53 protein-coding genes (1 of these 53 cut by a window edge) are annotated in these 56,707 nt (G+C 65.5%); 23 read left to right on the top strand and 30 right to left on the bottom strand.

Annotated features, from left to right (window positions below):
* The first annotated feature begins 82 nt into the window (after positions 1-82).
* On the top strand, positions 83-1,912 hold the full coding sequence (locus tag ACFRAH_RS03090; protein ID WP_377989447.1) for a DUF262 domain-containing protein: 1,830 nt from the start codon (positions 83-85) through the stop codon (positions 1,910-1,912).
* 113 nt (positions 1,913-2,025) lie between these two features.
* Here the strand turns inward: ACFRAH_RS03090 and ACFRAH_RS03085 are convergent, their stop codons facing one another.
* Positions 2,026-3,156, bottom strand: coding sequence for a hypothetical protein (locus tag ACFRAH_RS03085; protein WP_377989446.1), 1,131 nt, complete (start codon positions 3,154-3,156; stop codon positions 2,026-2,028).
* 595 nt (positions 3,157-3,751) lie between these two features.
* Between ACFRAH_RS03085 and ACFRAH_RS03080 the strand changes: the two genes are divergently transcribed.
* The gene (locus ACFRAH_RS03080; protein WP_377989445.1) at positions 3,752-3,907 is read left to right on the top strand and encodes a transposase; all 156 of its coding nucleotides are present in this window, start codon (positions 3,752-3,754) and stop codon (positions 3,905-3,907) included.
* A gap of 104 nt (positions 3,908-4,011) precedes the next feature.
* Here ACFRAH_RS03080 and ACFRAH_RS03075 read toward each other — a convergent pair whose 3' ends face one another.
* Both ACFRAH_RS03075 and ACFRAH_RS03070 read right to left on the bottom strand, forming a co-directional pair.
* Positions 4,012-4,752: a hypothetical protein gene (locus tag ACFRAH_RS03075; protein ID WP_377989444.1), complete on the bottom strand. Its 741-nt coding sequence runs from the start codon at positions 4,750-4,752 to the stop codon at positions 4,012-4,014.
* Between the two features lie 412 nt (positions 4,753-5,164).
* On the bottom strand, positions 5,165-5,302 hold the full coding sequence (locus tag ACFRAH_RS03070) for a hypothetical protein (RefSeq protein ID WP_377989443.1): 138 nt from the start codon (positions 5,300-5,302) through the stop codon (positions 5,165-5,167).
* A 344-nt stretch (positions 5,303-5,646) separates the two neighbouring features.
* Here ACFRAH_RS03070 and ACFRAH_RS03065 point away from each other — a divergent pair, with 344 nt between their 5' ends.
* Positions 5,647-7,029 carry a hypothetical protein gene (locus ACFRAH_RS03065; protein ID WP_377989442.1) on the top strand — a complete coding sequence of 461 codons (1,383 nt, stop codon included), beginning with the start codon at positions 5,647-5,649 and terminating at the stop codon, positions 7,027-7,029.
* A 640-nt stretch (positions 7,030-7,669) separates the two neighbouring features.
* Here ACFRAH_RS03065 and ACFRAH_RS03060 read toward each other — a convergent pair.
* Entirely contained in the window at positions 7,670-8,107 is a 438-nt protein-coding gene (locus tag ACFRAH_RS03060) for a hypothetical protein (protein WP_377989441.1), read from the bottom strand.
* Between the two features lie 370 nt (positions 8,108-8,477).
* Between ACFRAH_RS03060 and ACFRAH_RS03055 the strand changes: the two genes are divergently transcribed.
* Positions 8,478-9,032 carry a hypothetical protein gene (locus ACFRAH_RS03055; protein WP_377989440.1) on the top strand — a complete coding sequence of 185 codons (555 nt, stop codon included), beginning with the start codon at positions 8,478-8,480 and terminating at the stop codon, positions 9,030-9,032.
* Positions 9,033-9,710: 678 nt separating this feature from the next.
* Here the strand turns inward: ACFRAH_RS03055 and ACFRAH_RS03050 are convergent.
* The 6 genes from ACFRAH_RS03050 to ACFRAH_RS03025 form a co-directional block, all read right to left on the bottom strand.
* Positions 9,711-10,589 carry a DUF1524 domain-containing protein gene (locus ACFRAH_RS03050; protein ID WP_377989439.1) on the bottom strand — a complete coding sequence of 293 codons (879 nt, stop codon included), beginning with the start codon at positions 10,587-10,589 and terminating at the stop codon, positions 9,711-9,713.
* A 254-nt stretch (positions 10,590-10,843) separates the two neighbouring features.
* A complete protein-coding gene (locus ACFRAH_RS03045; RefSeq protein ID WP_377989438.1) occupies positions 10,844-10,987 on the bottom strand; it encodes a hypothetical protein in 144 nt (47 codons plus the stop codon).
* Position 10,988: 1 nt separating this feature from the next.
* Positions 10,989-12,383, bottom strand: coding sequence for an OFA family MFS transporter (locus tag ACFRAH_RS03040; protein WP_377989437.1), 1,395 nt, complete (start codon positions 12,381-12,383; stop codon positions 10,989-10,991).
* A gap of 232 nt (positions 12,384-12,615) precedes the next feature.
* Positions 12,616-13,611: an NAD-dependent epimerase/dehydratase family protein gene (locus ACFRAH_RS03035; protein WP_377989436.1), complete on the bottom strand. Its 996-nt coding sequence runs from the start codon at positions 13,609-13,611 to the stop codon at positions 12,616-12,618.
* Complete coding sequence (locus ACFRAH_RS03030; RefSeq protein WP_377989435.1) at positions 13,608-16,298, bottom strand: alpha/beta fold hydrolase; 2,691 nt, start codon at positions 16,296-16,298, stop codon at positions 13,608-13,610. Before ACFRAH_RS03030 ends, ACFRAH_RS03035 begins: the two co-directional genes overlap by 4 nt.
* The gene (locus ACFRAH_RS03025) at positions 16,292-17,314 is read right to left on the bottom strand and encodes a 3-oxoacyl-ACP synthase III (protein WP_377989434.1); all 1,023 of its coding nucleotides are present in this window, start codon (positions 17,312-17,314) and stop codon (positions 16,292-16,294) included. Before ACFRAH_RS03025 ends, ACFRAH_RS03030 begins: the two co-directional genes overlap by 7 nt.
* A gap of 421 nt (positions 17,315-17,735) precedes the next feature.
* Between ACFRAH_RS03025 and ACFRAH_RS03020 the strand changes: the two genes are divergently transcribed.
* Positions 17,736-18,971 carry an MFS transporter gene (locus ACFRAH_RS03020; RefSeq protein ID WP_377989433.1) on the top strand — a complete coding sequence of 412 codons (1,236 nt, stop codon included), beginning with the start codon at positions 17,736-17,738 and terminating at the stop codon, positions 18,969-18,971.
* A 50-nt stretch (positions 18,972-19,021) separates the two neighbouring features.
* On the opposite strand, the gene ACFRAH_RS03015 is transcribed toward ACFRAH_RS03020, so the two are convergent.
* The 4 genes from ACFRAH_RS03015 to ACFRAH_RS03000 all read right to left on the bottom strand — a co-directional run bounded on the left by ACFRAH_RS03015 (position 19,022) and on the right by ACFRAH_RS03000 (position 22,828).
* Positions 19,022-19,777 carry a DUF6994 family protein gene (locus tag ACFRAH_RS03015; RefSeq protein ID WP_377989432.1) on the bottom strand — a complete coding sequence of 252 codons (756 nt, stop codon included), beginning with the start codon at positions 19,775-19,777 and terminating at the stop codon, positions 19,022-19,024.
* Positions 19,778-19,986: 209 nt separating this feature from the next.
* Complete coding sequence (locus ACFRAH_RS03010; RefSeq protein WP_377989431.1) at positions 19,987-20,418, bottom strand: ester cyclase; 432 nt, start codon at positions 20,416-20,418, stop codon at positions 19,987-19,989.
* Between the two features lie 108 nt (positions 20,419-20,526).
* A complete protein-coding gene (locus ACFRAH_RS03005) occupies positions 20,527-22,041 on the bottom strand; it encodes an MFS transporter (RefSeq protein ID WP_377989430.1) in 1,515 nt (504 codons plus the stop codon).
* 184 nt (positions 22,042-22,225) lie between these two features.
* On the bottom strand, positions 22,226-22,828 hold the full coding sequence (locus ACFRAH_RS03000) for a polysaccharide deacetylase family protein (RefSeq protein WP_377989429.1): 603 nt from the start codon (positions 22,826-22,828) through the stop codon (positions 22,226-22,228).
* A 534-nt stretch (positions 22,829-23,362) separates the two neighbouring features.
* Here ACFRAH_RS03000 and ACFRAH_RS02995 point away from each other — a divergent pair.
* Both ACFRAH_RS02995 and ACFRAH_RS02990 read left to right on the top strand, forming a co-directional pair.
* Positions 23,363-23,686, top strand: coding sequence for a hypothetical protein (locus ACFRAH_RS02995; protein WP_377989428.1), 324 nt, complete (start codon positions 23,363-23,365; stop codon positions 23,684-23,686).
* 11 nt (positions 23,687-23,697) lie between these two features.
* Positions 23,698-24,096, top strand: coding sequence for a hypothetical protein (locus ACFRAH_RS02990; protein ID WP_377989427.1), 399 nt, complete (start codon positions 23,698-23,700; stop codon positions 24,094-24,096).
* Positions 24,097-24,118: 22 nt separating this feature from the next.
* On the opposite strand, the gene ACFRAH_RS02985 is transcribed toward ACFRAH_RS02990, so the two are convergent.
* Positions 24,119-24,778, bottom strand: coding sequence for a response regulator (locus tag ACFRAH_RS02985; RefSeq protein ID WP_377989426.1), 660 nt, complete (start codon positions 24,776-24,778; stop codon positions 24,119-24,121).
* Positions 24,775-26,019, bottom strand: coding sequence for a sensor histidine kinase (locus ACFRAH_RS02980; RefSeq protein ID WP_377989425.1), 1,245 nt, complete (start codon positions 26,017-26,019; stop codon positions 24,775-24,777). Before ACFRAH_RS02980 ends, ACFRAH_RS02985 begins: the two co-directional genes overlap by 4 nt.
* A gap of 174 nt (positions 26,020-26,193) precedes the next feature.
* Between ACFRAH_RS02980 and ACFRAH_RS02975 the strand changes: the two genes are divergently transcribed.
* Together ACFRAH_RS02975 and ACFRAH_RS02970 are read left to right on the top strand one after the other, a co-directional pair.
* Positions 26,194-27,315: an ABC transporter permease gene (locus tag ACFRAH_RS02975; protein WP_377989424.1), complete on the top strand. Its 1,122-nt coding sequence runs from the start codon at positions 26,194-26,196 to the stop codon at positions 27,313-27,315.
* Positions 27,316-27,356: 41 nt separating this feature from the next.
* Positions 27,357-28,100, top strand: a complete 744-nt coding sequence (locus tag ACFRAH_RS02970; RefSeq protein WP_377989423.1) for an ABC transporter ATP-binding protein — start codon at positions 27,357-27,359, stop codon at positions 28,098-28,100.
* 103 nt (positions 28,101-28,203) lie between these two features.
* On the opposite strand, the gene ACFRAH_RS02965 is transcribed toward ACFRAH_RS02970, so the two are convergent.
* From ACFRAH_RS02965 to ACFRAH_RS02930, 8 genes are all read right to left on the bottom strand, one after another.
* Positions 28,204-28,923: an excalibur calcium-binding domain-containing protein gene (locus ACFRAH_RS02965; protein WP_377989422.1), complete on the bottom strand. Its 720-nt coding sequence runs from the start codon at positions 28,921-28,923 to the stop codon at positions 28,204-28,206.
* A gap of 47 nt (positions 28,924-28,970) precedes the next feature.
* Positions 28,971-30,239, bottom strand: a complete 1,269-nt coding sequence (locus ACFRAH_RS02960; RefSeq protein WP_377989421.1) for a DUF1524 domain-containing protein — start codon at positions 30,237-30,239, stop codon at positions 28,971-28,973.
* Positions 30,240-30,606: 367 nt separating this feature from the next.
* On the bottom strand, positions 30,607-31,995 hold the full coding sequence (locus ACFRAH_RS02955; protein ID WP_377989420.1) for an MFS transporter: 1,389 nt from the start codon (positions 31,993-31,995) through the stop codon (positions 30,607-30,609).
* 487 nt (positions 31,996-32,482) lie between these two features.
* Positions 32,483-32,980, bottom strand: a complete 498-nt coding sequence (locus tag ACFRAH_RS02950) for a hypothetical protein (RefSeq protein WP_377989419.1) — start codon at positions 32,978-32,980, stop codon at positions 32,483-32,485.
* A gap of 210 nt (positions 32,981-33,190) precedes the next feature.
* On the bottom strand, positions 33,191-33,430 hold the full coding sequence (locus ACFRAH_RS02945; RefSeq protein WP_377989418.1) for a hypothetical protein: 240 nt from the start codon (positions 33,428-33,430) through the stop codon (positions 33,191-33,193).
* Between the two features lie 129 nt (positions 33,431-33,559).
* The gene (locus tag ACFRAH_RS02940; RefSeq protein ID WP_377989417.1) at positions 33,560-34,339 is read right to left on the bottom strand and encodes a carbon-nitrogen hydrolase family protein; all 780 of its coding nucleotides are present in this window, start codon (positions 34,337-34,339) and stop codon (positions 33,560-33,562) included.
* 32 nt (positions 34,340-34,371) lie between these two features.
* A complete protein-coding gene (locus ACFRAH_RS02935; protein ID WP_377989416.1) occupies positions 34,372-35,724 on the bottom strand; it encodes an APC family permease in 1,353 nt (450 codons plus the stop codon).
* Between the two features lie 10 nt (positions 35,725-35,734).
* Positions 35,735-36,613 (bottom strand): carbon-nitrogen hydrolase family protein, encoded by an 879-nt coding sequence (locus ACFRAH_RS02930; protein ID WP_377989415.1) that lies wholly within the window; start codon positions 36,611-36,613, stop codon positions 35,735-35,737.
* Positions 36,614-36,709: 96 nt separating this feature from the next.
* On the opposite strand from ACFRAH_RS02930, the gene ACFRAH_RS02925 reads away from it, so the two are divergent.
* Positions 36,710-37,483 carry a FadR/GntR family transcriptional regulator gene (locus ACFRAH_RS02925; protein WP_377989414.1) on the top strand — a complete coding sequence of 258 codons (774 nt, stop codon included), beginning with the start codon at positions 36,710-36,712 and terminating at the stop codon, positions 37,481-37,483.
* Here ACFRAH_RS02925 and ACFRAH_RS02920 read toward each other — a convergent pair whose 3' ends face one another.
* A complete protein-coding gene (locus ACFRAH_RS02920; protein ID WP_377989413.1) occupies positions 37,484-38,239 on the bottom strand; it encodes a TetR/AcrR family transcriptional regulator in 756 nt (251 codons plus the stop codon). It abuts the gene before it with no gap.
* A 112-nt stretch (positions 38,240-38,351) separates the two neighbouring features.
* Here ACFRAH_RS02920 and ACFRAH_RS02915 point away from each other — a divergent pair, with 112 nt between their 5' ends.
* From ACFRAH_RS02915 to ACFRAH_RS02900, 4 genes are all read left to right on the top strand, one after another.
* The gene (locus tag ACFRAH_RS02915) at positions 38,352-39,413 is read left to right on the top strand and encodes an NAD(P)-dependent alcohol dehydrogenase (protein WP_377989412.1); all 1,062 of its coding nucleotides are present in this window, start codon (positions 38,352-38,354) and stop codon (positions 39,411-39,413) included.
* Positions 39,414-39,422: 9 nt separating this feature from the next.
* Positions 39,423-40,124: a DUF2306 domain-containing protein gene (locus ACFRAH_RS02910; protein WP_377989411.1), complete on the top strand. Its 702-nt coding sequence runs from the start codon at positions 39,423-39,425 to the stop codon at positions 40,122-40,124.
* A 213-nt stretch (positions 40,125-40,337) separates the two neighbouring features.
* Positions 40,338-41,315, top strand: a complete 978-nt coding sequence (locus ACFRAH_RS02905; RefSeq protein ID WP_377989410.1) for a DUF1524 domain-containing protein — start codon at positions 40,338-40,340, stop codon at positions 41,313-41,315.
* Between the two features lie 89 nt (positions 41,316-41,404).
* Positions 41,405-43,360 carry a hypothetical protein gene (locus ACFRAH_RS02900; protein WP_377989409.1) on the top strand — a complete coding sequence of 652 codons (1,956 nt, stop codon included), beginning with the start codon at positions 41,405-41,407 and terminating at the stop codon, positions 43,358-43,360.
* A gap of 56 nt (positions 43,361-43,416) precedes the next feature.
* On the opposite strand, the gene ACFRAH_RS02895 is transcribed toward ACFRAH_RS02900, so the two are convergent.
* The gene (locus ACFRAH_RS02895; RefSeq protein ID WP_377989408.1) at positions 43,417-44,595 is read right to left on the bottom strand and encodes an MFS transporter; all 1,179 of its coding nucleotides are present in this window, start codon (positions 44,593-44,595) and stop codon (positions 43,417-43,419) included.
* A gap of 248 nt (positions 44,596-44,843) precedes the next feature.
* Between ACFRAH_RS02895 and ACFRAH_RS02890 the strand changes: the two genes are divergently transcribed.
* From ACFRAH_RS02890 to ACFRAH_RS02880, 3 genes are all read left to right on the top strand, one after another.
* Positions 44,844-45,320: a DUF4383 domain-containing protein gene (locus tag ACFRAH_RS02890; protein WP_377989407.1), complete on the top strand. Its 477-nt coding sequence runs from the start codon at positions 44,844-44,846 to the stop codon at positions 45,318-45,320.
* Between the two features lie 141 nt (positions 45,321-45,461).
* Positions 45,462-45,866 (top strand): hypothetical protein, encoded by a 405-nt coding sequence (locus ACFRAH_RS02885; protein ID WP_377989406.1) that lies wholly within the window; start codon positions 45,462-45,464, stop codon positions 45,864-45,866.
* Positions 45,867-45,945: 79 nt separating this feature from the next.
* Positions 45,946-46,443 carry a DinB family protein gene (locus ACFRAH_RS02880; RefSeq protein WP_377989405.1) on the top strand — a complete coding sequence of 166 codons (498 nt, stop codon included), beginning with the start codon at positions 45,946-45,948 and terminating at the stop codon, positions 46,441-46,443.
* 50 nt (positions 46,444-46,493) lie between these two features.
* On the opposite strand, the gene ACFRAH_RS02875 is transcribed toward ACFRAH_RS02880, so the two are convergent.
* Positions 46,494-47,330 (bottom strand): oxidoreductase, encoded by an 837-nt coding sequence (locus ACFRAH_RS02875; protein ID WP_377989513.1) that lies wholly within the window; start codon positions 47,328-47,330, stop codon positions 46,494-46,496.
* Between the two features lie 113 nt (positions 47,331-47,443).
* Between ACFRAH_RS02875 and ACFRAH_RS02870 the strand changes: the two genes are divergently transcribed.
* Entirely contained in the window at positions 47,444-48,112 is a 669-nt protein-coding gene (locus ACFRAH_RS02870) for a TetR family transcriptional regulator (protein WP_377989404.1), read from the top strand.
* Positions 48,113-48,238: 126 nt separating this feature from the next.
* On the opposite strand, the gene ACFRAH_RS02865 is transcribed toward ACFRAH_RS02870, so the two are convergent.
* The gene (locus ACFRAH_RS02865) at positions 48,239-49,177 is read right to left on the bottom strand and encodes a LysR substrate-binding domain-containing protein (protein ID WP_377989403.1); all 939 of its coding nucleotides are present in this window, start codon (positions 49,175-49,177) and stop codon (positions 48,239-48,241) included.
* A 242-nt stretch (positions 49,178-49,419) separates the two neighbouring features.
* On the opposite strand from ACFRAH_RS02865, the gene ACFRAH_RS02860 reads away from it, so the two are divergent.
* The gene (locus ACFRAH_RS02860) at positions 49,420-50,538 is read left to right on the top strand and encodes a PrpF domain-containing protein (RefSeq protein ID WP_377989402.1); all 1,119 of its coding nucleotides are present in this window, start codon (positions 49,420-49,422) and stop codon (positions 50,536-50,538) included.
* Positions 50,539-50,567: 29 nt separating this feature from the next.
* Complete coding sequence (locus tag ACFRAH_RS02855; protein WP_377989401.1) at positions 50,568-52,013, top strand: SLC13 family permease; 1,446 nt, start codon at positions 50,568-50,570, stop codon at positions 52,011-52,013.
* Positions 52,014-52,306: 293 nt separating this feature from the next.
* On the opposite strand, the gene ACFRAH_RS02850 is transcribed toward ACFRAH_RS02855, so the two are convergent.
* Positions 52,307-52,804, bottom strand: a complete 498-nt coding sequence (locus tag ACFRAH_RS02850) for a MarR family winged helix-turn-helix transcriptional regulator (RefSeq protein WP_377989400.1) — start codon at positions 52,802-52,804, stop codon at positions 52,307-52,309.
* Between the two features lie 123 nt (positions 52,805-52,927).
* Between ACFRAH_RS02850 and ACFRAH_RS02845 the strand changes: the two genes are divergently transcribed.
* Complete coding sequence (locus tag ACFRAH_RS02845; protein WP_377989399.1) at positions 52,928-53,659, top strand: hypothetical protein; 732 nt, start codon at positions 52,928-52,930, stop codon at positions 53,657-53,659.
* A 195-nt stretch (positions 53,660-53,854) separates the two neighbouring features.
* Positions 53,855-54,970, top strand: a complete 1,116-nt coding sequence (locus ACFRAH_RS02840; RefSeq protein ID WP_377989398.1) for a hypothetical protein — start codon at positions 53,855-53,857, stop codon at positions 54,968-54,970.
* Between the two features lie 23 nt (positions 54,971-54,993).
* On the opposite strand, the gene ACFRAH_RS02835 is transcribed toward ACFRAH_RS02840, so the two are convergent.
* On the bottom strand, positions 54,994-55,680 hold the full coding sequence (locus ACFRAH_RS02835; RefSeq protein ID WP_377989397.1) for a GntR family transcriptional regulator: 687 nt from the start codon (positions 55,678-55,680) through the stop codon (positions 54,994-54,996).
* Positions 55,681-55,827: 147 nt separating this feature from the next.
* Between ACFRAH_RS02835 and ACFRAH_RS02830 the strand changes: the two genes are divergently transcribed.
* A protein-coding gene (locus ACFRAH_RS02830) for an L-lactate permease (protein WP_377989396.1) crosses the window boundary here: on the top strand, positions 55,828-56,707 show its 5' portion. It continues 875 nt past the right edge of the window; only the first 880 of its 1,755 coding nucleotides appear in the window; it begins with the start codon at positions 55,828-55,830; its stop codon lies beyond the right edge, outside the window.

The following is a 56,707-nucleotide window of genomic DNA, read 5'->3' as shown; positions in this document are numbered from 1 at the left end:
GTGCATCAGCGCCAACAGTACGGATAGCATGGCCATTACCAGTTTTGACGTTTCCATTCGATCTCCGCCAGGAAGGCAACCAATGTCGTTCGACAGCCCCATCCGCGATCTTGAAACGCTCTTGAAGGACATCGACGCCGGAAAGATCCAGCTTCCGGACTTTCAGCGCCCTTGGAAGTGGGACGTCGACCGCATCAGGAGCCTGCTGGCAAGCATCGCCAAGGGGTTTCCTGTTGGCGTAGTCATGACGCTTGAGACAGGGTCAGATGAGGTTAATTTCGCCGTGCGGCCACTGTCCGGCGCCAGGACTTCGAACGCCACTCCGCATTTCCTCCTCCTGGATGGCCAGCAGCGGCTAACTTCCCTCTACCAATCACTTTTGGGCCAGGAGCCTGTTGATTCCTGTGATCCTCGCGGCAAGGTCATGAGGGGGTACTTTTACATTCGAATCGACGCATCTCTCGATCCTGATTTAGACATGGAAGACGATGCCATTTTCTTTGTGAAAGAGGACCGCGTGGTCCGAGCCAACTTCGACCGCGACGTAGTTGCAGACTTCTCCGACATGGAGAAGGAGATAGCAGCAGGGGTATTTCCTCTTAATAAAATATTCGACACGAGCTACACGCGGAAATACAGTCGGCAGTTCCACAATAGCCATCCGGACTCCGACAACATGCTTGATGATTTTTTTGACGGCCCCCTCAAGCAACTTTCCGAATACAAGGTTCCTGTCATCGAGCTATCGAACACGACCAAGCGAGAAGCGGTCTGCACGGTCTTCGAAAAGGTCAACACAGGTGGCGTCGCTCTTAACGTATTCGAACTTCTGACTGCTACTTTCGCTGCCGGAAGCGCGGACTTCCGCCTCAATGACGACTGGACGGCGCGTAAGAAAAAGATTGTGTCGCTTCGGCCAGTACTATCTGGCCTAGAGAACACGGACTTCCTCCAGGCAATTAGCCTGCTGGCCAGCAGAAAACGACGCCTCGATTACTCGGGCGAATCAGAGAAGGTTCCCGGAATCACTTGCAAACGCAAAGATATTCTCAAGCTGTCGCTTGATGATTACTTGGAGTGGGCCGACAGGCTGACGGATGCATTCATTTGGGCAGGCCAGTTTATCAACAACCAGTTCATCTTTCGGCACCAGGATCTCCCCTACCGAACGCAGCTGGTCCCGCTGGCGGCTATACGGGTTGCGTTGGGGACCGACGCAGACCTGCAAGGCGTCGCGCGCCTCATTACACGCTGGTACTGGAGTGGAGTCCTGGGTGAGCTTTACGGCGGAGCCGTCGAAACACGATTCGCACGAGACCTCGAAGAAGTAGAGGCCTGGGTTCGGGGTGGCAATGAGCCAGGTACAGTGGCTGGCGCCTCCTTCAACCCGGACCGGCTCCTCACTCTCCGAACGCGCAACTCCGCCGCATACAAGGGCATCTATGCTTTGACCATGCGGGGGGACGTCAAGGACTGGATTTACAACCGAACCATCAATCAAGGCTCCTACCAAGATTTCGCCATAGACATCCATCACATATTCCCGCAAAAATGGTGTGCTACGGCTGGCATTGACAATGCATTAGTTCAGAGCATTGTAAACAAGACGCCAATATCAAGCTCCACCAATAGATTCATTTCAGCCAAAGCTCCCAGTCGTTACGTCGCCGAACTGGCTGCTCGCGCCCAGATCACCGCAGAAGAAATTCACGCGTCCATCGCGGCCCATCAAATCGAAGTTCCGCATCTTCTCACCGATGACTTTCACACGTTCTTCGAAGACAGAAGGCATCGACTGCTTAATCTGATTGCATCAGCCATGGGTAAGCCCGTACTGACTTCGGATCTTTACGGGCATGATGATTTCGAGCTTTTTGTTGAAGCCGAACTAATCGAGTCTGGGGCCGAATAGCCGCAGGGGCTTCATCATAACCAAACCGCGGGCCCGTTCCGGCTTCGGCTGCGCGGCAGTCTTTCAGGTGTAAGAAACTCAACGCTACTCCTTCCTAACGCTACGCCTCTTTCCTATGGAAGGGTTGAGCCAAATACTTCTCCCACCATTGCCGTCAGCCGGCGGGAATGCGCCTTGTAACGATGCATCATGTTTGTGGTTCCACTGGCCTGCAGAACATCTCCATTCGGCATCAACGTCGCCGTCGTCTTACCATCACGAACCAGCTGCCAGATAGACCCATCTGCCAATTCATCGACTGCTACAAAATCCCACTGGGCTATTTTCCCCACGGCAAGCCCTAGGATATGCGCCATCGCTCGGTAAACAACTGTCCGGACCGTGGTCGGGGCGCTCTTGTCCCTAACCGGGATGCCCAGCTTCTTTTCAAGATCAGCAAGTAGCGCCCGCTTGTTGTCGGAAATGTAGATTTCTACTGCATCCGCCGCTTTGATGCCTTCTGTCCAGATACCACCGTCTCGCGATATGAGACTGATGGGGCCGGTCGTATTCAAGAGACGCAGCCCATCTCCGAAGACGGGCTCCCAGTAATTGTGCAACACGTAACCAGGCTGACGGCGACACAGTTCACTCGCGAGCCAGAAGACTGCCGCGTTCTTGTAGCCCTTCACTGAGGGCGCGTGTAGGGCCTCGGCTGCACTGTTTGACTTTCTCGCGTGAATCTTAGTTGGCTCTTTCTGCCCCAGAAGGTGAGCCTCATGAGAGCCTGAAAACCACAACCTCGTGACAGGAGACCGACGAAACGTTCCCAGCGTTCCCACGGGCGGCGCCACGATGGTTACCTCTAGGTGCGGATTCTTGAACTCGCTCGAAAATCTGCCTTTTGCGGTCTCAAGTTGGGATCTCCAACCAGCCATTCCGTCCAACTCCAACACGACCTTCGTTGTCGATCCCTGGCCGACTGTGGAATAGAGACGCATATCTCCGAGAGCAACGAACTCAGGACAAAACATCTGCCACTTTAGGTGCTCCTGAATGTGCAGCTCCCCGCAGCGATCGTACTTCTCAGCGTTCTCTGATTTCTCAGATAGGGAACTGATCCTCAGGCCAGATGTCGCGTAATGGAGTTCGCAATTTCCAGTCGAATGTGGAATCCAGTCCCCTTGCGCGTGACTGAAGTACATCAGCGCATCGGTTCCCCAGACACGCCTCAGCATGCGCAGCTCGGGGGTTCCGTCGGGCATGCACAGGAGTATCCATCTAGCTATTTCCAAGAGCGGGATCAGACCAGCCCACGTAACCGAGTGCTAGATGCGGAAGCGGCGTCCAGTATGCAATTGCCGCATCATGCCTGTCCCGCAGCGTCCCTTCAGACATGAGGCAGGTCAAGTCCCACCCCTGAAGTGTCTGCACCATCGGGCCGATGCCAAGGGACCACGGTGGGTAATCCCCGAGCAAGTTCGGGTCGTGAGGACTGTGGTTTTCCTCCACTTGGCTCGACCGTGCCCGTCCCGCCGAGGACTTCTGGATGGAATTCAGTGCGTCGGCAAAATCATTGATCTCTTTCCAAGCTTTCAAGAGCAATCCGTTATAGAGAGGGTCCATTTGTTAGCGGCCATGAAAAACTGCCCGTAGGCGGCCACGAAAGTGCCCACAGCGGGCACATCAACTGGCCGTCCGTGGGCAGAAACTAATGGCCATTGACACCGCTACGGACCGGCTCCCTGGAGGACGCCGCGGCAGCGAAAACCGAACTCGAAAACTGGTCAAGGGGCGGCTGCACTCCCGGAGGCGAACAGGCTCTACCGCACCGCCCACCGGTAGTGGAAAGAAATCGAGGTGCTGGTCATTACTGGCGCCACGCCCGGCAAGGTCGAGGCGAATAACACTGCCATCAAAAACATCAAGCGCACCGCCCGCGGCTATCGCAACCCAGCCAACGCCCATCGGTCAGCCGTAAGCATCGTAAGAGTGGAGTGCCGCCCCGTAAGCTAGCCCTCAAGATTTGACACATTGCTATGCGCAAACGACGGTGCATCTGAACGTAGACAAAGAAGTCGCCCATGCGGGGAACCTGATGTTCAGGCCACTTATCACATTTAAGGAGTGATTCGCTCACCGCGGGATGCTCGACCCGACTTATAGCGCCTCTCTATCGTACTGAGCCACGCCAGTTCATCACCCGTCCTAAGGCGGGTATGTGCATTCAAAACCCCGTTGTAATGCTTCGAAAAATCCCGCTCAAAAGCCGTGCGAGTCACGAGTGCATCGAAATGCAGTTTCCACAGATGGTCTAGCAGATTCGCCAGAACTACAACGCGGTACAAACTCATGCGCCTCATAGAACTTGTCCTGTCAAGGTTAATCCCATCCGCCTTCCTGGTAAGCGCCGTGGACCATTCGCCATGAGCCAGCGAATTGCGTAGGTCAATAAGTGAACGCATGTGAGTCCGTGTTGTGCGGCGGATGGTGAAATATTGCTGCTGTTCGGCAAGTCCTAGTATGCCCGGAACGTCGACCCACGTGCAGTCTCCCCCGTGAACAGACCTGTGGCGCTCGGCAAGAGCAGTTCGCAGTAGTCGATCCCACTTGTCCGCGGTACCCTTGGCATTGCGGATGGTCTGCTTTTCTGAAGCACTCAGTCTCGAATTGGGATGAAGTATGAGCCAGTTGAGCCGTGTCTCATATTCAGCCGCCAGTAGCAGAGCGGCGACCTTTTCACTGATTGAGACTTCAACCGGTCTGTGATTCTTGACCTGAAACTTCGCCTGATGCAGGACCTGGACGTAAGCTCGTCGACCCAACCGCAAGTTGCGGTCAATGCTCTCGAAAAGAGTCATCAGCTAATCCTCTCGTACCGGCGCAAGACACGGGACGTCCGTATCCTCCGCCGGTACGAGAGTCGAACTCGATAACTCAACAGTCAAGCGACCCGGGTCCTGCTTTGCACATGCAGACCCGACTCTCCTGAAGTATGTTTCCCATTACACCAACCGGCAACGCGCTCTAGGCGTTAGATATTAAGTATCATTTATCAATTCCAACCACAAATTAGACGCCCTGAGCACAATGTCGTCGAAGACTCGGCTGCCAAATTCAAGTGGGGCGTCGGAGTCCTTCCCAGGAGTGCCGACACGGATTTGGCTACAGAGAGAAGAACGTGCATGGCAGGGGCTGTTCCTGACCGGGCCACGACAAGTAGCAGGGGCCTACCCCGCTTTCTATTGCGCTGCCGAGGCCGCAACGGCAAGCTTAATGGCCGGCAATGCCGCCGCGGTTGAACGTCTCTGCCATGTAGCCGGCATGCTGTACGGCAATGCATGTGGTCAGTGCTGGTGACTTTGTCGTGAGTTCGTCGATCACCATGGTGGCGCGGGCGTCGTTTCCCATGTATACGGCGCCTAGCTGGTTTGCGTCGTAATTGCCGCGTTTCCATTCCAACTGATGCGAAGATGTACCAATTGGGCACCAAGTGTCAGGACGTTAGGAAATCAGATGAAGGTCGAGAAGTGAGCGAGAGGCCTCGGTATGGACGGGGGGATTCGGTCCCCCACACTGCACGCCAGCAAGACCTTGAAAGGTATAAGGATCGATTTGCATCGTCCACGCAGCATGGTCGCGAGCTCTTGGCCTATCTGCACAGATCTGATTGTGGCGTATGGCGATGCGAGCGTGACCCGATCGACCCCCGCCGTTGGTGGCTCAACATCACCCTCCCGTTGCATTTAGCAGACATGTTTGATGCCCATTTGGAGATACAACTTGTTTACGTCGAATACGACGAGGTTGAGCCGCGCCTTCTCGAACTGATTCAACGCAAGCTAGTAGCAAATGCGCGCGTGGACAACGGACTGTTCATGGTCGCGAGCCTTGATCCTAACGTCGAGCGACTCCTTCGCCGACGGCGAGGAGAATTCGCTGCAGTCGACCTACCGCTGGGCGACCTTGGGAGCTCGGCCCCCGACGTCCGTCAACGAATGGCGACTGTTTTGACGTCTGTCGATCACTACGATATGACTACTCCAGTTCATGATCCCGGAGGATTTTTCGGTCGAACCCAGGAACTCCAACAAATCGTCTCTGCCATTGAACACGGGCAATCAGTCGGTGTGTTTGGGCTACGCAAGACTGGAAAAACATCGCTCCTCAACTACATCGCAGGCCGAAGGGGTGATGCAGGTCGGCCCACTGTGTGGGTCGATATTAGTGGGCTAGCGGACGCCGATGACTTTCGGATTCGGGTGTTAGAGAAGACGTGGGAACGACTAATAGATTTGAACGGGGAGGGTGATCTCCCACGACTCCGGACTCTCAATAAAAACGGAGAGCTGAAGGTCTCTTTAGAGTTGATGCGCGTCCACTGGCTGCGGGACCTGGAGTTGCTGTCGAAGAGTTTGAAAATGCGGCTGGAGATCTTCATCGACGAAATCGATCAACTCCACCCTGACCGCTCCTTTCTGGGTCCTGCAGCTCATGACTTGCTCATCGCGCTTACTCAGCTCCGAGGAATGATTCAGAGCCCTGGGAGGGACGAAGGGATGGTGCTGATCTGTGCGGGTGTAGATCCCGCCCTTTTTGAGCGCCCACTGCTGAGCACAGGGGCAGACAACCTGCTCTACAAGCTCGTCAGACTGATGTTTTTGGCCCCGTTGACTCGCGAAGAGATGCAGGAGATGGTGAGGGACCTAGGTCGCCGTATGGGTGTTAGGGTTCGCGACTATAAGGTCCTTGATTTCCTCTACGAGGAATATGGTGGTCATGCGCTGCTGACACGAAAAGCATGTTCGCTCGCATGCAAGCAGAGGGCACCTAACGAGATCCCGTGGCATATGTCACTGACGTCGGTCCAATCCGCCGCAGGGGAAAAGAGCCAAGGAGCTCCGTTTCAACAGGCCTCCCAAATCCTCGATTCCTTTGGCGAATGGTTTCCGGAAGAAGCAGGGCTCCTGCGTGAGCTCTGGTCCGGGAACCCCGACGAGCGAGAGCTCGGACGGATGCTCTACGAAGAAGAACCACGGCGGATCGAGCATGCGGGGCCCTATGGATTAGTCATCACCAACACCACGGCTCCTCGCATCCGGGCCATTGAGCGAGCGGTTCGTGGCGCCGATACCTAAATGGCTCCCCAGCGAGCAGCGATGGATCGAGGACATTACAGACCGCGTCCTCAACGGAGAGATTCTCCTCCTAGGGTCGCTGCCCAGATGGGGAGTTACCAGCGTATGTGCCACTGTCATAGCCCAGCTTGGTTCGAGCGCCGTTTCAATAGCCGGTCGATTAATCAGCGAGCCCACCCAGCGGACAACGCGGGACGCGATTGACAACCAGGTGACCACGAAAGTTGATGAGGATGGCTACGCACAACTGATTTTTGATGACTACGGTCACGCAATTCGTCGCTCGCAAGGAGGAGCTCTACACTCGATGCTGTATCGGCTCCTTGTTGATAGCAGTGCAGCTCGCGATACGGGGGCACTACTGGTTGCCCGCGCGGGGGACATGCTTGACCTCAACTTCGCCGGGAGCCCGCTTCTAAGTCGGGCGGAAATGATTCCGCTGCCGTTGCTCACGGCTGATGACGCGAACGTTCTGAGCCTAAATCTGAGCGAGCTGCGCGGATTGGCAGGCGAATCAACGTGGCTGGCACGCCGGTTCCTGGGTCGCACCGTCCGTGAAGGCAGGATGGGTGCTGTCGGACACCTCAATGCGGATAGTCGACGGATAATCGACGCCCTCCCGTCCGACGCCGTCGAGGTCCTAGCCGGCGCAAGGAACTTTGACAAGGTGAGTCCGGTGGGCCAAGAAGCCCTTCTCTGCCTTGGCACGGTTGGAAGCGACGCTATGTACCGACCCGCCGGTCTCGTTACCGAGTCGAGGCTGCTCGCGGATATTGAACTTCAAAGTCCTGGCTGGCCACCCCAGCAGGCAGCTTCTGTACAGCAGTTCTCGGACTTCTTGGCAGGCGCCAATGATGCCATCTGGGTGGATCGATATGCGCTGAGTCGCCCACACGCAACCCGCCAGTTCCTCGACGCACTGCGCCGGCGGACTTCGACCCGACTTCGTATCTTGGTCAGTGACGATAGAGACCGACCATCCTTCGCGCAGGAGATCGTTACCCATCTCGACAAAGTTGCAAGTGTCGAGGTTCGCTTCATGCACCGAACCGACCGTCACCGCCTTCATGACCGTCATTTAGTACTGCCGGCCATGAATTGTGGCTACGTCCTGCCAACAGCCGGAGTGATTCTAAGCCAGGACGACCCCGGTTCGGCGGTATCTGTCAAGATGCCTACCCTGGCAATTAACTATTCTGACTTTTGGAACCGGGCCACCCCCGTATACCCTCCCCCGACTGGGTCACGCCCCACAGCCTGAATGCCCTCGGTTCACATGTGTCTGACCGCGGACAGGGCTTCAGCGAAATCCATACATCCGACTTGATTGCTTTACGGGCACAAGACGGCCGACGTCCAGTGCCGCCCGTTCATGTAGCGCAGGTCCACCAGTACGGTTCCCAGGACCTGCCCAGCAAGTCGGGTCCTTGTGCTCGTCTTATGGGCCATTGAGTATTGAAGCCATGGCGGATGAAGAACCCTGGTATGTACAGTTGCGCAGCCAGTGGAAGCCCGAGCGTGTAAAACTACTGATGATCGCAGAGAGCGCGCCAGCCGACGTCGGAAACACCTCGGTCCGCAAGTGCTTCTACAACGCCGATAGACTTGGTCCCGACAACCTGTTCCGTGGGGTGGTTGCAGCCATGTACGGGGCTTCCAAGGATGACTTGAGGCGATCAGGGAAGGGTCCGTGGCTACGCCGTCTTCGGGACGACGGCTTCTTTCTAATCGATTTAGCCCCGTTTCCTGTGAACTCCCTGACCCCTTCCGAGAGGCGTCGAGTTCTGCACGAGGCCGTGCCTGCGTGCATAACCAACGCAGGGAAGCTTCAGCCATTGGGAATTGTGATTGTGAAAGCAGACCTCTACAGTCTCCTTGCCGCTCCCCTGACCGCTGCCGGTCTTCCTATCCTTCACGACGATCCGATCGTCTTTCCACTCGGCAACACCCGCGCCGAGTTTGTTGCCGGATTCAACTTGGCCCGTTCCCGACTGCCTGTCTAGGAGCGGTCAGCAGTTCCTCGGCGCCCCGGCATTCCGGTAGCTTATGCGAAGGGCGGGTCCGGCCATCAGATGCCCATCGCATGCCGCGAGCCCACGATAAGGTTCGCAGTCCTCTCCCCGGATAGGTCGACTAGCACGGGCTTCTTTCAGCGCTCAGATACTTCATCAGCGGTCACACACTCGGGATGGATGACCACATCCTTGACATCTACGCTATCCCGGCTGGTGCGCTGCGGCAGCACATGAGGATCGCACCGTTGCTCAAGGAGGGAAGCCTCATCGAGCACGACTAGGTGTAGCACCTGACCAGCCGGCATGTCCGGCAGGTCACGGAGCCGCCGCTTGCCGGTGAACCTCGACGGTGAAACCCGTCTGAATGTTCAACTGAGACAGTGTCTGAGAGGGCCTGCCGCCCGGTGAATATATCGGGTAACTTGGCGAAGGACCCAGGCATAGGCGCCGTCCATGCACCACCACGATTTAGGTCGATACCTATCTGTCCGGCCTCGCTGTAGGGCTCGCGCGGCAGTGTCTGCCTGCCGAAGTAGCCCTGCCCGGCTTCTCGGCGCGCCGAATGCTGGCACTTACTGGCGCCGCCCGAACAACGCCTCGGCTGCATGCGGGGGTGAGTCGGTTCCGACGGCTGGTAGCGAGTAAGCGCCCAACCATCGTCCGCACCTACCCCTCGCAGGCCACGCCGTCGCCGTCCCCGTCCAGGCCGGACCGGTAGCCGGCGGACCCGGCGTACAGCGGCGCGGCTCCGGCGACCACAGCCTCCGCGCAGTTGGCGTAGTAGACGGCAGCCGGGACGGCCGCCTCCCCTGCCGAGGGGCTGGCTGGCCGGGGCAGCCGGCGAGGATCCCGGATCGCATCGTGTTCGGCCTGCGTCACCCACAAGCCGTACCGCGCCTTCACGGAGACCTGCCGGGCGACGTATTCGCACCGAAAGCCCTTGTTCGGCGGGAGCCAGGTGGCGGCGTCGCCGTCGCCCTTCTGCTGGTCGGTCGGGCCATCGGTCGCCTGCAGGTTCAGCGGATCGTTGGCGAACGCCGTGCGCACCTCCGTGCTCAGCAGCTGGGCGCCCTTCTGCCACGCGTCGCTGAGCGCCACGACATGGTCGATCTGCACGGTGCTGCTGCTGGTGGTGCCTCGGACGAAGCTGATGGTGGTGTCCGTGTATAGGTCCGGGAGGATGCCGGTCTTGACCGTGCAGGGGACGCTGCTGGTGTAGGTCACGTCGGTCAGGTCCCGGCCCAGGATGTCGTTGCGGGTGTCGCAGCCGTTCTGGTCCACGTCCGCCCATGCGGGTCCGAACAGAGCCCGCTCATATCCCGTCTTGGGCGCCCGGCCCTTGACCGGAAGGGTGGCCAGCAGGTCGGCCGCCTCCACGGCGGCGGGCTCGGCGGCCGCCGTCGTGGTGCCGTCCAGCGTCGCCGCACCGGCCGCCGGCACCCCGGCGGAAAAGATAGCCAAGACACCAGCAAGAACGACGGCGGCCGCCCGGCGTTTCGCGGGCAGCCAGGCCCGGAAGCCGGAAAAGGACCTGTCGTTCGGCATGCGGTTCCCCCACTGTGTGCGCGGCAATTTCCGGCGTAAAGCTTCAAGGCCGCTTTACGCCGGGAACGAGCTTAGGGGACGGGGGCAGCCTGAACTGCCGGTTTTGGCCAGGCAGGAGCAAAACTGCCGGACTCCTGCGCCGATCCTGCGCCTGGCAGAAGGAACCGCATCTTGCCGAAAACTCGGCGACCAATGTCCCGTGCCTGTTCGGCGGAATGGCGCGGGTCCGCCGTCGAACCTTTTCCGGGGCCGGATCAGCCGAACAGCGCCGCCACGCGGGTCAGGGTTTGGAACACCCCGTAGCCCAGCGGCAGTCCGACGAGCGCCCAGGCCACGGCAAGTTTGCCGGCGGATACTTTGACGGGCGCCAGCGCGCGGGAACTGTTGTCGGTGCTCATCTCAGGCCTCCATCGCAGGTTCGTGTTCCCGTCCGCGGTCCGGGCGGGGTTCGTGGAATCGTGCCTCCACCGGCTTCACCATCAGGTTGGCCAGGAAACCGACCACCAGCAGCGCCACCATGGTCAGCAGCGCCGGCTGGTAGGACGCGGCGTCCAGCTGGCCGGGCTTGCCCTGGGCGTCCAGGAACGCGTTGACGATCAGCGGCCCGGCCACCCCGGCGGCGGACCAGGCGGTCAGCAGCCGGCCGTGGATGGCGCCCACCTGGAAGGTCCCGAAGAGGTCGCGCAGGTAGGCCGGCACGGTCGCGAACCCGCCGCCGTAGAAGGAAATGATCACGAACGCGAGCGCCACGTAGAGCACTGTGGTGGCTGAACCGGCCAGCGCCAGCACCGTGTAGAGCACGGCCCCGACGCCGAGGTACACCATGTAGATGCGCTTCCGGCCGGTGATGTCGGAGGTGGCGGACCAGGCGAACCGCCCGGCCATGTTGCAAATGGACAGCAGCCCCACGAAGCCGGCGGCGACGGCGGCACTTACCAGGGAGCCGCCATCGGACTTCCGGAAAAAGTCCTGGATCATTGGTGCGGCCTGCTCCAGGATGCCGATGCCCGCGGTGACGTTGCAGAACAGCGCAATCCACACCAGCCAGAACTGCCTGGTCTTGACGGCGTTCCGAGCCGAGACGTTCTCGGTGGTGACGAGCTTGGCCGCCTTCACCTTGGCGGGGTCGAACCCGGCCGGTCGCCAGCCGTCGGCCGGGACCTTGATGGTGAAGGCGCCGAAGAGCATGTAGGCCAGGTACACGACGGCGAGGGTCAGGAAAAGCCTGCCCACGGCGTCGCCGCTGGCCACCCAGTCCTTCGCGCCGGAGTTGGGATCGTACGCTTTGAGCAGCGCGGTGGAGACGGGGCTGGCGATCAGCGCGCCGCCGCCGAAGCCCATGATGGCCATGCCGGTGGCGAGTCCGGGCCTGTCCGGGAACCACTTGATCAGGGTGGACACCGGCGAGATGTAGCCGATGCCCAGGCCGATGCCGCCCACCACGCCGTAGCCGAGGTAGACCAGCCACAGCTGGTGGGTGAAGATGCCGAGCGAGCCGATGAGGAACCCGCCGGACCAGAACACGGCCGAGGTGAACATCGCCTTGCGCGGGCCGTTCGTGTCCACCCAGGTGCCCATGACCGCAGCCGACAGGCCCAGCATCACGATGGCGATGGAGAAGATCACGCCGATCTCGGTCAGGCTCGCGCCGAAGTGCTTGACCAGGGCGGTCTTGTAGACGCTGGTCGCGTAGGCCTGGCCGATGCAGAGGTGGACCGCGAGCGCCGCGGGCGGCACCAGCCAGCGGTTGAACCCCGGCGGGGCAATAGTGCGTTCTCGGTCCAGCCAGCTCATAAGTGCTCCTCGTTCACGACGTCGATGTCCCCTGCGCGCGTCCAGTGCACGGTCCGGCGCATGTTCGTGCGGTGCATGTCCCGCCGGCGCATGTTCGTGCGACGCATGAACCGGCAGGCAGAGGCGAACGTCCTGTTCAGCGGCCGTTCGCCTCCGGCAATCATGGTGCACGTCACACTGCCACGCCGCCGTTCTGCGGCGAGCGGTGGCAAATTCGCGGCGAGCGGCGTATTCACTTGCGCCGGACGTCGCCGATCGGCTGAGAACCGTAGTGCTCCGCCAGCCTCGTCAGGCCCTCATCGATCGAGACAGCGGGAGTCCAGTCGAGGAGTTCCCGGGTCTCGCGCTGGTCGAACCAGTGGGCGGTGGAGAGCTGCTCGGCGAGGAACCGGGTCATGGGCGGCTCCTCTTTCCTTCCGGTCCAGGTCCACAGCTTCTCCACTACAACTCCCGCCGCCCGTGCCAGCGCACCTGGCACGGACCACGACGGCGCGGGGACGCCTCCCGCGGCACAGATGCCTGCCAGCAGCTCCCCCACTGGACGGGGCTCGCCGTTGCTCACCACCAAGGCCCTGCCGTGCGCGTGTTCCATGCGGTGCAGTGCGGCGACGATGGCCGCGGCGGCGTTGTCCACGTAGGTGGTGTCGATCAGGGCTGCACCGGCGTCGAGCAGCGGCAGCCGGTTGCGGCTGGCGCGGGCCAGGACCCGCTCCACCAGCTGGGTGTCTCCGGGGCCCCAGACGATGTGCGGGCGTACGGCTGCGACCCGGAAGTCCGGAGCGTCCGCTGCCAGCGCCAACAGCTCAGCCTCGGCCTTGGTGCGTGAGTAGTCGCCGTGGGCGCGCTGCGGGTCAGCCGGCATTGCACCAAGCCCGGCAATGGCGGCACCGGAGTTGGCCACAGACGGGGAGGACACGTACACCACCTCCCGCACTCCGGCCCCACGGGCGCAATGGAGCAGGCGGCGGGTCCCTTCGACGTTCACCTCATCAAACTCCGCGGCGCGGCCCGTGAAGGAAACCTTCGCTGCCAGGTGGATGATTCCTTCTGCGCCTTCGGCTGCTCTCCGGAGCGCTTCAGCGTCCGTGACGGACCCGCAGAAGTCCGTGGCGCCGTCGACCCCTGAGGGACGGCGCTGGAAGGTGGTGACGTCATGGCCCTGGCACACGAGCAGCCGGGCAACTTCTCCCCCGAGCAGTCCGCTTGCTCCGGTGACGAGGACCCTCATGGCTTTCCTGGCCGGCCGCCGGCCAGCACCCGCGTAGCCCAGCGGGACAGCCGGCTCCTGTCGATCTTGGCATTGTGCCGGATGTCGGTGGGCTGTGCGGGGACCTCAAGCACAGCCGACACCTGGACGCCGGCCTCCCGCGCTGCCCTGCGGACTCTCCCGGCGAGCTGCGGGGCGGCAGGGCCTGCTTTCCGCCCGGCCGGGACAGTCTCGACGACGGCGACCACGGCCTGGGCGCCCGCCGGTCCGACACCGGTGACCGCCGCCAGCCGCACGCCCTCCAGGCGTTCGATGGCCTGCTCCGCGCCCACAGGCGTCACCACAGCACCGGGCGCCGTCACCACATGGGCCAGGCGCCCCTCCACCCACAGCCGGCCGGCGCCGTCGAAGTGCCCCACGTCCCCGGTGCGGTGCCAGCCGGGCAGGCTGGCGCTCTCTTGCTGGGTCAGCCAGAGCCGGTCATACGCTTCCTTGACGTGCGGCGCGCTGACCAGGATCTCGCCGGTCACGCCGGGCCCGGTCACGGGCTGGGATCCTGGTGCCGTGCCATCCGCCGCAAGCGGCACGACGGCCAGCAGGGCACCATGCACCGGCCACCCCACACACACGCCGTTGCCTGCTCCCACTACAGTGCCGGCGGCGGCATGAGCGTCCCCGGCCTGGATCTGTTCCAGGCTAATGTCGGTCACCGGCAGCGCCTCAGTCATCCCGTAAGGGGTATGCAGCGAGGCCCGGGGCAGCAGCCGCTGAACCTCTGCCAGAAGCGGTTCGGGGACGGGCGCGCCGGCAGAGAGCAGCAATCCGATGACGGCCAAAGCTTTCCGCCCTGCTTCGTCCAGGTCATCCCGGGTGGCAAGGACGTTGCGCAACGCGGCCGGCGAGGCGAAGACCACCGTGGCGTCGATCGCCGCGGCGGCTGCGGCGAGCGCGCTCGCGGTCAGGGTGCGGGGCGCGGTGACGTCCATGGCCGGCGTCACCGACACCGCTCCGAGTGCCGGTCCCAGCAGGGCGAACGGCGCAAAACCGGCCACAAGCCGTGCACCCGGACGGATTTCGAAGGTTGCGGCCACCGTGTCCCGCATCGCGGCAAGCTGCCGGTGGGCATAGAGCACGCCCTTGGCGGGGCCGGTCGAACCCGAGGTGAAGAGCACGGCGGCCGGGGCATCCGGATCCACGTTGTCCCCCGGCTGCGTTGAACCGCGGCCGGCACCGGTACGCGCCAGCGCGTCGAGGGAGGCTTCGACGCCCAGCATCCGGCGGCGGGCGGCCGGCAGCTCCCGCACACTGATCCGACGTCCAGGCCAGCCGAGCACCGAGGCGGCCGCGAGCGCCCTGTCGATTCCGATCAGGAAATCCGGGGTGGCGCCTTTCACGGCGCGGCTGAGGCCCCGGGTTCCCAGTCCGGCGTCGGCCACCACCACCACGGCGCCCAGCCGGAGGCAGGCGTAAAGGGCGACGGTCAGGTCCACACCCGGCGGAACCATCAGGCTCACCCGGCTGCCGCTGTCCACGCCGGCTTCCCGGAGCCCCGCCGCCAGGTCCAGGATCTTCCGGTCCAGCTGCTGCCAGCTGAGTGAGCGGGCCACCGTGCCGTCCGGCGCCATTTCCGCGACGGCGGTGTCCGCTCCCGCGGGCCCTGCCGCCTGCTTGCCGAGCAGGTCCCACAGGGGCAGGAATTCCGCCTGCTCCGGATCTGCTTGGTGCGGCCGGTGGCCGCCGGGGGTGAGGGCTCCGACCTCCAGGGATCCGCCGTCGGCGGCAACGTTTCCGGCCAGCCATTGGAAAATCGGGGCGGCCATGTTCCGGTCTTCCGCCACGAGATGGCCGGCACCCTCGAAGCGGTGCACATCCGCATGCGGAAGCCGGGTAAGGAGGTCCTTGAGGTACCGTTCCGAAAAAACCGGATCCCGGGGGCCCCAAAGTATCAGCGCCGGGACCTTCAACCCGCGTAGCCCTTCCGCCACGCCGGTGAGCGCGGAAAAACTGGGGTGGGAGGCGTCCACGGGGATGTCCGCGACAAAGTTCCCTACCCCAGTGCGGCGGTGGGCTCCGCGGTAGGGCGCCATGTAGGCCTTGCGGACGTCGGCGGGCAGCGGCGGGTGGGCGAGCGAGTGCGTTACACGGAGAAACGCGTCCGTCGTCGTCGTTCCCCAGCCGTGGATGGCGGGGTGCAGGGCAAGCCGCAGGGCCGGCGGGATTGCCGAACCGGGGGGTTGGTGGACGGCCGTGTTGGTCAGCACCACCCCGGCGAGGTGCTGCGGGTGCGCCAGGGCCCAGCCCAGGCTGATGACGCCGCCCCAGTCGTGGCCCGCCGTCACCACCGGTCCGGCCAGGCCGAGTGCGTCGGTCAGGTCGCCCAGGTCGCTGATGCGGTCGGCCAGGCGCCGGAAGGTGCCGGTGCGTTCCGAGTAGCCCATGTCCAGTTGGTCCACCGCCACAACGCGCCACGGGTGGGCGGGATCCGATCCGGCTGCCAGCAGCGTCCGCCACAGGTACGACCAGGTGGGGTTGCCGTGCACGCACAGCAGGGTACCGGCGGGGACCAGGCCGAGGCGGGAGAGCTGGGCGCCGTTGTCCAGCAGGTGCCAGCGGCGGACCGTGCCCGGGGCATCGGCGTCGGAGGTGGAGGCGACGTCAATGGTGCGCGCCCATTCCTTGTCCACACCAGGCCAGTTGGGGGTTACCAAAGAATCTCCAGCATGGCGGTGTTCAGCCCGGACCCGACGCCCATGCACAGGACCCGGTCCCCCGCTACAAGGGATTGGGCCTCGGCGGCGAGGGTCATGGGGAGTGAGGCCGGGCCCACATTGCCCCAGTGCGGGAAGGTGATGGGCACCCTCGCGGGGTCCAGGTTGATGGCGTCGATAATCGCCTGGGTGTAGGCATTGCTCACCTGGTGCGTGACGTAACGGTCCATGGCGGCCCAGTCCCACTCCGGCCGGGCTTCATGCCAAGCATCGACGACGAGCTGGAGGCCGCCGTCGAGCAGTCCTCTCGTGTCGGTGGTCATGCCGTCAAGGCCGCCCACGCACAACCCGTGGTGTTCCGTGCCGGCGCGCATCACCCCGCCGACGATCCGGTGAGCACCTTGATGCCTGTCCGCGGGACCCAGGACGGCGGCAGCAGCTCCAGAGCCCAGGGTGAGTGTGGCGAACTCGCGGTTGAAGTCCTCCCGCGTGGTCTCGGGCCGCTGGAGGCGGGCCAGCGTGGCCTCCTGGGTGGCCTCGGCATCCTCGGCGTTGACGATCACCGCGTACCTGATCTGCCCCGAGTCGATCATGCTGCCAGCCAGGGTCAGGCCGTTCACAAACCCCAGGCAGGCGTTGGCCAGGTCGAAGTTCATGGCAGACGACGGCAAGCCAAGTCCATGATGGATCTTGACCGCGACGGACGGTTCAAGGTTCCGCCGCGTCACCGAGGTGTTGATCAGCAGGCCGACGTCGGACGCTTCAACACCAGCCTCGGCCAGGGCTTTGGCGCCCACCTCGGTGGCCGCATCGTCAAAAGAGGTCCCGGCCGCCCACCAGCGGCGGTGCGTGACGCCGGCAACACGCTCAAGCAGCCCCGGCGGGAAGTTCAGCCGCTGCAAGGTCGACGCCAGCCTGCGGTCGAAATCCGTAGAACTCACGATCTTGGGAGCCTCGACGCTGCTGACCGAGAGCAGCGCGGTGTTGCTGTGCCGGAAGGTTGCATTCCCTGCCAATGAAAGCCCCTGTTCGTTTCCGTCCTACATCGTTGCGGTGACTTTACCCATAGGCGCGCGGTCCTGTTGGGAAGTACCGCAACAACCCAGACGTTCACCCCGGTTCAGGCCCGACCGTGCTGTTAGCGGACTGACCCCATTGGTAAGCATGCTTAGAATATAGTCGCATCGACAGGCGCCCCCATATGTGTGACGCGCCCCGGCATGGTCACCATGACGGGGTTTCCGTTTTTAACAGTTTCACCAGGCCGCTTTTGTTACTCGGACAGATGGTGCCGAATTCGTCTTCGCCCGTAGTCGACGAGACAGGGTCTGACAGACCCTGCCTCACGATGAATAAGTCCGGTAACTTTGTGGTTGGAACTTCCGGGCCAGCGACGTCCCTTTCCGCGCCACCCCCTTTGAATGGATCCACTCCCCCATGTCTTCCGCCCTGCCCTTGCCTGCGCCCAAACGCTTCCCGCTCGCCGCGATGCTGGTCCTCGCCACCATCGCCTTCACGGCGATCACCACCGAGCTCCTGCCGTCCGGCCTGCTGCCCCAGATCAGCGACGGCCTGGACGTGTCCGAGCCCGTGGCCGGCTACCTCGCCGCCGCCTACGCCGCCGTCATCGTGGTCACGGTGATCCCGGCCGCCCGGCTGCTATCCAGAGTTCCGCGGAAGACGCTGCTCGTCTCGCTCGTCCTGACCTTCGCGCTGAGCAACGTGCTCGTCGGCCTCGCCCCCAACTTCGCAGCGGCCATGGGCGCCCGGCTGGTCGGCGGCCTGGCGCACGGCCTGCTCTGGACCACCATGGCGCCGTTTGTCTCCCGCGTGGTCCCGGCCGATAAGGTGGGCAAGGCTCTGGCCATCGTCTTCAGCGGCAACAGCCTCGGCCTGGCCATCGGAGCTCCCCTCGGAACGGCACTGGGAACTTTCTTCGGCTGGCGCGCGGCCTTCCTCTTCCTCGCCGGCTTCGGCCTGCTGCTGACCGGACTGGCCCTCTGGCTGCTGCCCGGCGTCCGCCGGAGCCCCGACGCCGTCCGTCCCTCCATGCGCATGGCCATCGCGCAGCCCGGGGTGAAGTCGGTTGCCATCGCCTGGCCGTTGCTGGTCCTGGCACACTTCGCGCTCTTCACTTACATCGCGCCGTTCATCCGCGAAGCCGGTCTGCCCGACTACGCCATCAGCCTCTCCCTCACCGTCCTCGGCGCCTCCGGCCTCATCGGCATCTGGATCGCCGGCATCACCGTGGACACCCGCCCCCGCCGCTCGCTCATCATCACGACGGCGGCCATCGCCGTGGCGATGCTCCTCCTCCCGCTCGGCGGAGGAATCTTCCCGGTCGCCATGGTGCTCATGACTGTCTGGGGTGCAGGCCTCGGCGCAATTGGCATCTTCAACCAGGCCGCCATCCTCCGCGCCGGTGGCGAATACCGCGATGCCGCCAACGGCCTCACAGTCCTGACCATCCAGCTCGGCATCACCGTAGGAGCCCTCTACGGTTCCGCCGCACTGGTCCTGGCCGGCCCGCTCATGGTTCCGGTCGCTGCGGCCCTGCCGGTCGTCGTCGCCCTTGCCATCACGCTGGCCGGCAAGCGGCACGCCTACCCGGCCGGCCGCAAGGAGCGCGGCTGGTCAGAACCGGAAACCGCGGTGCCGGCGCTGCAGCACTAGCAGCAAGACTTCGCCACGATTCCTATTTAGGACGCCATCGGCTCAAGGCGCTACTGGCGAACCTCAATCTCTGGGTGGTGCTCCGTGACCCACTTGGCCATCCGGCGGTTCCGTCCTGCGATGAACTCCAGCGTGGCCTCCCTATAGGTCACGTACTCTTCGGTTGTAGTCGGTGTTCCGATGCGTTTGAAGTTGTCGAACGGCAGGTAGAACCGAACCCCGTTATAGTCGGGCGTCACGAGGTCTTGTAGGTGGAAGAAGTCCACGAACTCCGCGAAGCCGTCGAAGAGCGCAAAGAAGTCCGCGTAGGCGTTGATGACACTGGCGAGGGGGCTCTCTGGCTCTCCTGCGTAGTGACGCCTGATGCACTCCAGGGTGAGGTCCATGCGGTCACCGATCCGACCCCGGACCCGTGCCTGGTTCATGGTGGGTCGGTCCTTCGACCTGACGGGCCAAATCATAGAACTGCCAATGGTGTACGGCGGGTTTACGTAGCGGGACCGCTGCTCCTCGTTCAGCGAGGCGGTGGCCTCGGTAAGTGACTTTGGACGTAGCCAGCCCGTGTAGGAGTGGGTGATGGCGTCGCTGCCGTACCAGTGCCTCGCCCCGGAGGCGTCAGTGAAGATGAGGTAGCCGTCCCGGCGAGCCGGCGGCGCGGCCGGGGCAAATAGGACGCCGGAGTTAAGCTTCTTGGTCCACAGCAATTCATGGTCCGACCGGAGTGTCGGACTGTCCCTGTCGGCGTCGGGCCTGCTCTTCGCAGGCTTGTCAGCCTTGTAGTCAAAAGAAGTATCGAAAACGCGCATGTTGGAAGTGTATGCGCAGGTCAAAACTACGTCGGGTTGGCGCGCGCAGCGCCCGTCGCAGCGGCGCTGCCGGTCGCCATCGGCCTTTGTCCTTACGCGGGCGGGCTGGCGGGCCTGCCGCCCGCAAAGAGTGCGGTGGTGTGAGCCAGTAGAAAAAGGAGGCCGGAATGCCGGCCTCCTTTTTCCTGCTCTGCTCCTGCCTTCCCAGTTCACATCCCGGGCATCAGCCCAAGTTGCCCCATCATTGAGGCGACGTCCGGATGGGCGCGGAAGGAGACGATCTTCCCGTCCCGGACGGACGCGAAGTAAGTCCCCGTCCCGGTCACCGACTTGCCCGTCGCCGGAATCTCCTTGTCTCCCATATGCAGCGGCCCGGTGTTGGTTCCGGTGAATTCTATTTCGGCCGCCACCTCGTCGTCGCTGACCACCCTTCTGGTGGTTCTGGCGTGCATGTCCGGAAACGCCTCGAACCATGCGTTCATGTAGGCCTGAACCTCTTCCCGCGTGCGGAAGGGCGCAGGCGCCATGACGTCCTCAAAGGTGAAATCATCGGCCAGCAGGCCGGCGAACGCCGCCGTGTCGTGCTGGTCCCAGGCCGCCATGCCGCGGTCGTCGAGCTGCTCTACTTCAGCGCGTGACATCACACATCTCCTCCTTGAAATGTCCTGATGCGCCTCATGGTAGGCCTATGGCGATCGTAGTCAACGCTCAGTTGCTGTGGCCGAATCGGGACGGATCATCCGCCTTTTTCACATCACCGTCGGCCGGTTCGGGCGGTCCCCATGCGCCGCCTGCGCCTCCTCGTAACTGCTGTCGAACGGGAGAGTGTCCATCTCCAGCAACGGGTTGTGGTCCTGCGTCGCCACCAACTCGCGGGCGGCTGCTTCGGAGTCCACGCTGGGCATCGACCCCGGCAGGTGCCGCTTGGCGGATTCCGGCAGGAAGTAGATGGCAACCGCTGCAATGGCCGACGTCAACATGAGGTAGAACGCCGGCATCAGGTCGTTGCCTGTTACTTGAATGAGCGCGGCGATGATGAACGGGGCGGTGCCGCCGAAGATCGCGACGGCGAAGTTGTAGGCGATGCCCATCGCAGAATAGCGGTGCGCCGTGGGGAAAAGTGCCGGCAGCGCAGACGCGAGTATGGCAACGAAGAACGCCACCGGAAACGCGATCATCGCCAGGCCGGCGAGAGTGGCGGGAACTGTGCCGACGGCGATCAGCAGGAACGCGGGGAGCGCCAAAACCACCGTGCTGATGGCCCCGATCCAGAGCACCGGGCGGCGCCCGATCCTGTCCGAGAGGCGTCCCGTCAGCGGGATGCAGAGGGACATGACCACCAGCACCGGAACGGTCAGCAGCGTCCCGTGGATCTCGTCGTAGCCCTTGTTGGTGGTCAGGTACGTCGGCATGTAGGACGTCAGCGCGTAGCCCACAGTGTTGCCGGCCGCCACGAGGATCATAGCCAGCACGATGTGGCGCCAGTGGTCCTTGAAGATTCCCACCGGTCCAACGGGGCGGAGTTCATCTCCAGTCTCGTGGTGGGCGGCGGCTACGGCTTCGGCCTCCTGGGTGGCCTTGAAGGCGGGCGACTCCTCGATCTTCATGCGGAAGTAAATGGCGACGGCGCCGAGCGGGCCGGCGATGAGGAACGGGATGCGCCAGCCCCACGCCTCCATCTGCCCCTGGCCCAGGATCAGCTGCAGGGCGGACACCATCCCGGCACCCAGTGCGAAGCCGAGGTAGCTGCCCATATCCAGGAAGCTGACGAAGAACCCGCGGCGGTGGTCAGGCGAATGCTCGCACACAAACGTGGTGGCGCCGGAGTACTCGCCGCCGGTGGAAAAGCCCTGGATCAGCTTGGTGACCACCAGCAGCACCGCCGCCCAGATCCCCAGCACCGCGTAGCCGGGAAGCAGGCCGACGACGAACGTCGCCGCGGCCATGATCAACAGGGTCATGGCCAGCACTTTCTGGCGGCCGATCTTGTCGCCCAGCCAGCCGAAGAAGATGCCGCCCAGGGGACGGGCGATGAACGTGGCGCCGAAGGTTCCCAGCAGGAACAGGTTCTGCACCGCCCTGTCCGCTTCGGGCAGGAACACCGGGCCCATGGTGGTGATCAGGTAGCCGAACACGCCGACGTCGTACCACTCCATGGTGTTTCCCACGATGGTCCCGCCGAGCGCCTTCCGCAGCGTGCGGTGGTTGACGACGTTGACGTCGGACACGCGCAGCCGCCGCTGCTTCAAAGGGTGCTCTGTCATGGCTCGGTCACCGTCCCTGCCTCTTGGACTGGACACGCGCCGCCGCTCTGCCGGCACCCCCAATTCAGTGCCCAACTCTCCGACCATCTTCCCACTGCCCTACTGGCACAACAATGAAAACCGCAGCCGACTCACATGGCCCGGGCAGCCGCCGTCGTGCGTTCCCCCAGCCGCCCGGTTCCGGTCACGGCGGCGGGGCGTCCGAGAGCCGGATGAACCGAGCGCCCCGCTGCTTCATGAGCGGCAGGGCGGCCGCCACGCCGGCGCCAGTGCAGGCCTCTGGCCGGTTTGCATGGGCGATGATGATGCTGCCCTGACGGGCGGAGAGAAGCCCATCCCTCACGACGGCCGAGGGGTAGGTCGCGCCGGCGTCGCCGTTGACAATGAAGTTCACCGGCACCAGGCCCAGTGCGCGGCAGATTTCGACGGCGACGTCATCATAGTGGGCCGTTCCGGAGCGGAAGAACCGCGGTGGCCGGCCCGTGACCGCGGACAGCTCAGCCTGGGCTCCCATAATCTCGTCATACACCTGGCGCGCGTCCGCCGTTCCGGTGATGCCATAGGCCGCTCGCCCGGTGACCGACAGCGGACGGTGGGTGGTGCCGTGGTTGGCGATCTCGAACAGGGGGTTTGCGGCCAGCTCCCGTGTCAGTGACCGGTTGGAGCGCACCCAGCGCGCGTTCAAGAAAAATGTGGCGGAAACCTTGTTGGCTTCCAGCGCGGTAAGCAATGACCGGTCGAAACCGCTTCCGCCGGGCCCTCCGCAACAATCGAAGGTCAGCGCCACCGCCTGGGTCCCTGGAGGAAGCATGAGCGCAACGCCCGGCGGCTCAAGACCCCAAACCCGGGGAGCCCGTCCGGCGAAAGCCGTCACCACGTGTGCCCGGTCCGGACGGAGGCTTACGGCCGGAACGGATAGCCTTGGGCCCGGTATCGATGGCTGCGCAGGAACTGTAGGGTCTGCCCCAGATGGAGCCGGACCAGGCTTGACGCCCTGCCCGGCATCCCGTGACACACAGCCATTCAAAACCATCGCTGCACCCAAGGCCATGATGATTCCCCTCCGCGGCGGACAGGCACCGGGCAGATCATTCAACGGCACGAAGAAACTCCCCCAATCCGGACAGGGCAGCAGCCATCCACGCCGCCCAGTCTTCCGTCCCTGCCGGACGGCCGCCCCTATGCCATGTCGGTTGAAAATGGCGTCAGCGAACAGCCTAACTGCCGGACCCCGCGCGTACCCGAACTGCGTCATAGTGGTGCTTGGTGGCGCTGATTTTTCCGTACCCGTCTGCCACCCACGGCGCGGGATAATGGAAGCATGACCGACCGGGATCACCACGAGGATCTGTGGCAGGAGTTCGACCGGCTCCCGCCCGCAGGGCCCGACCGCGTCCAGGGACTGCCCGGCGGACAGCCGCAGGGCTTTGGCTTCCGCACCGGCGTGCGCAGTGCCAAGGTGGCCCTCGGGTTCGCTGTGTATGCCTTGGCCCTTGGAACCGTGCTGGTCCTCACCGGTGCCATCGTATTCATCGCCCAAGGGCATTGGCTGATGCTCGGGCTGATGGTACTGATCGAACTGGTCTTCATCCTTGCGTTCAGGCGGCTGGTACGGCTGGCCCGCATCCGGCGCCTGGGGCACTAAAGCTGCCCGGCATGGATGACTTCATCGCCTACCTGGACACCTCCGAGGTCCAGGCCGGAAAGCTTGAGGAACTCAAAACGGCCATGGCCGAGCTGGCCGAGTTCGTGAAGTTGAATGAGCCCCGGATCCTCGCCTACCGCGCCTATTTCTCCGCAGACGGTTCCACGATGAGCGTCCTGCACTTCCACCCGGACGTAGCGTCACTGGAGTTCCACATGCAGGTGGCGGGGCCAAAATTCGCGCCCATTGCCCCGCTCCTCAAGATGCGGTCCATCGAAGTGTTTGGAACCCCGACCGAGGAGCTCGTTGCACAGCTCCACGCCAAGGCGAGGCTCCTGGGCGACGCAACGGTCATTGTCCGGGACCTTCACGCCGGGTTCGACCGCCTGCCCCGCGCCGAGGAAACATAGTCCCGGCCGGCGGGCTTACCGGTCACCGCGAACCCCGCCCCCGGATGATCCGCCGTTCAGTCGCCACGGCGATGGCCGCCGTGCGGTTGTCCACGCCGAGCTTCTCGTAGATGTGCACCAGGTGGGTCTTCACCGTGGCCTCGGAAATAAACATCTCCTTGGCGATGGCGCGGTTGGACAGGCCAGTGGCCAGCCGCTCCAGCAGCTGGACCTCCCGCGGTGTGAGCGCGGGGGCAGGGCTGCTGATCCGTCCCATGAGCAGTGCGGCCACCCTCGGGGCGAGCGCAGTCTGCCCGGCCGCGGCGGCGAGCACCGCCTGCCGGATCTGCTCCGGCGGCGCGTCCTTGAGCATGTAGCCGCTGGCGCCGGCTTCGACGGCTGCGAGGATGTCGGCGTCGGTGTCGTAGGTGGTCAGGATGAGCACCGGCGGCGCGTTGTCCAGCAGCCGGATCCTTGACGTCGCCGTCACGCCGTCCATGCCGGCGCCCATCTGCAGGTCCATGAGCACCACGTCCACCCGCCCGCCGTGGGCGGCCAGCCGGGCCAACTCCTGCAGCGCCGCCTCCCCGTGGGCCGCTTCGGCCGCCACGGAGATCCCGTCAAACTCGGTGAGCATCGCCCGCAGGCCCGCGCGGACCACGGGGTGGTCGTCCACCAGCAGCACCCGGATGTCCTCTGTCACGCCTGATTCTCCGAGGCTTCGAGCGGCAGCCGGACCGCCACCACTGTTCCCTCGCCGGGCGCGGACTCCAGGTCCAGCGAGCCGCCCAGCATCGCCACGCGTTCCCGCAGCGAGCGCAGCCCGAACCCGCGCCCCTCCGGTCGAGGAGCCGCCGGGTCGAAGCCAACGCCGTCGTCGAAGATATCCAGCGTCACCTCGTTGCCCAGGTACGCCAGGGTCACCACGGCCGTGCCCGCATGGGCGTGCTCCCGCACGTTGGCCAGGCTCGCCTGCGCGGCCCGCAGCAGCGCCACCGTATACGGCTGCGGCAGCTCAGCCGGGCCGCCCTCCACCTCCAGCCGGCACCGCAGACCGGATCCACGGGCGGCGGCGAGCGCCTCCGTTTCGTCGCAGAGCCGGCGCAGCGCGTCCACCAGCGACGATTCCTTCAGCTGCGGGGAAGCCAGGCCGCGGACAAAATGCCGCGCCTCCGCCAGGTTTTCCGCGGCGGTCTGCTGCACCAGCGCCAGCCGCTCCCCTGCGGCGGCCGAATCCCCGTCGCGCAGCGACTTCTCCGCAGCGCGGGCCACCAGCAGGATGCTGGACAGCCCCTGGGCGAGGGTGTCATGGATCTCCCGGGCGAGCCGTTCCCGCTCGGCCAGCACACCGGCGTCGTGCTGGGATCTGGCCAGATCCGCGCGGGTGCGGCGCAGCTCATCGGCCGCGCGGCGCTGGTTCTCCGCGTCCCGGTACAGCGCCCGGTACGCCAGCCCCGTCACCACCGAGAAGGCCGCGCCCACCAGCGGCCCCAGCACCAGGGCGACGTGCGGAACGGGCTCCCCGCCGGCCGCCCACTGCGAGGCGATCACCGCCGCCGTCAGCAGTGCGATGTTCACCAGGGCAACGGGCCGCGGCAGGACGTGCAGGTGGAGGAAGAAGAGCGGGAAGGCCAGCCAGGAGAAGTCCGCGCTGCCGGCCAGCAGCATCACCCACAGCACCGTGACGGTTCCCAGCCACAGCACCGCGTACCGCCGCGGGTCGAAGCCGGACTTGCCCGCGGCGAAGCGCTTCTCCACCAGCGTTCCGGCCAGGTAAGCACCCGCCAGCACCGCGGCGAGCGCCGCCCAGCCGTACCGGCTGCCGTTAACACCGCCGCCAGTCAGCAGCCCCAGCGTGGCCACGCCGAGCAGGACGGCGAAGCCGACATGAAGGGTGACCCGCAGGAAGAGCAGGATCGCGGTCCCGGACGGCGGAGCAGACATTGTTTCAGCATATGCCGTGGATTTCCCGCCCGGATCAACCGATCGGTTGACTCCGGAATCAACCGCCCGTCCCGCGCGGATCATCCTTCTCCCCCATGTTGGCGGCAGGCCCACACCGGAGAGTGGAGACAGCAACCGATCCCGCTGCCCCCATCAACCGAAAGAAGTGCCACTGTGTTTCTTGCCCTCCGCGACATCCGCTTTGCCAAGGGCCGCTTCGCCCTCATGGCCGGCATTGTCGCCCTGATCACGCTGCTCCTAGTCATGCTCTCCGGACTCACGGCCGGGCTTGGTGACCAGTCGACGTCGGCCATCGCCAAGCTGGGCACCGGCACCGGCGGATCCCGGCCGGCGGACACCATCGTCTTCGGCGCCCCCGGCGCCGGCGAGCCCAAGGCGTCCTACACCGAGAGCGCGGTGAGCGTCGCACAACTGGACGCGTGGAGGCGCATCCCCGGCGTGGACGCCGCCGAGGCCGTCGGAATCAGCCAGGCCCGCCTGCAGGCCGGCAGTCCCGGCTCCGCCACGGGCGGCACCGCGAACGTCGCGGTGTTCGGTGTGGCGCCCGACGGCGGGCTGGCGCCGGCCGCCGTCGAGCCCGGCACCGCGGTGATCGGCAGCACCGTGGCCCGGGACCTCTCGCTCACTGCGGGCGACACGGCCAGCGTCGGCGGCACCGACCTGACCGTCAGCGCCGTGGTGGAGGACCAGTGGTACTCGCACACCAGCGTGGTGTGGACCGCCCTTCCGGACTGGGCCCGGCTGGCCCACCTCACCGACCCGCGGCAGCTGGGCACCATCCTCGCCGTCACTTACCGGGACGGCAGCAGCGTTGACGAGTCCGCGGCGAACACCGCCGCCCGCACTGTCTGCGCGTCCCGCACCGGCTCCTTCCAGGCGCTGGGCTCCTTCAAGAGCGAGAACGGCTCGCTGATGCTGATGCAGGCCTTCCTCTACGGCATCTCCGCGCTGGTCATCGTGGCCTTCCTGACCGTGTGGACGGTACAGCGCACCCGCGACGTCGCGGTCCTGAAGGCCCTGGGCGGCTCCGGATCCTACGTCCTGCGCGACGCCCTCACGCAGGCGGCCATTGTCCTGCTGGCCGGGGCCGGCACCGGCGGCGCGCTCGGCATCCTGGGCGGTTCCTTCGCTGCTAAAGCCGCGCCGTTCCTGCTGACGCCCGCCACCACACTGCTCCCGGTACTCGGGGTCATCGCCCTGGGCCTGGCCGGGGCCGCACTGGCCGTCCGGCGCGTCACCAAGGTGGACGCACTGATCGCCCTCGGCGGCAACTAACATCCTTGACTCTCCCAACACTCCACAAAGGAACCAACAGCATGTCCTTCACGTCGCCTGCCTCCCCGGCCTCCGCCGTCGTACCTTCCGCCTCCCGGCCCGTCCCCCTGAACCTGGCCAATGTCACGCTCGAGTACCCCGACGGCGACGGCACGGTGAAAGCCCTCGACGGCGTCAGCCTTGCGGTGCGGGCCGGGCAGATGGTCTCGCTCGTGGGTCCGTCGGGCTCCGGCAAGTCGAGCCTGCTGGCTGTTGCAGCAACGCTGACCCGCCCCACGGCCGGACTGGTGGCGATCGGAGGCGCCGACATTACCGGCCTCTCCGACCGGGAACTCACGGCGCTGCGCCGCGACACGGTGGGCATCATCTTCCAGCAGCCCAACCTGCTCGCGTCGCTGACCGCCGCCGAGCAGCTCATCATCGGCGACCACCTGCGCCGGAAGCCGCTCAAGGCCGCCCGGCAGAAAGCCGCGGACCTGCTCGATTTGGTCGGGCTCGGCGCGGACGCGGACAAGCGCCCGCACCAGCTGTCCGGCGGCCAGCGCCAGCGCGTGAACATCGCGCGGGCCCTGATGGGCGATCCGAGCGTGCTGCTGGTGGATGAGCCGACGGCGGCCCTGGACCACGAACGCAGCGCCTCGATCGTCCGGCTGCTGCGCAGGGTCACGGACGAATTCCGGGTGGCGACGGTGATGGTCACTCACGACACGGAGTTCGTGCCGATCACCGACGCGGTGGCCACGATGCGGGACGGCAGGCTCAGCGCGCCGGTGGCGGCGGCGTAGTCGTGCGCTCACCCATGTAAAAAGCCCACGGCAGGCAAACGTCAAAAGCCGTGGATACCCCCGAAAACGAGGGTATCCACGGCTTTGACGTCAGCGACGACTGCTACTCGCAGGCCACCCCGTCGTGGTCGCGGTCAAGACCTGCCCTGTAGCCAGCCTGCCCGGCATACAGCGGCGCGGCGCCTGCGGCCCGGGCGGCAGCGCAGTTGGCGTAGTAGGCAGCCGCCGGCGCGGCAGGTACGACGGGCGCCGGCTGTACGGCCGCCTGCTGTTCGGCCAGCTTCTCGGCGGCAGCCTGATCTGCTGCTGCCTTATCTGCCGCAGCTTTGTCCGCCGCGGCCTTCGCTGCGGCAGCTTTGTCAGCGGCCGCCTTATCTGCAGCAGCCTTCTTTGCTGCAGCCGCCTTCACCGCTGCCGCCTTCACCGCCGCAGCTTTGTCAGCCGCGGCCTTGTCTGCGGCCGCCTTTTCCGCCGCCAGCTTTTCCAGGGACTTGACGCTGAGGTGAACGGTGGCCCCCTTTGCCTCCTGCGCACCTTCCGCGGCGTCCTGCGACATCACCTGCCAGTTCTTCTTCAGGACGATCGTCTTGCCGTCGACGATATCCACGGCGTCGACCTCGAATCCGAGAGCTTCGAGTTGATCCGTGGCTTCAGCAAGAGTCAGGCTCACCACTCCTGGAACAGTGACCGTCTCTGGAGTGGCCGTGGCGGTGGCCGTTGCAGTTTCTGTAGGCTGGGCTGCCGCCTGCTTGTCCGTCTGCGGGCTACCGCATCCAGTCAGCATGAGGCCTGCCAGCACCAGTAGTGTGATTGTCTTTTTCATTTTTTCCCCCTCGGAAAATTGAAATTGGTGGAGTGATGGAATTTGGTCTAGCGTTCACAGGCAACACCGTCGGAGTCGCGATCCAGCGCTGGCCGGTAGCCCGGTGACCCGACGTACAGCGGCGCGGCACCTGCGGCCTTCGCCGCCGCGCAGTTGGCGTAGTAGGCAGTTGCCGGTGCCGGCACACCGGGAACGGGTGCAGGCACCACAGGTGCCGGAGCAACAGGAACCGGGGCCGGCGCAGCGGCAGCCGGAGCCGGCGCTGCCGGGGCAGGCGCTGCCACGACGGGTGCGGGTTGCGTGGCAGCAGGGGCAGGTGCGGGTGCCGCCACCGCTGGTGCCTTCTCGTTTGTTGGCGTCAGTTGCCCCGAACAGTTGGCCAGGATCCGCGCCATCGCGTCGTGTTCCGCCTGGGTGACCCAGAGGCTGTACGTCGCCTTCACCGAAATCTGCCGGGCAACGTATTCGCACCGAAAGCCCTTGTTCGGCGGCAGCCAGGTAGCGGCGTCGCCGTCGCCCTTTTGCATGTTGGTGGGGCCGTCCGTCGACTGGAGATTCAACGGGTCATTGGCGAACGCCGTCCGTTGTTCCGCGGTCAGCTGCTGTGCGCCCTTCTGCCAGGCGTCGCTGAGGGCAACAACGTGGTCGATCTGCACGGCGCTGCTGGTGGCGCTCCCCCGCAGGAAGTTGATGATGGTGCCGGTGTAAGGGTCCGCCAGTGTCCCGGACCGCACCTTACAGGCCACGCTGTTGGTGTAGCTGATGCCCGTGAGGTCGCGCTTGAGGATGTCATTACGTGTGTCGCAACCGTTGCGGTCAACGTCGGCCCACGCCTGCCCGAACAGCGCCCGGGCATAGCCCGTCTTGGGCGCGCGGCCCTTGACGGGAAGGGTGGCCAGCAGGTCAACCGCCTTCGTGGCGTAGGCAGGCTGCGACTTGGCCGCCACTACGCCGGCGCCCTGCGCCATGACATCGGGGCTGTCAGGATCCAGAGGAGCGCCCGTCGTCTGTGCGGTCGGGGCGGACGACGGCGTCGGCGTCGCTTTGGCAGTTGCGCTCGCGTCGGCTGGCGATGTTGTGCCCGCCGATGACGCGGCTTGAGGATCGGTCGTGACGGCCCGCGGCAACGCGGCAGCACCGCCGATAAACAGGGCAAAGGAAACGGCGACGGCGATAGCCCCCGCCTTCCGCTTGGCCGGAAGCCAGGCCCACGAACGGCGGCCAGTCACTAAGACATATAGACCAGTAAGGGCGGCCGTGATGGCGAGGAAGACCAGCGCGCCTCCGAGGCCACCGCTGAACGCCCCCATGATCATGAACAGCGCAGTGAGGCCCCCGACAATCCAGGTGGAGACGCGCGGCTTTTTAGGCGTTCTCGGGGCCGGCCCCGCGCCCGACCCTAACGCGCCCAAAGGCATTCCATACCGCGACATGTTTTCCCCATTAAATAAGGGCCCGGCGAATAGCCGGGCCCTTTGTCTAAAGCCAAAATCTTGCTACCGAAAAGCCTATTTCTCGGTATGCCGGGGAAACGGAAAGTGCGCTGATCTTGGGCTAACGCTGATTCAGTCTTGAGCCAATCTTGAGAATGCCCGTCGCAAAGGGAATCCAGTGCTTAACGTTCGGAGTAGGCCAGCGGGCCGCAGGTGAGCTGCGTGCGCGCGACAGCCGCCGCCGTCGTCTTTACGCCGCCTTCCGCTCCCTCCACAGCAGAGACACCACGAACGTCACCGCGCTCAGCACCAGCATCACCAGCACCACCCTGCCCCAGTTCTCCTGGTTCACGCCGGTGCCGTAGAAGATGCCGATCATCACCGTGGCACTGATAGCGCCGACGTACCGGCAGGTCTGGAAAATCCCGGCGGCCACTCCCCTGTCCTCGGGAGCGGCGGAGACGTACAGCCCCTGATTGGAGGCGAGGCTGACCGACCCGTACGGCACGCCCATCAGGGCTGTCAGCAGCAACACCAGTGGGGGGAAGAACGACGCGGTCAGGAGCCAGAGTGCCGCTGCCGCAATGGCAAGAAGGACGACGCCGGCCAGCAGCACTCGCCGTACGCCGAATCGGTCGATCGCCCGGACGGCGAGCGGGGTAACGACGACCGACATGGCTGCCAGCGGCAGCATCAGCGCACCGACCACCCCGGGGTTGTAGCCGCCGGCCTCCTGCAGCAGCTGCGGCAGCCCGAAGAAGGCGAAGTAGTAGACGCCGCTGAACACGGTGAAGCCCAGGTACACCAGCAGCAGTGGACGGTTCCGGCCGAGCAGCCGCAGGTCCAGGAACGGCCGGTCGAAGCGCAGTTCCCGCCAGGCAAACAGGACTGCCAGGACCATGGCCCCGCTGAGCAGCCACCAGCGATATCCGGGCAGCGCGTTCAGCAAGCCCATGAGCAGCAGCACCAGGCCGCCGGTGAAGGCGAGGATGCCGGGGATGTCCGAGTCGCGCAGCAGGGTGGCGATACTGCCCTGCTCCCTGCGCTCGTCTGGTGGGGCGACCTTCCGGACGATAAGCAGCGCGGCCAGCGCGAGCGGAACGTTGATCAGGAACAGAGCTTGCCAACCGACCAGGCTCACCAGCAGCCCGCCCACCACCGGACCGACGGCCGCACCGGACGTGTTGGCCATCTGGATGCGGCCGAGCGGCCTTGTGGAGGTCGTGTCGGCAAGCCTCGCCAGGGCGCCGACCATGACGACCGCGCTGGGGTACGCCGTCGCCGTGCCCAGCGCCATGAGCGCGCGGGCGATGCAGACGAACACAAAGTTGGGCGAGAACGGCGCCAGCGCGCACGAAACGGCCACCAGCCCCATGCCAAGCATGAAGAGCTTCCGCGGGCCGAACCTGTCGGCCAGCCGTCCCATCAGCGGCTGGCCAGCGGCCGAGGTGATGTAGAAGGCGGTGATCACCCAGGTCACCGTGGCGACGTCGAGCCGGAAGTCCTCGCGCAGCACTACAAGTGCGACGGCGATCATCGACGAGTTCAGCGGGTTGAGCGCCGTGCCCAGGCTGAGGCCGGCGACGGCAAGGCCGGTGCGCTGGCGCGTCTGGCTGCCGTTTCGGGGAGAGTTGCTCACGGCAACAGTCTTCCGCAAAGTGAAGTCGGTGCCGAATCTTGCCGTCTACGCTTGGGGCGCGCGAGCTGGCCCCAGGCCGACCAGCAAATACAGAAGTGCGAGAGCAAGGCCAAAGTCCCGCATCTCGTTTGCGGCTTCAGCCAGCGGTCTTCTGCGGTTGTGGTGGTCCAATGACCAAGCATTCAGGACCACGAGGTTTCTCAGCCATGCGTTGCTGGACCCGTGGCATTCCGGTGAAGGTGCCCGCAGGGGGTTCGGGTCCGTACCGCTAACATCGATGCTGAGGTTGGCATGTGGGTGGGAGGCCGGACAGCGGCGCCCACGAAACGAGCGGAATGCGGGGTTGGGGTGCACAGCTCCACGAGATGGTTCAGCGGGTTGCCGGGGAAGTGCACGCTCCACGCAAATTCAGCTCACGACACGGTGACCAAGTTGTGTACGCTACCCCTGCCCGCCAGCAGAAAAATCGTTCCGAAAGTACTATCAGCTACTCGGTCGTACTCAGTGCTTGGCCGACGGGCAGCTTCAGGTCGTTTTGGATGGCGACGAGGAATGCGTCACGTTTCTTGGCCATCTCCGTGCTGAGGTGGGTGAGCCTCGGTTCATCGCGCACGTCAGTGGTTGAAAACCTATCCAGGTACTCTCGGGCGCGGACTACGGCGAGTCCGAGCTCACGTTGTGCCTGACGAACTTCAGCAGAAGCGACGACGAGTAGCTTTTCATTGCGTATGGTCTTACCGGCTTCCTTAGCGTCCTTGAGGATCACAGGTCCCAGGCTATGGAACCGGGCGAAGGCATGAATGAACCTCTGCACGTCTTCAAGGAAGTTGACGTAGGCGTCCATCTTCTGTTCGCGGTGCCACTTCTGCGTCTCCCTGACACTCATCCTCCAAGCATTGAAGACTGCAAAGAGGCCAGCAATGATTGCACCAAAGGTGGCTCCGCCAAGTAGCGTGAGAATGAATTTCAGGGTTTCTTCCGACATGTTTTTACTTATATCCCACAAAAGCACCCGTCAGGAGACAAAACAGATGCCTTGAGGGAACTTGAAAATAGGCTGCGTGGAACCAGGTTGAAGCCCATGTAAGTCGGAGCAGCGTTGCCGGTAAAGACTGAGGGCCATTTGGCATGAAAAGGCCCTCTGGTCATGGGCACCAAAGGGCTTGTATGTATTCAGTTACTGCGTCGAGACTGCTTATTCGACTTTGTCGCCTTCAGGCCCCCACTCCGGAACTACCTTGGCGGCGAAAACCACCGACTGGTCATCTCCCAAGTGCATCTGGAGTGTGTACTGGTTCTTCAGATCCTTTGAGGGGAACTTCAGGAAGTGGTTCTGAAGGTTATAGACAACCGCGCCAAGCATGTCGTACAGGGCTTTGGGGTCGTTCTTGATGTCGTCCGGCAGGTCTGGAATTACTTCAAGTTCATCAATCATTAGCCGATCTTAGCGAATGCTCTTGTATCCACGCACGATGTTCTTCTCAGCGAGTCCTCCAACAACGTCCTTCGACTCGTTAGGGGTAAAACCCTTGGTGCCTCTGATTTCTGACGAGGCGTAAACGAACTACAGCCGCCGCTGCCGGAACATCGGGAACTGCTCCCGCACCCGCGCCACGGTAGAGAGCGAAACCTCCACGGCCCGAACCCCCGGCTCCAGCCCGAGGTCGGCCTCAACGTACCCCATCGGGTCCACCAGCAGGCTCCGGCCAACGGACACCGGCGGGGCCTGGCAGACGCCGGCCACGTACACGCTGTTCTCGATCGCACGCGCCGCGTTCAAAGAAAGCCACTGCTCCGTCTTGTGCGTGCCCGGCACCCAGGACGAGCAGACCAGCAGCACCTGGGCACCGGCGTCGGCCAGGGACCTGGCCAGCTCCGGGAACCGCAGGTCGTAGCAGGTCATCAGGCCGAACACCGCTCCCCCGGCCTCGAACACCACAGGCTCGGTGGACGGCCCCGGCTTGATAAAAGTCGACTCCCCAAAGCCCTGTGCGTCGAAAAGGTGGATCTTCCGGTACACGGCCAGCCGCTCACCGGAAGGCCCGAACGCCACCAGCGTGTTGTACGCCCGGCCCTCCTCATCGGACGTTTCCACCACGCCCGCCACCAGCGTGATGCCGTGGCGGGCCGCGGTGGCCGCGAGTTCCCGGCAGACGGGGCCGTCCAGCGGCTCGGCCGCCGCCGGGAACGAGGCGTCCACGATCTTCTTCTCGTACGTGGCGTACTCCGGGAAGGCGACCAGCGCGGCGCCGTCGGCGGCGGCGGACGCGGCGAACCGGTCGATCGCGGCCAGGTTCGCCGCAATGTCCGTTCCGGACTCCAGCTGCCCGAGCGCTATTCTCACCTCAGTTTCCTCCCGAAAGTTCCCGAAAAACCCTAGGCGGCGGCCTCCACGGTGGCCTTCTCCGTCGTCGTCATTTCCGGCGGCGCCGCGCGGAAGCCGCGCGTGATCAGGGCGAGCACCACGATGCCCAGCGCCAGCCACGACAGTCCCAGCGTAATCGCGTTGCTGTCCAGCTGGGAGAGCAGGTACGCGCAGACGATGGCGCCCACAGCAGGAACCACGACGTATGAAACAACGTTCAGCTGCTCCCCCGCCCGGCGCCGGCGCACGTAGTGGAACACCACGGACACGTTCACCAGCGTGAAGGCGGTGAAGGCACCGAAGTTGATGAACGACGTCGACGTCGCCACGTCCAGGAAGATCGCGATCAGGCCCACGACGCCGGTGACCACCAGGTTCACCACGGGGGTGTGGAACTTCGCGTTCAGCCGGCCAAAGATGGCCTTGGGCAGCACCGAGTCGCGGCCCATGGCGTAGACCAGGCGGGAGGCGCTGGCCTGCGCGGCAAGTCCGGAGGCGAACTGCGCCACCACCAGCCCGGCGAGGAACACCGAGCCGAAGACCTGCCCGCCGATCTGCAGCGCGATGGCGCTCGCCGCGGAGGCCGAGTCCTCGAACACGCCGCCCGGGTGCACCAGCTGCGTGACGTAGGAGACCGCCACGAAGATGCCGCCGCCGATCAGCGCGATAAGCATGATGGCCCGGGGCACGTTCCGGCGCGGGTCCACGGTTTCCTCGGTGAGGGTGGTGACGGCGTCGAACCCCAGGAACGAGTACGCCGCGATGGCCGCGCCGGCGGAGATGGTGGCGAAGCTGGACGTGCCGTTGACGAACGGCTCCGTGCTCACCAGGCCGCCAGCGCCGGAGGCGGACACCACGCTGCCGACGGCCAGCGCCACGAAGATCACGATCACCAGAATCTGGAACGCCATCAGCAGGTAGTTGGCCTTGTCCGCCACCTTGATGCCCAGGATGTTCAGGACCGTGGTGATGAGGATGAAGCCCACGATCCACAGCCACATGGGCACGCCCGGGAACTGCGCGTTCAGGTACGAGCTCCCGATCAGCCAGATCACCATGGGCAGGAACAGGTAGTCCAGCAGGATCGCCCAGCCCACCAGGAAGCCCACCCGGGAATCGATGGACTTGCGCACGTACGTGTAGGCGGAACCGGCCACCGGGTAGGCAATGGCCATGCGGCCGTAGCTGTGCGCGGTGAACAGCATGGCCACCATCGCCACGAGGTAGGCCGACGGCGCCGCCCCGCCCGTGGTCTCGGCGATGAGGCCGAAGATGGCCAGGACGATCAGCGGGGTCAGGTACGCCAGGCCGAACAGCACCAGCGACGGCAGCTTCAGCGTGCGGGTCAGGGTTGGAGTGGTCACGTGGGTTTCCTTAGGCATTGAAAGTGGGGGGCGTCCAGGTCAGCGGATTGATCCGCCCCTGGTAGACGGGAAGTTCGACGGCGGCCTCGCCGTCCCGGAACTGGGACCAGGGACGGTTGAGGTTCTCCGTCCCGTGGGTGCGGACGTGCCCGACGGCGGCCAGGTCCAGGTCCGCTGTCAGCAGCACCGGGGCGTCGTCGGCGGCTTCCGTAATGGTGTTGCCCTCGGGGTCGACGATGATGCTGTGGCCCATGCCGGTGGGGCCGGCGCAGTTGACGCTGACTACAAACACCTGGTTCACGATGGCGTTCGCCTTGGCCAGCACCAGCTCCTGCCGGCGGTCCGGGGTGGTGGTCTTGACTACGTTGAGGATCACCTCGGCGCCCATCCACGCAAGCTGGCGGGACACCTCCGGGTACCAGGCGTCGTAGCAGATGTTCAGGCCCACCCGGCCGATCCCGGCCAGGTCCACGGTGGTGAACCGGTCGCCGGGGTCGTACGGCTCGAACGGGCGCCAGGGGAAGATCTTCCGGTAGTAGCCGGCCAGCTCCCCCTCCGGCGAGAGGACCAGCTGGGTGTTGAACAGCTGGCCTTCCGGGCCGCGCTCGCAGACGCTGCCCGGCACCAACCAGATGCCCAGGTCCGCGGCGAGCTCCTTCAGCTCCTTGACGCGCGGGCCGTCCAGCGGCTCGGCCGAATCCTGCAGCGCCTCGGTGCGCTGCCGGTCCGGGTTCCCGTCGCCGAACAGATGAAGCTCCGGGAAGACCACCAGTTTGCTGCCCGGCTTGGTCTCCAGGGCTGCCGTGACCTCGTCCGCGAAGGCCGAGACGGGTTCGCCGATCAGCCGGGGCCGGGCCTGGGCAGCGATGAGGGGAAGGATGCGTTGCATGGGTTTGTCTCCGCGTTGGGGTGTGATCTGCACTATATTAGATCAGAATGATCTAATTATGGGAAGGGGCCGCGGGTGGGCCGTAGAGTAGCGGGTATGACCCGTCAGTTGGAGGACACCTCCTCCCCCGCCGGCGCTTCCCCCATCGGCGCCGGAGCCCTGGCCGGAATCGACCGCCGCAGCGCCATCGACGCCGTCCGGCTGCGCATCGGCATGGCCATTTCGCTGGGGCTCCTGAAGCCCGGCGAACGCCTGCCGGACCAGGAGGACGTGGCGCTGGGCCTCTCTGTCAGCCCGATCACCGCCCGCCGCGCGCTGGCGAGCCTCGCGGACCAGGGCGTGGTGGTGCGCCGCCGCGGCCGGGCCGGCGGAACGTTCGTGGCGGACGATCCGCCGCGTTCCGTGCTCGCGGAACTCACCGCGTCACCGGCCGAATCGCAGGCCGTGAACCGGCTGGTGGACCGGCGGCTGCTGTTCGAATGCGCGGTGACGCACTACGCGGCGGTCAACGCAACGGCCGAGCAGCTCGACGAACTGGAGCGTCTGACCCGCGAGATGGCGGATTCCACGGACTGGTCGGCGTACCACCTGGCGGACGAGCAGTTCCACCAGTTGGTGGGCACGGCGTCCTGCCTGGGGACCGCCGTCGGGGTTTACCACGAGACGCTGGCCGAGCTGTATGCCTACTTCATCCCCTACCCCATCGAGCTGCTGCACAAGTCCAACTGCGACCACATCGACCTGGTGGCGGCGCTGCGCGCCGGCGACGTGGGGACCGCCGTCGAAATTTCACGCAAACACGTGGACATCCTGCACCGGACCATGTTCATGGGGCTGGCCGACGGCGGCTCGGGGCCTGCGCCCGCGTAATCAGCCTCCCTTAGCCTGGGTCTTTTTGGCCTGCCGTGACGTCCACCCCTGCCGGTGGAGCCGTTCAAAGCCGTCCAGGAGCAGGTCGAGCGCAAATTCAAACTCGAACTGGTCGTCGCAGCCATGCCCCACCACGGATCCTTCGTCATGGCTCGCGGCGGTGGCCACCTGAAGGATGTTCGGGTAGCGTGCCGCCATCTCCTGGAAGACCGCAGCCTGCGCCTCGGGTGACATCTCAACGCTGCCTCCCCCGCCGGGGCCGGCAGAGTCATCGAACAGCTCCTGGGTGAAGCCCCAGATGCGGCTGCCCATGGCGTGCATGACGTGGTGCGTGAGGTCCACCGTGAAGCCGCCGGCCAGGAACATGGCGATGAAGGAGTCCATGTACCCGAGGACGGCAGGGGTCTGGTTGGTCCGTGATTCCAGAACCTGCCGCGCCCACCGGTGGCGTTGGAGCACGGCCCTGGCCGACAGCACCCTCAGCCTGACCGCGTTCTTCCAGTCTTCGCCGCCCGCCGCCGGGTCGATCCCAGCCGGGTCAATCTCGGAGATGATCGCCTCGACCATGCCGTCGAGGAGCTCCTCCTTGTTGGCGACATGCTTGTAGAGCGCCATCGGCACGACGCCCAGTTCCTGCCCGAGCCTGCGCATGCTGAGCTCGTCGATGCCGGCCTCGTCCGCCAGCGCGACGGCAGCCTGCAGCACGCGCTGCCGGTTCAGCCGCGCGCGCCGCTGCCCTTCAATCCGCTGGGTCACAGACCATCCTTTCGCTGATTCCAATCTAGGGCATTGACAGGTGTACTGCGTACACCTAACCTCTTTTCCATAAGGTGTACGCCGTACACCAATGGGTAACGAGGAGCTTCCCATGAAGGCACAGCAAGCAGGGACGGATCTCAGCCGGCATCCGGCCCGGACGGACCGCCACGGTCACTCAGGCGTCACCATGATGGCAGCCACCTACCAGCGCTTCGGCCAGTCCGAGGTGGTGCGCCTTGAAGAAATCCCCAAGCCGGCACCGCGTCCGGACGAGGTCCTCATCAAAGTCCACGCCAGCACGCTCAGCGCGGCCGACCACCGTGCCAGAAGCCGCTCCGTTCCCGCGGGCCTGGAAATCCTGACAGCCCTCGGACTTGGCATCTTCCGCCCACGGCACAGGGTTTTGGGAATGGACGTCGCCGGCGTGGTCGAGGCCATCGGCTCGGACGTGAACAGGTTTGGCGTCGGTGACGAGGTGGTCGCCATGCTCGGGGCCAAGTTCGGCGGCCACGCCGAATACGTGACGGTGGCCCAGGACGCAGCCATCACGGCCAAACCACGCAACATGGATTTCGAGGAGGCCGTCACGCTCGTTTTCGGCGGCCTCACCGCCCGCGGTTTTCTGGCCCGTGCCGATATCAAGCCCGGTGACTCCGTACTCATCAACGGCGCCTCCGGCGCGGTGGGCACGGCCGCAGTGCAGCTGGCCAAGAACCTCGGAGCCCATGTCACGGCCGTCTGCAGCAACGGAAACCGGGACCTGGTGACCTCGCTGGGCGCAGACCGGGTGATCGACTACACCGCCGAGGACTTCACCGCCGGCGACCGCACCTACGACGTGATCATGGACTGCGTGGGCAACGCCCCCTTCAGCCGGGTATCCGGCAGCCTGAACCCGGGCGGGAAACTGCTCCTCGTCGTCGCCGATCTGAAAGGGATACTCCGGGCGCCCGCCAACAGCCGCAGAAGCGGAAAACTCGTCACCGTCGGCGACCTGAAGCTCAGGTACACCACCGAAGACCTGGCTTCGCTGGTCCGCCTCGCGGAGGCGGGCCGCTACAGGGCCGTCGTCGACCGCACCTACGCCCTTCCCAAGATCGTCCGGGCGCACCGCTTTGTGGACATCGGACGCAAACGGGGAAACGTCGTCGTCCGCATCGCCGGCGAGTAGAAGGTTCCAGTGAACGCCACCAGAGCTGCCTCCGCACACCTTCCCGGTCAGACCGGCAACGCCCGGTCCGGCTCCCGACGACGACGGCGGTACGGCTGGCTGGTGCCCGCCGGCCTGATCCTCCTCACCCTCATCCCTGTGCTCGCCGGAGCGGCGCGCCTCACCGAACTGACCGGCGGCGCCACCATCACGCCGCGGAACGAGAGGTTCTTCACCTCCCCTGTCCCGGTTATCACGCACACCGTCAGCGCCACGGTCTACGCCCTCCTGGGAGCTTTCCAGTTCAGCCCTTCCCTTCGGCTGGGCAGGCGCAGCTGGCACCGGGCAGCAGGACGCGTCCTGCTACCCGCCGGCTTCCTGGTGGCTCTGTCCGGGCTGTGGATGGCGCTGTTCTACAAACTTCCAGCCAGCGACGGGCTCCTCCTGCTCATCCTGCGGCTGCTCTTCGGCAGCGCCATGCTGGTGAGCCTGATTCTCGGAGTTCTTGCCATCGGCCGGAGGGACTTCGTCAAACACGGCGCCTGGATGACCCGCGCTTACGCCATAGGAATCGCCGCCGGAACCCAGGCCATGATCCTCATCATCCCCGAGCTCCTGACGGGGCCGCCTGATGTGACAACCCGGGCCCTCCTCATGGGGGCTGCCTGGATGATCAACCTGGCCGTGGCCGAATACGTCATCCGCCGCCGGTCTCGGTCCGCCTCAGGCTAAGTCCCGGCCACTGTTGCAGCCCGATAAGTGGGAGTAGGATCCGGCCACAGTCATGACGCGCAAAGGTCGGGCATTGCGATGAAGCGAGCTGTGAAGCACTGCATGATTCTGGTGGCAGCCAGCCTTCTGGCTCTTTGCGCGAGCGGGGCCGCGAACCCGGCCGAGCCGCCGCCGGGCGCCGCTGGAAGCACAAGCCAGAGCATGGCTTCGCCGGTGAGCGGGTATCCGTTCCCGGGAGACGCCAACAACAGGGCCCTGCTGAACACCCTGGTCCGGAAGGCGCCGTCGGGCCCTGCCTTCGATGAGTCCGCGTTCGAATACCCCGTGCTCGATGAGCACGGGTGCACCACCCGCGAGCGCGTCCTCATCGCGTTCGCCAGCGACCAGACATTGGCGTCGCCCTGCACGGTTCTCCATCCCCAGTGGGTCTCCGTTTGGGACCGCAATGTCCTGGTGGAGCCCGACGACGTGGACGTCGTCCACCTCGTCCCACTGGAGGAAGCCTGGCACTCGGGTGCCTGGGCATGGACCGCGAAGCAGCGCCGGGACTTCGCGAACGATCTGTCCAATGGCCTGGCGTTGAGGGTCCTGACAGCCAGCACGAATGCCGAGCGTGGATCGTCAGACCCGGCCCGCTGGCTGCCGCCCTATGACGGTGGCAACTGCAACTACGCCGCCGAATGGGTATGGGTCAAGGCCCGGTGGAACCTCACGATAGATCCCGCCGAATACGAGACGCTAAAGACGCTCATAGACACAACAGACGCGGGTACCTGCGGCGAGAAGCCGGCCGGCGTTCCGCCGCTCGGACTCAGCCCCGGAGTGGGCCCGGCGTCGATCATCGGCGGCATCGGGGCTCCGTCCGGCACGCTCTACAGCCTCATCCGGGTGCGGGCATACAACGCGGGCCACCGGGTGGTGCGGGAAACCCGGGTGCGGCCCGAGGGCTTCTACGAACTAACAGGCCTGCCGCCGGGCGGCTACACGGTCAAGTTCCTCGGCGGCACCAGCGGCACGTCCGACCAGTGGTACAGCGAGCAGGGACCGGGCGGGCCGCCCACGGTGGTCACCGTCAACGCCGGAAGCATTGCCAGCGGCATCACGGTCGCGATGATCGCCGCTCCCGGCTCGGGAGGTCCCGTTCATGCAGTTCCTGTTCAGGGTGCCGACGGCGGTGCTGCCGCCGACTAACGCCGTCGGACTGCCGCCGTCGTCAGGGGACAGCACGACGACGGCGGCTGACCCCTTTCCCGGCCGGACCCCGGGGCGGATCATTAGCTATGGCTACGGGGACAGTGCCCTTCGACTTCAGCGGCAACGGGGCGACACCGGCGCACCCTGACGCGGTGCGGCCGCCGGACCACGTAGTGGTCTTCGTGCACGGCATGGGGAAGGCGCTGAAGGGCGGCACGCTTCAGGAGTGGGCGCAGCCGCTCATGCAGAGCCTGTTCGACCTCGCGGTCGACGTCGCCGGAGACAACGAGGACCCGCCGCTCACCATCGATCAGGCCCACGCCGTGGGCGAGGCGCCTGAAGTCGTGGTCAGCGTTCTGCGCGACTACACCAGCGACCGGCAGCCGGACTACGTCCGCATTCTCATGACCGAGGCCTCCTGGGGATCCGACTTCACGCCGGCCAACGCAACATCCACCTACTGGTGGGCGTTCGCCACCGCCTGGCTCGTGTACGACCGGTTCCTGGAACTGGTCTTCTGGAACCTCTACCCCGGCGGGCGCAATCCGCGCAGCCTGAAGTGGCTGGCGAAACGGCTCATCCAGGTGGGCCTGTACGCGGCCGTTGCGGTAGTGGGCATCTTCCTGCTGGCCGCCGCGCTGCTGGTGCTGCTGGTGCTCGTCATCCTGGCCCAGGTGCCCGGCGCCCGGCGGTGGCTGGGCAAGCTCGTGACGCTGTTCGCGGATTTCCTCGGCGACCCCGAGGTCTGGAAGCGCAAGCCCCTGCAGGCGGCCGCCATGCGGCAGCGGGTGAGCGACACGCTGCTGCGCTGGGACCACGCATCCGGCGTCGATGTGACCGTCGTGGCGCACAGCCAGGGTGCTGCCATCTCCGGGCAGCTGCTCTTCCAGAACGCGGGCAGGGCCCGGGCAACCAACTTCGTCAGCGTCGGCAGCGGCCTGAGCCTGCTGGGCTACGCCGAATGGGGCGGCCGCAGCGAGGACCCGGTGGCCGACTGGCTCGCCAACGCACCCGGGACCCGGTGGATCAACGTGTGGGGAAAGTTCGACTTCGTTCCCGCAGGCCCCATCGGCACCAAGGCGCTGGGCGACGACCCGGTTTTCCGGAAGATCTACGACCGGAAGAGCCCCGGCAGCGGCGGTCCCGGCCCGGAGGAACATCCTGTCTACAACCGGTCCGCCCTGATCAAGGACCACATCACGTATTCGAAGAACCGCATCGAGGTGATCGACCCGCTCGCTTCGCTGGTCCTGCTTCCCGCCAGGCCACAGGGAGAAGTCCAGTTCGGGCCCGATCCCGGCGACAGGCGCCTCCGGCCGCACCGGGTCATGGTCAAAAGCCTCGGCGTGACCAGGCTCCTTGGCGCTCTTACGGGCTTGCTGGCGGCCCCCGCCGTCCTGTCCTGGCTGGGGGCCTCGCCGTGGGCAAGAGCGCTCGTGCAGTGCGGGCCTCCCGGCGCGGGCCTTGATCCGTGGTGGTCGTCGTGGCTGTGCTCAGGGGGCCGCTATGACTGGACGCCCGCCCCGTCGCCGGACTGGTGGATATTGGGCCTCGTGTCGCTGTTGCTTGCCGGTGCGCTGATCAGCTTTCTCAACGGTCCCGTCTGGGGAATTCTTCACGGCCTGCTGGAGCGCCGCCGCCGGCCGCCGCGCCGGCGGATCGACGACAGGGCCGCCCACCTTCGTGGACTGCTGGAGCGGGTGCGGGGGCGGCAAGTCACGGAGAACACGGACGAGCGGGTCGGCCGGGATGCCGGTAATCCCTGGGTGAAGGTTGCCGCTTACCTGGTCACGGCTTTCGTCCTTGCCGTCGTGGTTCCCGTCTTGGTTCTTCGGCCCACTCCCTTCTGGCTCGCCGTGTATGCACTGTCCGCGGCGCTGTGGGTATTTTGCTTTACCGGCACCGGAATCAGGCCGCTGGCGGCACGATTCGGCTTCCGGGAAGAACGCCCGACGGCGGGCGGCCGGACAGTGGACAACGCCCGGGAGGGCGCAGCCCCCGCACCGTCCGCCGAACAGCTACGGCCTCAGACGAACCCGTGACGGCCGACGGCGGTGCTGCCGCCGGATTACCGGAGCCGGGTCCAGTTAACCCGGGGCTACTTCCGCTGCGTCTGAGTGCCGGCGGACCTGGCCAGCGGGATGAAGACGGCCAGCGCGAGGACCTGGGTGGCCACGGTGAAAATGATGAGCCCCATTCTCGACTCCGCATAGAGTGCTCCGATGATGGTGGACCCCGCCAGCCAGGCCAGGCCGTAAATGGCGGTGAAGATGCCGTAGCCGGTGCCGCGCCTGGCGGCGGGGACGAGGTCGGCCACCGCTGCGCGAAGCGTGGATTCGTGGAAGCCCAGGGCCGCGCCCCAGACCACGGCACCTGCCCATACCAGGCCGGGTTCAATGGCGAACGACAGGAACGGCACGGCCGCGGTCAGCGGCAGGACAATCAGCAGGCCGCGCAGCCCCACCCGGTCATACAGCAGCCCTGACCCCAGGGCCGCGAGCGCGGCTGCTCCCATGGAGACGGCGTAGCTCACCGGGATCAGCGCCGACGGCAGGACCTTCTGGACTTCGAGGTGGTACGAAATGACGCCGAACGTGGAAAACCCGAACATCGACGCGGCCGTAAACGCGCTGTACCACCAGAACCTGGCCGGCAGCGGTGCCCGTGTTTTCTGTCCGTCCGCCCCACGGGGGTGGGCCCGCGCTGCATGGTGGTCATAATGTTCCGGTGCCGGGACCGCCCGGCGGACCAGGAGGACGGAAGCCAGCGCGAGCGCCCCCGGGATGGCAAGGATCCCGAACCCCAGCTGGTAGCCGGAGACGCCGACCGCCAGCCCGACGAGCAGCGGACCCACCAGGGCACCGGACTGGTCGAGGGCCTCGTGGATGGCGAAGGCTTTGCCGCGTCCCATTTCCGACCCCGCGTGGGACAGCATGGTGTCCCGGGCAGGCGTGCGGACAGCCTTGCCGAAGCGCTCGGTGATGACCAGGGCGGCCGCCTGCCACAGCGAGTTGGCCAGCGCCAGCAGCGGCACGGCGACGATGGTCAGGGCGTACCCGGCGATGGTCAGGGGCCAGTACCTGCGGGTCCGGTCGGCCAAAGGGCCCGTCCCCAACCGCAGGACCAGGGCGACGGCTTCCCCGATTCCGGTGATAAAGCCGACCATGACGGCTGTGGCACCGAGGGTGGCCAGGTAGGGTCCGGTGATGGCGCGGGCGCCTTCGTAGACGACGTCGGCGAGCATGCTCACCACGCCGAAGGCCAACACAAACCCCATCGGCCCGAGCCTGTTCCGGCGGGCATTCACCGATCTGCCTACAGGATCTTCCTCAGTCGCCATCGGCTGTCAGTCTAGCTTCGAGCACACCGGCCCGGCGCGCGTTCACGCGCCGGGAACCGCTGTTTCTCCCTGCACACGCGCGGTTTTCAGGAGTAGGCTGTGGTCGTCGGCAGGTATCCTGCGACTCCTGCCGCGAGACCGGTTCTCCACCTGAAGAGCCGGTAGCCAGCGTGAAAGGGAGACAAATGACTACCGCTTCACATCCCGCCCACCACCACGCTTTGGGGTTGTCCCTTCACAACACCGCCATGGGTCTGGGCGCGGTTTTCCTGCTGGTTGGCGTCCTCGGGTTCATCCCGGGAATCACCACCAACTACGGCGCCATGAGCTTTGCCGGACATGACTCCGGCGCCATGCTGCTTGGCGTGTTCCAAGTGTCCGTGCTGCACAACATCGTCCATTTGCTGTTCGGCGCGGCCGGCATTGCGATGGCCCGGACTGACCGGATGGCCCGGAACTTCCTGCTTGGCGGCGGCATCGTGTACGTGCTGCTGTGGATCTACGGCCTGGTCATCAACATGGACGGGGCAGCAAACTTTGTCCCGTTCAACACTGCCGATAACTGGCTGCACCTGATCCTCGGCGTCGCCATGGTCGGCCTGGGCCTCTGGCTCGGCAGGGATGCGATGGATAGGACGACGAGGGGAACCGCCACTCCGTAGCGCCACTCACGGTTCGCGAAACCAACGACGGCGGCCGTCCCCGGGCAGGAAATCTGCCTTGGGGACGGCCTTCGTCATCATGAAAAGCGCGATCCTGCCTGCGAGGATCGCTTTCGGTCCAGCCAACGGTCAAAGGAGATCATGATGCTGGGAGAACAAATCGGGGAACTGAACGGCCAGACCATCAGTACGCGTGTTCTGGAAGACACCGGGCGCGGTCCGCGCACCGAAGTGACCGACCATCAGGTCGGCACGCTCTGCGGCGCGCAGGTTGACGTTACGGTCACCTACGTCGGCACCATTCGTCCCACCGGCACAGTGGCCGGCAACGGAAACGGTTTTGTGGTCACGGCAAGCGGCCAGACAGCAACCTTCACCGGCCACGGTGTGGGAAGTTTCACCGGTCCGGGCCAGCTCAGCTGGCGGGGTGCGTTGTTCTACGAAACCACGTCAGACGAACTGAGCCGCCTCAACGGGATCGCCGTCCTGTTCGAGTACCAGGTGGCCGACGGAAAATCCGAGGGCCGCCTTTTCGAGTGGAAGTAGCGCCGCGCACTCATTTTGGCGGGACGGGACGGCAGGCGCCATCGTTGCTCCGGCGCATTGCGCTTGGAATACTGCGTGCATGCCTTCCCTTCCCCCCACCTTCGCTGAGGACGTCCTCAGCCAGCCGCTGCGCATCCAGTTCGACGCCTTCCTCGATGAGCACCGCACAAGGCTCAATGCCTGCCTCGACGGGCTGACAGAAGAACAGGCACGCCGGTCCCTGGTGCCCTCCCGCACAACACTCCTGGGCCTGGTCAAGCACGCGACGTTGGTTGAGAAGGTCTGGTTCGACGAAGCCATCACCTGCCGCTCCCGCGCGGACATCGGCATCCCGGCAACTCCGGACGAGTCATTCATCCTCGAGGACCAGGACACGGTCGCCGGCATCCAGGCAGCCCACCGCGACGCCTGCGAGGCATCGCGCCGGGCGGCGGCCCCACTGAACCTCGACGATTTGGTCCACGGCAACCGGCGCGGCCCGCTCCCGCTGCGCTGGGTGTACCTGCACATGCTGCGCGAACTGGCGCAGCATTGCGGGCACGCGGACATCCTCCGCGAGCAGATCCTCAGCAGCTGACAGCGGGCAGCAATTGAGCTAAGGGCGGCCCGTATGGGCGGCGTTTTTTGTCAGGCGGGCACGCCGGCGAAACGCTTGATAACGGAGTCGAAGGTGCGGTCGGGCAGGACCCTGCTGAGCCAGATCATCGGGGTCGCCCCGATGCCGACGCTGTAGCGGGTGCGCGGCCTGCGGGCCGTGGCCGCCTTCGTGATGGCGCGGCCCACGACCTCGGGCGGCGAAGCCAGCCGGTATCCCGGCTCGGAGCTCGCGGCGAGCGTCCTGGTCATTGCCTCCGCCTGCATGCGGTAGGCGCCCTGGCCGGAGGTGGCCCGCAGATTGTCGGCGGCGATGGCACCCCACTCGGTGCGGATCCCGCCCGGTTCAATGAGGACGACGGCGATGCCGAACGGCTCGAGCTCCAGGCGCATCGCATCACTGAGGCCCTCGACCGCGTACTTACTGGCGTGGTACCAGGAGCCCAGCGGTGTCGCGAAGCGGCCGCCCATGGAGCTGATGTTGATGATCCTGCCGCTCCCCTTGGTCCGCATGTACGGCAGCACCAGCTGCGTCAGCCGGGCCAGGCCGAGCACGTTGACGTCGAGCTGGGCCTGCGCCTCGGTGAGGGGTACTTCTTCCAGGGAGCCGTAGGAGCCGTAGCCGGCGTTGTTCACGAGGACATCGATGCGCCCCTCGTCCGCGATGATGCGCTCGACGGCGGCGCGTGCCGACTCTTCATCCGTGACGTCGAGGGCGATCGTCCGAATGCCGGCCTGCTCGAGGGCGGCCATCCTGTCAGTCCGCCGCGCCGCGGCGTACACCGTGAAACCGGCGTCCCTGAGGTCGCGGGCGGCGACCTCTCCGATGCCGGAGGAGCCGCCGGTGACCAGTGCAACCTTCTTGTCCATGTCGGGGTTTTCCATTCTCTCGTTCTGGTTCCGTCAATTAAAGAACCGCTGGTCTCTAATATAAGAGACCGACAGTCTTTAGTCAAGAGACCTCTGGTCTGTAAAATGGATCCATGAGTACTTTCCAGCGCGCCAGAAGCGAGGACCAGCGGGAGGCGAGGCGCGGAGCCATCCTGGAGACGGCGGCCTCGATGCTTGCCGAGATGCCGGTCTCCGCGGTCAGCCTGAACGAGCTCAGCCGCCGCGTCGGGCTGGCGAAGTCGAATGTGCTGCGCTATTTCGATTCCCGCGAGGCGGTGCTGCTCGACCTACTCATCCAGCTCGCACAGGACTTTTTCACCCGGATCGGGAAACAGCTGCCCGACGTCGTCGAAGCGGGCGCTTCGGTCCGGGCCAGGGCCGAAGGCGTCGCCACGGCACTGGCGACCGAGCTCGCGGCGCGCCCGCTGCTGTGCGAGCTGCTGAGCGTCCAGGCAGGCGTCCTCGAGCACAACGTCTCCGCGGAGACGGTCGCGAAGTACAAGCGGAGCGGCTACGAAAGCCTGGCCGGATTCACCGCCGCACTCCGCCAGGCCCTCCCCGAGCTCAGCGAGGAGGATGCAGCAGAAGCAACGAGAACCATCACGCTGTTCGCCGGCGCCCTCTGGACCCATGCCCACCCACCCCAGGCCGTCCAGGACGCCTACGCCGCGGACCCGTCCCTCATATTTTTGCCCGCCGGCTTCGCCTCGTCCCTGGAGCGGACAATCAGCATCGTCCTCATGGGGCTGCTGGCCGACTGACCAACACCCTCAGCCGCCCGACCTGAGGGTGGAGTTTTTGTACAGCTGTCGCGGGTTGGAGGCCCTTTTGCGGCCATTATCTGTACAAAAACTCCACCTTCCCCCGACCGCTACAACCCGCCGTCGCTATAAGTAGTCACCGGCATGTTCGCGCGCGATTTCGAGCAGGGTGGACTGGAAAGCCACCTCAGCCGGGGCGTACACCTTGTCCTGACGCTGGGCCAGCAATACCCGCCGCAAGGGCGCCTCGGAGCCGAGGCTGATGACCCGGACGTCGGGGTGCTGCAGGGCGACGGCGGTCTTCGGCACCATGGCCACGCCCATCCCGACGCTGACCATCGCCTGGGCCTCCTGGTAGTCGTTGGCGAGGAAGCCGATGGTTGGTTCAAACCCGGCCGCATGGGCCGATCGCTGCAGCACCTCCACCACGGGATGGGCCTCGGCCCGCACGATCCACGATTCCTTGCGGAGCTCCTCCATGCGGATCTCCTCACGGTCAGCAAGCGGATGCCCGCGGGACACCAACAGGACGGTGCCTTCCTGGAAGACCTCCGTGATCCGGATGGAATCGTCCTCGAAGCGGTTCCAGGGGTAGTCCCAGAGCAGGCACAGCCCGGTAACCCCGGACTGCAGGTCCCCCACAAGCTCATCGAAGCGCGCGCTCCGCAGGGACAGGCCAATGGCCGGGTACCTCTTTTTGAAGGCCCGGATAACGAGCGGCATGAACGATCCGGCGAGGGTCGGAAACGTCCCGACGGTCAGGGAGCCGCGCTTGAGTCCGGCGATCTGGTCCAGGTCCGACTGGGCGGCCCGCATCTGCGCAACGATCTTGCGGGCGTGGCCGGCGAGCACCTGGCCCGCCTCGGTGGGGACCACGCCGCGGGATCGGCGGTTGAGGAGAGGCTGGCCGACTTCCTGCTCAAGCTTTCGCAGCTGCTGGGAAACAGCCGACGGCGTGTACAGCATCAGCTCGGCAGCAGCAGTGATGGATCCTTGCTCGACGACCTCCACCAGCAATGCCAGCCGCCGGATATCAAATAAATCTTGGCTTTCATCCTTAAGCACTTGTTTACCCTTCTCCTGCTTTGGTTCATTCTATGCAGGCGGTCCATCGTCCGCGGAAGTCACCGGGCGATTTGGGCGGTTCAGCCGCGCACAAGCATGCCGCTTACCCTTTCAAATACAATGAATAAAGAATCACTACATAGTCCATCAGAAATCCAACATTGTCTTCATTTGTGATCTGGCTCATTCTCGAATCAAGGCCCTCGCACATCACCTGGGCAGTCGAGAAGCAAGGACGGACCATGAAGATCGAAGCGGAGTGGATGCGCGGAGGCACCAGCAAATGCTGGGTCTTCGAAACCGGGCAGTTGGGTGAGACGGGAACCAGCCCGGATGTACTCCTGCCCCGGCTGTTCGGCAGCCCCGACCACCGGCAGATCGACGGCGTTGGCGGGGCGACGTCCACCACCAGCAAGGCGATGATCCTTCACCGTCCCGCCGGCGACGATGTCGACGTCGAATTCACCTTCGCCCAGGTGGGCATTGAAGAGGCCGCAGTGGACTGGGGCAGCAACTGCGGCAACTGCTCCGCCGTGGTGGGTCTCTACGCGATCGAAAAGGGCTGGGTGGTTCCGACCGGCGACGTTACGCGGATCATGACCCGCAACACCAACACCGGCCAGATCATCATCCAGCGCGTGTCCACTCCCTCCGGAGCCCTGCCAATCGTGCCCGAAGCAGAAATGCCGGGTGTGCCGTTCCCCGGGTACCGCGTGGGCCTGGGCTTCCAGGACCCGGCCGGCAAGACCACCGGCAAGCTGCTTCCCACCGGATCCGCCTCGGACACGATCACCGCCGGCGGAACCCGCTGGACCGTCTCCATGGTCGACGCCGGGGCACCAGTGGTAATGCTGCGCGCAGAGGAGCTGGGCCTTGACCCCGAGCGCTATGACACCTGGTTCGCCGGGGTGGAGCTGCAACTGGAGACGCTGGAACACATCCGCCGACAGGCAGCCGTCCGCATGGGGCTCGCAGCGACCCCGAGCGAAGCGGCCCGGGCCGTCCCCAAGGTGGCAATCGTGGCTTCACCGGCCCAGGCCGACCCGGACAGCGACATCAGCGTCATGATGCTCTCGATGGGCAAGCCCCACCCCGCGCTCGCCATCACCGGCAGCATCGCACTGACCCTCGCCGCCCGCACCCCGGGCACCGTGCTTAACGACATCACCGGCAGCACGATTCGCCCCACCCTGCGGCTGCGGACACCGGCCGGGGTCATCGAAACCTGGAGCGAGGAACGGGACGGATCGCTGCTCGTCGGCGTCGACCGGACAGCCCGCACCCTCGCGTCCACCACCATCCACCTCCCCGAGGCCCTCGGCAGCGCCGTCGACGCCTCCTTCGCCAGCGCCACCAACTGACCAGCGCCACTCAATGAGGAGACAGCACCATGACTAAGACCGCAGAACAAACTGCACCCCTGGATACCGACGCCCGCGACGACCGCTCCCTGCGTCCGAACCGCCGTCGCCGTATCCTGCTGATGACGGTAGTCGCCACCGCTATTCTGGGTCTGGCCGCCCTCCTGTTCGGGGGTGTCCTCTTCAGCCCCGCGGCCGCCTCGGAAGGGGAGCCGACCATGACCGCCACCCAGATCATCCCGCTCGTCATCCTCGTGGTGATGTTCGTCGTCGCCACCAAATGGCCGCTGAACATCGGCGTCATGGGGCTGGTGGCCTCCTTCGGCGTCGGCTACTTCATGCTCGGCATGACCGACAAGCAAATCCTTGAGGAGTTTCCGGCCAGCATCGTCCTGACGATCATCGGCGTCACCTACTTCTTCAGCATGGCCCAGCGGAACGGGTCCATCGACATCATCGTCCAGACCTGCGTCCGCCTGGTCAGGGGCAAGACCATGCTCCTGCCCTGGGTGTTCTTTCTCATGGCCGCCGCGCTGACAGCACTGGGCACCTTCTCCCCCGCCGCCGTCGCACTCCTGGCCCCGGCTGCCCTGGGACTCGCCTACGAATCCCGCATCCACCCGGTCCTGATGGGCGCCTTCGTCATCAACGGCGCCCACGCCGGCGGCTTCTCCCCGCTCTCCGTCGCCGGCGTGCTGGTGCACGACATCTCGGTGAAAAACGGCTTCCCCATCGAGCAGGGCGCGCTGTTCACGGCCAGCTTCGCCCTCAATTTCATCCTTTCAGCCCTGACCATCGTGCTGTTCGCCCTCTTCGGCAAGCTGCGCGACCAGCACGCCAACGAGTACGCCGGCCTCGACACGCCCCGCACCGGACGCCCCCACGGCCAGCAGATCTTCACGCTCGCCCTGATCGCGGTGATCCTGGTGTGCACCTTGGGCTTCCACATGCCCATCGGGTTCGTCGCCCTCTCCGCCGGCCTCCTGCTGGCGTTCGTCAACATCAAGGAACATAAGTCGTTCATCGGCGGTGTGTCCTGGTCCACCGTCCTGCTGGTGGCCGGCATGATCACCTACGTTTCCCTGCTCCAGCACGTCGGCGTCATCGACACCCTCGCCGAGCAGGCCCTCGCCCTCGGCGCACCGCTCCTGATCGCCCTCGTGCTCTGCTACGTCATCGGCGTCGGCTCTGCCTTCGCTTCTTCCACGGCCTTGCTGACCGCCTTCATTCCCATGGCCGGCCCGCTGCTGGCCACCAGTTCACTGAGCGCCTCCGGAACCGTCGCTGCACTGGCCATCGCGGCCACCGTCGTGGACGTCTCCCCCTTCTCCACCGACGGTGCGCTCGTCGTCGCCAACGCCCGGGACAACGACCGCCAGCGCGTCTACAAGCAGCTGATGATGTACGCCGGAGGAGTGGTCCTCGTAGCCCCCGCACTGGCCTGGGCAGTGCTGGTACCCACCGGCATCATGTAATTCAGCCGAGGCAGAACTGCTGCCCGTCGGCGCCCGCCGACTGGCAGGCCCGCCGGATCCAGATCCGGCAAGCGGACGGAACGAACCTGCACTCCATCGCAACAGGCAGCCCGAAAGCCGGGCCGCAGGAACGGACCCGTGCGCACAAAAGGCAGGGCGGCTCAGCCGCCCTGCCTTTTGCTTGCCACGAAGCAGTGCCCCCGGCCAGCGAGTGCCGCCGTCGTCAATCAACGGCGAGTGCCGCCGTCGTCAATTTATAAAGCCCGACGGCGGGGCGGCACCGGGCGCTGCCGTCAGGCCTTCCGCCTTCCCTCGCCAACGCCGTCGCGCGCCGAGTCGCGGTGGAGGTCGCGGTCCAGCCCGTGGCCGTCGGCGAGCTGCGCGAGCAGAAGCCCAAGCTGCGCCGCCTGTTCGCCGGAAAGGGGCGCCAGAAGCTCCGCTTCATGCTGCTCGGCGATGCCGCGCAGTTCACGCAGCACCCGCTGGCCTGCGTCGGTGAGGTGGAGTTCGTAGTTCCGCCGGTCGGTGCTGCTGCGGACCCTTTCCACCAGCCCGCGGCCCTGGAGCGAGTCGATGAGGGATACCACCCGGCTGGGAACGGCCCCGAGCCTGTCCGCGAGGGAGCGCTGGCTTAGTCCCGGCGCGCGGCCCAGCAGGCGGATGACACCGGCATCGCCCGGCGTGAGGCCGATCTCGCGCGTGCGGTCGGCAAAACGGGACGACGCCACGGCACCCAGCTGCGACAGGAGAAAGGCTGTCCGTTTCGGCTGGCCGGGCGTGGCTGAGTTCATGGATCCAGAATACATCCTTGACAGAATAATTCTGTAGGTGAACCATTTTAGTAGTGATGCAATTGCGGTCCGGCCGTGAGGGGCCGGACCGGAGCAGGCGATCCAGAGCAGAAGGGTTCAGCCATGAGCAACATTTCGATCCCGAATGAACGGCACCAGACCCGTTCCGGCGGTCCGCACCCGGGCGTTCTGGCCATCGTCAGCCTGGCAATTTTCCTTGCGGCCCTCATCACCTCCGCGCTCCTGACGCGTGGCCAAACGTTCGTTTCCCCTTTCGCGCCCGCCGACCAGGTGGCCGCGTTCTTCCGGCAGAACATTGCCGCCGCGAGAGTGGGCGGCATGCTCCGCTTCGGCTCGGCCGTGCCGCTGGGGATCTACGCGGCCACCGTCTACGCCAGGCAGCTCCGGCTCGGGGTGCGCGTTCCCGGGCCGGCGATCGGCTTCTTCGGCGGCATCAGCGCGGCCATCTTCCTCATGTTCTCGGGTTGCCTGACCTGGCTGCTGAGCCGGCCCGAGATCACCACGGACGCCACGCTCACGCAGGCGCTCTCCTTCCTCGTGTTCATCACGGGAGGCGTCGGCTTCGTCGTCGGACTCGGCCTGCTCGTGGCGGGGCTCGCCGTCCCGTCGCTGATCCTGCGGTTCATGCCGCGATGGCTGGCCTGGGCCGGCCTGGTCATCGCCGCCCTGTCCGAACTGAGCTTCCTGTCGATGGCGGTGGAGCCGCTGCAGTTCCTCCTGCCGGTCGGCCGCTTCGGCGGGCTCCTCTGGCTGATCGCCGCCGGCTTCCTGCTGCCACGCAACCGGGCCGCAGCCAACCAGGAGCCGCGGACGCAGGGGACGGAAAGGCGATGACGACGGCGGAGCGCGCCTTGGCCTGACAGAAGAGGGAGCGCGGCCTGCGCAGGTGCCCCTCCCGGCCCCCGGCAGCGCGAACGTACAGTTGTGGCCCCTCAGCAGGGTCGGCGCGGGGCCACAACTGTACGTTCGCGCTCCGCGGTCCGGTTCCCTTGTGGGCCTATCGGGGCAGCAGTACGATCCCCTCACCTGATGGTTCCGTGGAAGTGGGCAACGATGCTCGAGACCGCACGCAACACCCGGACGGACAGCCGCCGCGACCTGGTCACCGAACTCCTGGGGCTGTGGCTGGTGCTGGCCGTTTTCCTCGACGGCTGGGCGCACATCAACCTGCCCAGCCTGGAGACGTTCTTCACGCCGTGGCACGCGGCCCTCTACTCCGGCATGCTGGCCACGGCGGCGTGGACCGCCGCCGTGATCTGGCGCAACCGGACGCCCGGGCAGCCGCTGCTGCAGGCGATCCCACCGGGCTACCGCGGCACCGCGGCGGGGGTCATCCTGTTCGGCACCGCCGGCGGCCTCGACCTGCTGTGGCACGAGCTCCTGGGCATCGAGGTCTCGCTGGACGCGCTGGTCAGCCCGACGCACCTGCTCCTCGGCTTCAGCCAGTTCCTCATCCTCGGCACCGCCGTCCGGAGCGCCCGCGCGGCCGGCAAGTCCGGCGGACTGAAGCACGCCGGGAACCAGGGCCTGACCCCGGCGGCGATTTTCGCCGTCGTCCTCATGACCGGGCTGGGGGCGTTCTTCCTGGTCTACTGCTCCGCGTTCGTCCGGCCGGGGCCGACGGCCGTGTTCGTGCCGGCGCCGGTGGGCACGCCCGGGCGGATCCAGTCTGAGCTGCCGGTGGTCATCACCCTGGCGAGCTACTTCCTGACCACCGCGCTGATCATCGCGCCGTTCCTCTTCACGCTCTCCGCTGCCCGGCGCCCGGCCCGCGGGATCATCACCCTGCTGGTGGTGGCGGCAGCCTGGCTGCCGGTGGTGATGGTGGGCCTGCACCCTTATTCGATTTCCGGTGCCGCAGGGGCGACCATTGCCGCCGTCGTGGCCGACATCCTGCTGACCCGCATTCCGGACAGTTGGCTGGCGCGGCGGCTGCCCGCGGTCACGGCCGGCATCGCGGCGCTGCTGTGGACGGGCCAGCTGGTGGCGTTCGCGGTGACGGACGCGATCCGCTGGCCGGTTTCGCTGTGGCTGGGCGCCGTGGTGCTGAGCGCGGCCGTGGCGGCGGGACTTGCGCTGCTCAGTTCATGGGCGCCGGGGCGCTCCGCTCCAAGCGCCGCCGGTACCGCCGTCGGAAGATCCTGAGACACTTCCCGACGGCGAGCAGCTCAGTCCGTGAGTTTCGACGGCAGGTCCGCTTCCGGACCGGCTTCGCCACCCATGGCGGCCACCAGCCGTTCCCGCGCCCGGCCCAGGTGTTCGTCCAGGAGCTGCGCCGCGTCGTCGCCCCTCCCGGCCTCGATCAGTTCGAGGAGCCGCTGGTGCTCAGCCTGGATGAGGTCGGTGTCCAGCAGGTGCAGCGACTGGACCCTGGACATGCAGAGTCGCACCTCCCCCACCAGCGACAGGTACATCTTGCTGATGCGCTCGTTGCCCAGCGCGTCCACCAGGCTCGTGTGGAAACGCATGTCCGGCTCCACCACATCAAGGGGCGCGCCGGTCTTCAGGGCTGCGATGTCATTGTTGGCACGCACCGCTTCCTCGGGGACGGTCTTGCCGGACGCCAGCCGCCGGAGCACCTCGCTCTCGAGATAGGCGCGCGCCTTGTAGATGTCGCGCACGGACTCCGGGCCGAGGTCGGCTACGCGGGCGGTCTTGTGCACGCCCCTGACCAGCAAACCCTCGGCCACAAGCTTCTCGATGGCGGCCTTCGCCGTGGGCCGGGCAACGTCATAGGAGGAAGCGACCTCGGTCTCGGTCAGCGCATGGAGCGCCGGGAGCTCACCCGAAAAGACCCGCGCGCGGATGTCCGAGGCGATCGCCTCGACGATCGATACAGCTGAAACACGGCTCACGGCTCTCCGCTTCTACACGTCGCTCTACGGGTGGCTCCCTTCATTTTGCCAGACAAGCCACCAAAGTAGTCTTGACCGACTTGTGTACTTGTTAGACAATCGAAGGGCGCCACGGAGCTGTGACGCCTCACACATTCTGGAGACCTCATGTTTCAGCAGATCCTCGACCCCATTGGCGGGTCACTCTTGCTCTCGGCCCTTTGTGCCGCGCTTCCGCTCGTCCTGCTCTTCGTTCTTCTCGGCGTCTTCCGGGTCAAGGCACCCAAAGCCGCCATCGCCAGCCTGCTGGTCTCGCTCCTTCTGGCAGTGATCGGCTGGCAGATGCCACTCGGCCAGGCCCTGAGCGCCACCGCGGCCGGCATCTTCTACGGCCTCTTCCCCATTCTCTGGATCCTGGCCAACGCCCTGTGGATCTACAAACTGACAGTCGCCACCCCGTGGTTCGAGGCGCTCGGCCGCACCATCCGCTCCATCTCCGACGACCTGCGCATCCTCTCGATCCTCATCGCCTTCTGCTTCGGAGCCTTGCTGGAATCCCTCGCCGGCTTCGGCGCTCCGGTGGCGATCTCCGCGGCCATGCTCATGGCCGCCGGCATGAAACCGCTAAAATCGGCGGTCGTGTCGCTGCTGGCCAACACCGCACCCGTCGCCTTCGGCGCCATGGCAGCCCCCATCATTGCGCTCAACGGCGTCACCGGCCTGCCGCTGCACGACCTCTCCTCGATGGCCGGGCGGCAGACGCCCTTCATCGCCCTGCTCGTGCCCCTCCTCCTCGTTTTCATCGTGGACGGACGCCGCGGAGTGAAGCAGGCGTGGCCCGTGGCCCTGGTGGCCGGCACCGCCTTCGCCGTGTCCCAGTTCGTCACCTCCAACTACTTCGCCGTCGAACTGACGGACGTGGTGGCCGCCGTCGTCACCGTGGCCGCGGTCCTGGTGATGCTGCGGTTCTGGAAGCCGAAGGAAACCATCGGCATGGCGGGCGGCGTGGAGTCCGACGCCGAGGAAGCAATTCCAGCCAACGTTCGCC

Origin of the sequence: Arthrobacter sp. NPDC056727 (genome assembly GCF_042790555.1) — a bacterium.
Classification (GTDB): Bacteria; Actinomycetota; Actinomycetes; order Actinomycetales; family Micrococcaceae; genus Arthrobacter.
Note: the sequence above shows the minus strand (reverse complement) of the source record. Positions and strands in the feature narration are given on the sequence as shown.

Bases quoted from the DNA above. Each gene is read 5' to 3' on its own strand.
- ACFRAH_RS02980 (WP_377989425.1), bottom strand. From the start codon at position 26,019: ATGTCTGCTCCGCCGTCCGGGACCGCGATCCTGCTCTTCCTGCGGGTC.
- ACFRAH_RS02930 (WP_377989415.1), bottom strand. From the start codon at position 36,613: ATGCAACGCATCCTTCCCCTCATCGCTGCCCAGGCCCGGCCCCGGCTG.
- ACFRAH_RS03010 (WP_377989431.1), bottom strand. From the start codon at position 20,418: ATGTCACGCGCTGAAGTAGAGCAGCTCGACGACCGCGGCATGGCGGCC.
- ACFRAH_RS02915 (WP_377989412.1), top strand. From the start codon at position 38,352: ATGAAGGCACAGCAAGCAGGGACGGATCTCAGCCGGCATCCGGCCCGG.
- ACFRAH_RS02860 (WP_377989402.1), top strand. From the start codon at position 49,420: ATGAAGATCGAAGCGGAGTGGATGCGCGGAGGCACCAGCAAATGCTGG.
- ACFRAH_RS02990 (WP_377989427.1), top strand. From the start codon at position 23,698: ATGGATGACTTCATCGCCTACCTGGACACCTCCGAGGTCCAGGCCGGA.
- ACFRAH_RS03075 (WP_377989444.1), bottom strand. From the start codon at position 4,752: ATGACTCTTTTCGAGAGCATTGACCGCAACTTGCGGTTGGGTCGACGA.
- ACFRAH_RS02960 (WP_377989421.1), bottom strand. From the start codon at position 30,239: ATGATCATGGGGGCGTTCAGCGGTGGCCTCGGAGGCGCGCTGGTCTTC.
- ACFRAH_RS03065 (WP_377989442.1), top strand. From the start codon at position 5,647: ATGTTTGATGCCCATTTGGAGATACAACTTGTTTACGTCGAATACGAC.
- ACFRAH_RS02870 (WP_377989404.1), top strand. From the start codon at position 47,444: ATGAGTACTTTCCAGCGCGCCAGAAGCGAGGACCAGCGGGAGGCGAGG.
- ACFRAH_RS02885 (WP_377989406.1), top strand. From the start codon at position 45,462: ATGATGCTGGGAGAACAAATCGGGGAACTGAACGGCCAGACCATCAGT.
- ACFRAH_RS02995 (WP_377989428.1), top strand. From the start codon at position 23,363: ATGACCGACCGGGATCACCACGAGGATCTGTGGCAGGAGTTCGACCGG.
- ACFRAH_RS02845 (WP_377989399.1), top strand. From the start codon at position 52,928: ATGAGCAACATTTCGATCCCGAATGAACGGCACCAGACCCGTTCCGGC.
- ACFRAH_RS02965 (WP_377989422.1), bottom strand. From the start codon at position 28,923: ATGAAAAAGACAATCACACTACTGGTGCTGGCAGGCCTCATGCTGACT.
- ACFRAH_RS03015 (WP_377989432.1), bottom strand. From the start codon at position 19,777: ATGCGCGTTTTCGATACTTCTTTTGACTACAAGGCTGACAAGCCTGCG.
- ACFRAH_RS02875 (WP_377989513.1), bottom strand. From the start codon at position 47,330: ATGGACAAGAAGGTTGCACTGGTCACCGGCGGCTCCTCCGGCATCGGA.
- ACFRAH_RS03020 (WP_377989433.1), top strand. From the start codon at position 17,736: ATGTCTTCCGCCCTGCCCTTGCCTGCGCCCAAACGCTTCCCGCTCGCC.
- ACFRAH_RS02895 (WP_377989408.1), bottom strand. From the start codon at position 44,595: ATGGGGTTTGTGTTGGCCTTCGGCGTGGTGAGCATGCTCGCCGACGTC.
- ACFRAH_RS02950 (WP_377989419.1), bottom strand. From the start codon at position 32,980: ATGTCGGAAGAAACCCTGAAATTCATTCTCACGCTACTTGGCGGAGCC.
- ACFRAH_RS03045 (WP_377989438.1), bottom strand. From the start codon at position 10,987: ATGAGCACCGACAACAGTTCCCGCGCGCTGGCGCCCGTCAAAGTATCC.
- ACFRAH_RS02970 (WP_377989423.1), top strand. From the start codon at position 27,357: ATGTCCTTCACGTCGCCTGCCTCCCCGGCCTCCGCCGTCGTACCTTCC.
- ACFRAH_RS02855 (WP_377989401.1), top strand. From the start codon at position 50,568: ATGACTAAGACCGCAGAACAAACTGCACCCCTGGATACCGACGCCCGC.
- ACFRAH_RS03060 (WP_377989441.1), bottom strand. From the start codon at position 8,107: ATGACGGTCATGAAGGCGGTGACGGTCGGTTCGGTGCATGAAGCGAAC.
- ACFRAH_RS03085 (WP_377989446.1), bottom strand. From the start codon at position 3,156: ATGCCCGACGGAACCCCCGAGCTGCGCATGCTGAGGCGTGTCTGGGGA.
- ACFRAH_RS03035 (WP_377989436.1), bottom strand. From the start codon at position 13,611: ATGAGGGTCCTCGTCACCGGAGCAAGCGGACTGCTCGGGGGAGAAGTT.
- ACFRAH_RS02945 (WP_377989418.1), bottom strand. From the start codon at position 33,430: ATGATTGATGAACTTGAAGTAATTCCAGACCTGCCGGACGACATCAAG.
- ACFRAH_RS02850 (WP_377989400.1), bottom strand. From the start codon at position 52,804: ATGAACTCAGCCACGCCCGGCCAGCCGAAACGGACAGCCTTTCTCCTG.
- ACFRAH_RS03070 (WP_377989443.1), bottom strand. From the start codon at position 5,302: ATGGGAAACGACGCCCGCGCCACCATGGTGATCGACGAACTCACGACA.
- ACFRAH_RS03090 (WP_377989447.1), top strand. From the start codon at position 83: ATGTCGTTCGACAGCCCCATCCGCGATCTTGAAACGCTCTTGAAGGAC.
- ACFRAH_RS02925 (WP_377989414.1), top strand. From the start codon at position 36,710: ATGACCCGTCAGTTGGAGGACACCTCCTCCCCCGCCGGCGCTTCCCCC.
- ACFRAH_RS03005 (WP_377989430.1), bottom strand. From the start codon at position 22,041: ATGACAGAGCACCCTTTGAAGCAGCGGCGGCTGCGCGTGTCCGACGTC.
- ACFRAH_RS02880 (WP_377989405.1), top strand. From the start codon at position 45,946: ATGCCTTCCCTTCCCCCCACCTTCGCTGAGGACGTCCTCAGCCAGCCG.
- ACFRAH_RS03040 (WP_377989437.1), bottom strand. From the start codon at position 12,383: ATGAGCTGGCTGGACCGAGAACGCACTATTGCCCCGCCGGGGTTCAAC.
- ACFRAH_RS03050 (WP_377989439.1), bottom strand. From the start codon at position 10,589: ATGCCGAACGACAGGTCCTTTTCCGGCTTCCGGGCCTGGCTGCCCGCG.
- ACFRAH_RS02890 (WP_377989407.1), top strand. From the start codon at position 44,844: ATGACTACCGCTTCACATCCCGCCCACCACCACGCTTTGGGGTTGTCC.
- ACFRAH_RS02900 (WP_377989409.1), top strand. From the start codon at position 41,405: ATGGCTACGGGGACAGTGCCCTTCGACTTCAGCGGCAACGGGGCGACA.
- ACFRAH_RS02840 (WP_377989398.1), top strand. From the start codon at position 53,855: ATGGTTCCGTGGAAGTGGGCAACGATGCTCGAGACCGCACGCAACACC.